A 57671-nucleotide genomic window follows, 5' to 3' on the forward strand; every position below is an offset into this window, starting at 1 on the left:
GGCCTCGACGCCGGCCTCGGCCTCGGCCGCGGGGGCGTCGGGCGTGGCCGGTTCCGCTGCCTTGCGGGTGCGGCGGCGCGGCTTGGCCTCGGTGGCCTCGGCGGTGTCAGCGGCTGCCGCGGTCTTGCGGGTGCGGCGCGGCTTGGTCGCGGCTTCGGCCTCGGCCGTCTCCGGTGCCGTCTCCGGCTGAGGGGCCGGTTCGGCCGTCTTCCGGGTGCGGCGGCGCGGCTTGGTCTCCGCGGCCGGCGCGGCCTCCGGCTCGGCCACGGGGCTGTCCGCGAGCACGGGCTCGGCCACCGGGGCCTCGGCCAGGGTCGGCTCGGTCGTCACGGCGGACTCGGTCGCCGTGGCTTCCGGGGCGGCCGACTTCCGCGTGCGGCGGCGGCGCGGCTTGTCCGGGGTGTCCAGGACGGCGGGACCCTCGGCCGTGGCCACCGTCTCGACGGCGGCGGCCTGGACGGTCTCGACGACCTCGGCGGTCGTCGCCGGTGCCGCGGCGGCCGTCACCGGCTCCGCCGGCGCTCCGCCACGGGTGCGGCGACGGCGGCGCGGGGTGCGAGCCGCGGCCGGCGTCTCCTCCGTACCGGCGGTCTCGGCGATCGGCGTGGCGGCGGCGTCCACGGCGTCCACCGGCGCTCCACTGCGGGTGCGGCGGCGCCGGCGCGGCGTACGGGCCGGGCGCTCACGCTCGGCCGGGGCCGACTCGTCACGGCCACCGCGCCCACCGCGGGCACGGCCGCGCGCACCACGGCCGCCGGTCTCGCCCAGGTCCTCCAGCTCCTCCGCGTCCAGCCCGGCACGGGTCCGCTCGGAACGCGGCAGGATGCCCTTCGTGCCCTCGGGGATGCCGAGGTCGGAGAAGAGGTGCGGGGAGCTGGAGTACGTCTCCACCGGGTCGTTGAAGTCCAGCTCCAGCGCCTTGTTGATCAGCTGCCAGCGCGGGATGTCGTCCCAGTCGACGAACGTGATCGCCGTACCCTTGGCGCCCGCGCGGCCCGTGCGGCCGACGCGGTGCAGGTACGTCTTCTCGTCCTCGGGGGACTGGTAGTTGATGACGTGGGTCACGCCCTCGACGTCGATGCCGCGCGCGGCGACGTCGGTGCAGACCAGGACGTCGACCTTGCCGTTGCGGAAGGCCCGCAGGGCCTGCTCGCGCGCGCCCTGGCCGAGGTCGCCGTGGACCGCGCCGGAGGCGAACCCGCGGCGCTGGAGCTGCTCGGCGATGTCGGCCGCCGTGCGCTTGGTACGGCAGAAGATCATCGCCAGTCCGCGGCCCTCGGCCTGGAGGATGCGGGCGACCATCTCCGGCTTGTCCATGTTGTGCGCGCGGTAGACGAACTGCTTGATGTTCGCGACCGTGGCGCCCTCGTCGTCCGGCGCGGTGGCGCGGATGTGCGTGGGCCGGGACATGTAGCGGCGCGCGAGGCCGATGACCGCGCCCGGCATGGTCGCCGAGAACAGCATGGTCTGACGCTTGGCCGGCAGCATGTCGATGATCTTCTCGACGTCGGGCAGGAAGCCCAGGTCGAGCATCTCGTCGGCCTCGTCGAGGACCAGGCTCTTGACGTGCTTCAGGTTCAGCTTCTTCTGGCCCGCGAGGTCCAGGAGCCGGCCCGGGGTGCCGACGACCACGTCGACGCCCTTCTTCAGGGCTTCCACCTGGGGCTCGTAGGCCCGGCCGCCGTAGATCGCGAGGACGCGCACGTTGCGGACCTTGCCGGCCGTCAGCAGGTCGTTGGTGACCTGGGTGCACAGCTCGCGCGTGGGGACGACGACGAGCGCCTGCGGGGCGTCGGTGAGGGCCTCGGGGGCGGCGCGTCCGGCCTCGACGTCGGCGGGGACGGTGACGCGCTCGAGGAGCGGGAGGCCGAAGCCCAGCGTCTTGCCGGTGCCGGTCTTGGCCTGGCCGATGACGTCCGTGCCGGAAAGGGCGACGGGAAGCGTCATCTCCTGGATGGGGAAGGGAGTGGTGATGCCGACGGCCTCCAGGGCCTCGGCGGTCTCGGGAAGGATTCCGAGTTCTCGAAACGTCGTAGTCAGGGTGCTGCCTCTTCTGTGTGCGCGGTGCGAGGCGAGCGAGCGGGGGTCATGTCTGACCGTGCCGGGGACGTCGGCTGCCGTACGGACCAGCCACTCGGGCGAGCCGTATGACACGGGACCTCTGCCGACGCTCTAGCGCTCGTACCGCTGAGGGTCCCTCCTGCCGTCGTACGATCACTGCCGTACGGCCTTGGAGGGCTGTCGGGTCGGAGCCGATCGGGCCACCGACCGGGCATCCTCATGCGTGCGGCCTGTCGGGACACGTCGAACATCGTCGACGCACTCTGGCAGGCGCATTACCACCATACCCCGGATTCGCGCACATGCGATGGCCGATTTGGTCACGTAGTCGTGGTCACACTCGTTGACCAGGGCTTGAGCGGCGCGTCAAGCGGGCTATTGTGCGCCTCATGACTAGCTCTGACAAGCCTGAGAACGCGTCCGCCGAACCCGCCGAACCCACCGGTGTCGCCGCCCAGGACTGGGCGCAGGCGTCCGCCGACCCGCAGTACCGCGCCGCGGTCGTGGACCTGCTCGGCGCACTGGCGTACGGGGAGCTGGCGGCGTTCGAGCGGCTCGCGGAGGACGCGAAGCTGGCGCCGACCCTGGCGGACAAGGCGGAGCTGGCGAAGATGGCCTCGGCCGAGTTCCACCACTTCGAGAGGCTGCGGGACCGGCTGACCGAGATCGGCGAGGAGCCGACGGCCGCGATGGACCCGTTCGTGGCCGCGCTCGACGGCTTCCACAGGCAGACCGCGCCGTCGGACTGGCTGGAGGGCCTGGTCAAGGCGTACGTCGGCGACTCGATCGCGAGCGACTTCTACCGGGAGGTCGCGGCCCGGCTCGACTCGGACACGCGCGAGCTGGTGCTGGCCGTGCTGGACGACACCGGGCACGCCGGGTTCGCGGTGGAGAAGGTGCGGGCCGCCATCGACGCCGACCCGCGCGTGGGCGGCCGGCTGGCGCTGTGGGCGCGGAGGCTGATGGGGGAGGCGCTGTCGCAGTCCCAGCGGGTGGTCGCGGACCGGGACGCGCTGTCCACGATGCTCGTGGGCGGGGTGGCCGACGGGTTCGATCTCGCGGAGGTCGGCAGGATGTTCTCGCGGATCACGGAGGCGCACACGAAGCGGATGGCCGCGCTGGGGCTCGCGGCGTAGCACTCCGTGGGGGTGGGTGCCCATCGGCCTCCGGCCGCGGGTGCGTTGGGGTTGCTCGCGCAGTTCCTCGCGCCCCTTCGGGCCGCTGCACCCCCGTTCGCTGAGAAAGCTCCTTCACGCCGTCGCTGATCGGCGGCGCAGGCGGCCCGTCGGGCGCAGGAGCAGGGACAGGGACGCCACGGCGATGACCGCGGCGCCCAGCAGGCTGAGCAGGGCGGTGCCGGGGCCCAGGGCGGTGTGGGTGACGAAGTCGCCGAAGAGGGCTCCGGCCACGCCCGTGCAGTACACCAGCGGGCGGGCCGGCAGTCGGTGGGCGAGGCGGTGCGTCGCCGCCCACGCGAGGATCAGACCGAGCACGGCGGAGCCGAGTGCTTCGAGGATCATGTAGGGGTCCCTCCCACGGCCGGTCTGGCTCGACGGTCGTAGCCCGTCTTACCCGTGACCTGCGGATTGCAATCCTGCGCTGTGGAGGGGTTGTGCTCCGTCTGTGTGCGCCTCTCCGTTCGCGCGCACAGCGACTTCGTCCGTGCGCGCGGCGGCTCCGTCCGTGCGCGCGGCGGCTCCGTCCGTGCGCGCGGCGGATGCGGAAGGGCCCGGCGGCACACGGCCGCCGGGCCCTTCGCACGACTGTCGCCTACAGCGCGCCGAAGCCCACCTTGCGCACGGTCGGCTCGCCGATCTCCACGTACGCCAGACGGTCCGTCGGCACCAGGACCTTGCGGCCCTTCTCGTCCTGGAGGCTCAGCAGCTGCGTCTTGCCGGACAGCGCCTCGTTCACCAGACGCTCGACCTCCTCGACGCTCTGACCGCTCTCCAGAACGATCTCGCGGGGCGCGTGCTGCACGCCGATCTTGACCTCCACGGCTATGTCCCTCCGACGGTCAGTGATGTGCGCGATCATCCGCGCCGTACCCAGCACACATTAGCCCGGTGAGGGGACGTACACGCTGTGGGCCGGAACGCCAGGAGCGAACACCGCGCGGGAACAAACGGAGAGCGCGGCCTCAGTGGTGCTCGGTGCCGTGCAGCGGGAAACCGGCGATGCCCCGCCAGGCCAGCGAGGTCAGCAGCTGCACCGCCTGGTCGCGTGGGACGCTGCGGTCGCTGTGCAGCCAGGAACGGGCCACCACCTGGGCGAGTCCGCCGAGGCCGGAGGCGAGCAGCATGGACTCCGCGCGCGAGAGGCCCGTGTCCTCGGCGATGACGTCGCAGATGGCCTCGGCGCACTCGTTGGTGACCTTGTCCACGCGCTCGCGCACGGCGGGCTCGTTCGTCAGGTCTGACTCGAAGACCAGCCGGAAGGCCCCGCCGTCGTCCTCCACGTAGGCGAAGTAGGCGTCCATCGTCGCCCGCACGCGCTGCTTGTTGTCGGTCGTCGACGCCAGCGCGCTGCGCACGGACTGGATCAGCGACTCGCAGTGCTGGTCCAGCAGCGCGAGGTAGAGGTCGAGCTTGCCGGGGAAGTGCTGGTAGAGCACCGGCTTGCTCACGCCGGCCCGCTCGGCGATGTCGTCCATCGCCGCCGCGTGGTAGCCCTGCGCGACGAAAACCTCCTGAGCGGCGCCCAGCAACTGGTTCCGCCGGGCTCGGCGCGGCAGACGGGTGCCACGCGGGCGTGCCGCCTCAGTTTGCTCGATGGCTGTCACGCCGCCTCCCAAAGTCGTCCACATGCGGTGTCGGCCGCGCCGCCATCGTACGTTTCGGTAACCCCGGTGTGCGCGGTGCGGGCGCAGAATTTCACGTACCGGACGACGGCGGAAGGCCGGACGGGCCGCCCGCCTCGGCCTGCCGGGTCCCGCGCGGTCCTGCGAGGTCAGCGGTGACGGGCCCGTGACGTCAGCGGTGGCGGGCCCGTGACGTCAGCGGTGACGGGCCCGTCACGTCGGCGGTGGCGGGCCCGTAAGGTCGGCGATCCGTCCCGTGAGGTCAGCGGTGGCGGGCCTGCGAGGTCAGTGGCGGTGGCCCCGTGAGGTCAGCGGTAGTCGTCCTCGTCCAGCGACACCACGCGCGCCTGTTCGACCAGATCGGCCACGTTCCCGCGGTCCGGGTCCATGCCCGTCAGCGGGTCGTCGCGGTCCGGCGCGATGTCCGCCTGCTGCTCGGCGGCGTCCACCTCGGGCGCCTCGACGTCCCGCTCCCGTACCGCGTCCGCCTCCAGCTCGTCGACGTCCTCGATCGCGTCGGGCTCGATGGGGTCATAGGCCATGGTGGGCTCCCTTCCTACGAACGTCCCTGGATAGAGCAGGGGCCACACGCGGGTGCCCTCTGTAAGAGCCTAGGAGACCGCTGATCCCGACGCCATGCCGTCAGGGCCGTTCGCCGCACTGCGTTCGCGGCACCGGTTCTCCAGCTCCACGGGGTTCACTCTGTGACGGCGAACACACGAACCTCGACGTGATCACCTCGTAACATTGCCGCATGTCTTCGACCGAGTCGCCGTCCCCGTCGGCCGCCAGTGTGCTTCCCAGGGTGGCGCCCGTCCGGGTCGGCGAGGGCGAGCGGCTGCGGTCCGTCGGCCTGCCCGGTGTCACCCTGTCGGTCCGTTCCCGGCCCCCCGCGCGCGAGGGCCTGCCGCCCGCGCTGTACGTCCACGGGCTCGGCGGCTCCTCGCAGAACTGGTCCTCGCTCATGGCCGAGCTGGACGGTGTCGTCGACAGCGAGGCGGTCGACCTGCCGGGCTTCGGCGACTCCCCGCCCCCGGACGACGGCGACTACTCCGTCACCGGGCACGCGCGCGCGGTGATCCGCTATCTCGACGCGGCCGGCCGCGGCCCGGTCCACCTCTTCGGCAACTCGCTCGGCGGCGCGGTCACCACGCGCGTGGCCGCCGTGCGCCCCGACCTGGTCCGTACGCTCACGCTCGTCTCGCCCGCCCTGCCCGAGCTGCGGGTGCAGCGCACCGCGGTGCCGACGGGGCTGCTCGCCGTGCCCGGCATCGCCGCCCTGTTCACCCGGCTCACCAGGGAGTGGACGGCCGAGCAGCGGGTGCGGGGGGTCATGGCGCTCTGCTACGGCGACCCCGGGCGGGTCTCGCCGGAGGCGTTCCAGCACGCCGTCGAGGAGCTGGAACGGCGGCTGCGGCTGCCCTACTTCTGGGACGCGATGGCCCGCTCCGCGCGCGGCATCGTCAACGCGTACACACTCGGCGGACAGCACGGGCTGTGGCGCCAGGCCGAGCGGGTGCTCGCCCCCACCCTGCTGATCTACGGCGGCCGGGACCAACTCGTCGGCTTCCGCATGGCCGGCAGGGCCGCCCGTGCCTTCCGCGACTCCCGCCTGCTGTCCCTGCCGGACGCCGGGCACGTGGCGATGATGGAGTACCCGGACGTGGTGGCCGGTGCCTTCCGGGAACTCCTGGCGCAGGCGGACGGCTCCGGCGGGGGCGCCCACGCCGACGCGGACGCCGACGCCGGTACCGGTGCCGACGCCGTCGCCACGGGTCCGAGGAGCTGAGGGCCAGGGTGGGACGCCACAGCCGTCGCGGACCGGTCATCAAGAGCGACTCCGCGGACATAGCCGCACAGCGTGGGGGGCGACGGGGCGAAAGCCCCGACGACAGGGGCGGGGCGCCTGGGCGTCCCGGCGGCGCCCAGGGGACTCCTGGCAGTGCTCCAGGTACTCCCAGCGCTCCCGGGTCTCCCGCGGCTCCCGGGTCTCCCGCGGCCACTCCGGCCCGGGGGGTGCCGCGGATGACCGACGGCGCTCCGGCCCCCGGCGTGCCGAGGGCCGGCGGTGGCGCGCCGGTGCCGGGGGCGCGGGGCGGGCATCCCGAGCAGCGTGAAGCCGGCGGCGGCTGGGGGGAGTTCGCCGGGCGGACGGGCGGTGGCGGTGGGCCGGGTGTCGTGTTGCCCCGGCAGCGGCAGGCGGAGTCGGGTGCGCCGGGGACGCCGGGTGCGCCCGGGACGGGTGCGCCGGGGCCGGGTACACCGGGACCGGGCGGGGCGCGGCGTCGCCGTGGCCCCCGGCAGGAGTACCTCGACGCCTTCGACGGCTCCGCAGCCGCCGGCGAGGACACCAGGGGCACCCGGGGCACCCGGGGCGCCGGGGACGCCCAGGGCGCCGAGCGGACCGGGGCCTCCGCGTCCGGCGCCGCTGTGCCCGCGCAGCGCGGCGCCACCAAGGGGTGGGCCTTCACCGGCATCGCGGCGGCCGCCGTCACCACCGTGCTCGCGGTGGTCGTCGCCGGTCAGGTGACCGAGGCACGGGACCACGACGCGCAGGCGCAGTCCACCGCCGGCCCGGCCCGCGACACGGGTACCCCCGGCGACACCGCGGGCGTGCCGAGCGCGGTGACGCTGACGTACGACCAGAAGATGGGCAAGAGGTACCCGCTCGGCGCCACGCTGGCCGGGCCGGGGAAGTTCGACGCCGTGCCCGGTTTCGACAAGGCCCCCGGCACCGGGCAGAAGTACCGCTACCGCGTCGATGTCGAGCAGGGCCTGGGGCTGGACGGCGCGCTGTTCGCCGAGGCCGTGCAGAAGACGCTGAACGACAAGCGCAGCTGGGCGCACGGCGGTGCCCGCACCTTCGAGCGCGTCTCCTCCGGCAAACCCGACTTCGTGATCACGCTGGCCAGCCCCGGTACCACCGCCAAGTGGTGCGCCAAGTCCGGTCTGGACACCACCGAGGACAACGTCTCCTGCGACTCGGCCGCGACCGAACGCGTCATGATCAATGCGTACCGGTGGGCTCAAGGCAGCAAGACATACGGTGACCGGATCCATGCGTACCGGCAGATGTTGATCAACCATGAAGTCGGCCACCGGCTGGGCCACGGCCATGTCACCTGCCAGAAGGACGGCGAGCTGGCCCCCGTCATGCAGCAGCAGACCAAGTTCCTCGATCACGACGGGATCCACTGCCGGCCCAACCCCTGGCCGTATCCCACGAGTTGACCGGATCCCCTTATGTCACATTGACATGAGTCGTGAGTTCATACATATTTCTGCGCATGTGGTCTAGTCATGCCGTCCCTGCGAGCGCCGCCATCGAGCTGGCGCTCATCGGCGTGACCGCGCTCTGCGTGGCCGACATCCACTGTCGCTGACGCCGCCTCCCCGGCGTTCGCGTCGCGACCCTTTCCCCTTTCCCGTCCGTGGCCGTGTCACGGATCTCTCGACGACCCGACGCCGGGGCCGACGTCTGCCCGCAGCCGTCTCACCCTTCGTCCGCATGTCTCACATGCCGAGAAGCGATCCAGAACTCCTCGAGAAACCCTCGACACGTCTTGATCGATTCTTGATCAACCCCGTCACGTCACCCGAGAGGTCGTCATTCCGATGCGTCAACCGTCCGTCATAGCGCGCCGCGTGGCAGCGGCATCCGTCAGCCTGGTCGTGGCAGCGGGCGCCGCCGCCTGCGGGCCTGAGGACAGCGATGCCAAGGGTTCCGGTGGCGACTCCGTGCCCCACAAGGGCGGCACGCTCACGGTCCTGAACTCCGAGCCGCAGACCGACTTCGACCCCGCGCGCCTGTACACCTCCGGCGGCGGAAACGTCCCCTCGCTGGTCTTCCGCACCCTCACCACGCGCAACCGCGAGAACGGCGCGGCCGGCGCCAAGGTCGTCCCGGACCTCGCCACCGACACCGGGCGTCCCAACAGGGACGCGACCGTGTGGACGTACACCCTGAAGAAGGGCCTCAAGTACGAGGACGGCACGCCGATCACCTCGGCCGACATCAAGTACGGCATCGAGCGCTCCTTCGCCCCCGAACTCTCCGGCGGCGCGCCCTACCTGCGGGACTGGCTGGTCGGTGCCGCCGACTACCAGGGACCGTACAAGGACAAGAAGGGCCTGTCCGCGATCGAGACGCCGGACGCCCGGACCATCGTCTTCCACCTGAACAAGCCCGAGGGCGAGTTCCCGTACCTCGCCACCCAGACCCAGTTCACCCCGGTGCCCAAGAGCAAGGACACCGGCACCAAGTACGAGTCGCACCCGGTCTCCTCCGGCCCGTACAAGGTCGTCAAGAACGAGAACGACGGCGAGCACCTCGTCCTGGAGCGCAACACGTACTGGTCGGCGGCGACCGACGACGAGCGCAAGGCGTACCCGGACAGCATCGACGTGCGCTCCGGACTCGACTCTTCGGTGATCAACCAGCGGCTGTCCGCGTCCCAGGGAGCGGACGCCGCCGCCGTCACCACGGACACCAACCTGGGCCCGGCCGAACTCGCCAAGGTGACCGGCGACAAGAGGCTGGCCGCACGCGTGGGCACCGGCCACTTCGGCTACACGAACTACCTCGCCTTCAACCCGAAGGTGAAGCCGTTCGACAACCCGAAGGTGCGCCAGGCCGTCGCCTACGCCATCGACCGGTCCTCCGTGGTCAACGCGGCCGGCGGCAGCTCCCTCGCCGAGGCCGCCACCACCTTCCTGCCGAACCAGAAGTCCTTCGGGTACACGCCGTACGACCCGTTCCCGGCGGGCGCGTCCGGCAACGCGGCCAAGGCCAGGGAGCTGCTGGCGCAGGCCGGTTACAAGAGCGGCCTCACGGTGACGCTGACCCATTCCAACAACAAGGACTTCGAGACCAGCCCGGAGATCGCCACCGCCGTCCAGGACGCCCTCAAGAAGGCCGGTATCACGGTCAAGCTGCAGGGCCTGGAGGACAACGACTACCGGGACAAGATCCACAGCGTGAAGACCGAGCCCGGTCTCTTCCTCGCCCACTGGGGCGCGGACTGGCCGTCCGGCGGCCCCTTCCTCGCGCCCATCTTCGACGGCCGGCAGATCGTCAAGGATGGAGCGAACTTCAACACGGGCCAGCTCAACGACAAGTCGGTCAATGACGAGATTGACGCGATCAACAAGTTGACCGACCTTGACGCCGCCGCCCAGCGGTGGGGTGCGCTGGACAAGAAGATCGGCGAGAAGGCCCTCGTCGTGCCGCTGTTCCACCCCGTCTACAAGCGGCTGTACGGCTCGGACGTCAAGAACGTCGTCATCAGCGACTGGACCGGCGTGCTGGACATCTCCCAGGTAGCGGTGAAGTAGCACCGTGAGCGAGGCACTTGCCGCCGTCGAGACCGCCGGGACGGACCTCTCCGTCCCGGCGGTCTCGGGGGCACGTCAGTTCTGGCGGCGGCTGCGGGCGCAGCGGGCCGCCCTGGTCGCCGCGGTCGTCGTCGCGCTGCTCGTCCTGGTCGCGCTCGCCGCGCCGCTGCTCACGGCCCTGGAGGGGCAGGACCCCACCACGTACCACCCCACGCTCATCGACTCCGCGCGCGGAGGCGTGCCCATCGGGTCCTTCGGCGGCGTCGGCGCCGACCACTGGCTGGGTGTCGAACCGCAGACCGGACGCGACATGTTCGCCCGGCTGGTCTACGGAGCGCGGGTCTCGCTGGGCGTGTCGCTGGGCGCCACGCTGGTCCAGGTCGCCCTCGGCGTCGCCATGGGCGTGGCCGCCGGACTGGGCAACCGCTGGGTCGACCTGGTCCTGAGCCGTGTCACCGACATCTTCATCTCCATGCCGCTGATGATCATGGCGCTCGCGCTGCTGGCCATCGTGCCGGGCAGCTTCCCGCGCCCCGTCCTGGTCGCACTGATCATCGCGCTGGTCTCCGGGTGGGCCACGACGGCCAAGATGGTGCGCGCGCAGACCCTCACCCTGAAGAACCTCGACTACGTCGCCGCGTCCCGGCTCAGCGGCTGGAGCACCTGGCGGACCGCCGTACGCGAGCTGCTCCCGGGCCTCGCCGCGCCGGTCATCACCTACGCCGCGCTGCTGATCCCGTCCAACATCAGCGTCGAGGCGGCCCTGTCGTTCCTCGGCGTCGGCGTGAAGCCGCCCACCCCCTCCTGGGGCCAGATGCTCACCTCCGCCGACGTCTGGTACCAGGCGGCCCCGCAGTACCTGCTGCTGCCCGCGCTCGCCCTGTTCGTGACCGTGGTCGCGATGACCGTCTTCGGTGACGGCGTCCGCGTCGCCCTGGACCCGCGCGCCGCCTCGCGCCTGCGCATCGGCACCGGCCGCAAGCGGGAGGCGCGCGTCGACACCGCCGTACCCAGCGGCGAACAGAGGAAGGAGGACCGGCCGTGAGCGGCTTCACCGGCTTCGTCCTGCGCCGGGCCATCGGCGCCGTGGTCACCCTGTTCGTGCTCTCGGTGGTCATCTACGTCGTCTTCTACGTCACCCCCGGCGACGTCGCCCAGATCACCTGCGGCCCGCGCTGCTCCCCGGCCCAGGTCCACCAGGTGGCCCAGCAGCTCCATCTCGACGACCCGCTGTACGTGCGCTACTGGCACTTCCTGCAGGGGATCTTCGTGGGCCAGGACTTCTCCACGGGCACCTCCGTGGAACACTGCGCGGCGCCCTGCCTCGGCCAGTCGTACCAGAGCGGCCGGCAGGTCACCGACATCCTCCTGGCCAAGCTGCCGGTGAGCTTCTCGCTGGTGCTCGGCGCGATGGTGATCTGGCTCGTGCTCGGCATCGGCACCGGCGTGCTGTCCGCCTGGCGGCGCGGCCGGCTCTCCGAACGCGTCCTGACCGCGGTCACCCTCGCCGGCGTCGCCACGCCCGTCTTCGTCATCGGCCTGATCCTGATGATCGTCGTCTGCGGTGAACTCCAGCTGCTGCCCTTCCCGCAGTACGTGAACTTCACCGACGACCCCGAGCAATGGGCGTGGAACCTGCTGCTGCCCTGGCTCTCCCTCGCCCTCATCGAGGCGGCCAACTTCGCCCGGCTGACCCGGGCCTCCATGCTGGAGACGCTGGCCGAGGACCACATCCGCACCTTCCGGGCGTACGGCGTGGGCGAGCGCGCGGTGATCGCCCGGCACGCGCTGCGCGGCGCGACGGCCTCCGTCATCGCGCTCAACGCGGTCACCTTCGGCTCGGCCATCGGCGGCGCCGTCCTCACCGAGACCCTGTTCGGGCTGCCCGGCATCGGCCAGGAGCTGGTGCACGCGGTCAAGGTCGTCGACCTGCCGGTGGTCGTCGGGATGGTCCTGGTGACCGGCTTCTTCGTGATCCTCGCCAACGCCGTCGCGGACGTCCTGTACGCGGTGGCCGACCGACGGGTGGTGCTCGCATGAGCCTGGTGGAAGCGGCCGGCACGAGCCTGGTGGATGTGAGGGACCTGACCGTCGAGTTCGGCGCCCTGCGCGCCGTCGACGGGCTCTCCTTCAGCCTGGCGAAGGGCGCCGCCCTCGCCCTGGTCGGCGAGTCCGGCTCCGGGAAGTCCACGGTCGCGGGCGCCCTGCTGGGCCTGCACCGGGGCACCGGGGCCCGGGTCGGCGGCTCCGTGCGGGTGGCCGGCACCGACGTACAGGCGGCCACGGACGAGGAGCTGCGCCGGCTGCGCGGCGCGAAGGCCGCCATGGTCTTCCAGGACCCGCTGTCCTCGCTCGACCCGTACTACGCCATCGGCGACCAGATCGCCGAGGTCCACCGCGTCCACGCGCGCGTGTCGCGGCGCGCCGCACGCGCGCGTGCCGTGGAGGTCCTGGAGCGGGTCGGCATCCCGGACGCGGCGCGGCGGGCCCGGTCCCGCCCGCACGAGTTCAGCGGCGGCATGCGCCAGCGCGCGCTCATCGCCATGGCCCTCGCCTGCGATCCGGACCTGCTGATCGCCGACGAGCCGACCACCGCGCTCGACGTCACCGTGCAGGCCCAGATCCTCGATCTGCTGCACGGGCTGCGCGAGGAGACCGGCATGGGGCTGCTCCTCGTCACCCACGACGTGGGCGTGGCCGCCGAGAGCGTGGACGACGTCCTCGTCATGCGGCACGGCAGAGCCGTCGAACGCGGCCCGGTCGGCGCGGTCCTCGCGGCACCCGCCGAGCCGTACACCCGCGAACTGCTCGACGCCGTCCCGCGCGTGGACGCCCGCCGGACCGGCTCCCCGGCCACCGACGAGGTCGTGCTGGAGACCGTCGGCGCGCGGCGCGAGTTCGGACGCGGCAAGCGGGTGCTGACGGCCGTGGACGACGTCTCGGTGACCGTCCGGCGCGGGGAGACCCTCGGCGTGGTCGGCGAGAGCGGCAGCGGCAAGACCACGCTCGGCCGCATGCTCGTCGGGCTGCTCGAACCCACCGCAGGCGAGATCCGCTACGAAGGGCGCCCGCACACCGGGGTGAACCCGGCCGTCCAGATGGTCTTCCAGGACCCCGTCTCCTCCCTCAACCCCCGCCGCAGCGTGGGCGAGTCCATCGCCGACCCGCTCCGCGCGCGCGGCGACCGGGACGAGGAACGCATCCGGGGGCGCGTCAGGGAGCTGCTGGAGCGCGTGGGGCTCGACGGAGCGCACTACGACCGCTACCCGCACGAGTTCAGCGGCGGACAGCGCCAGCGCATCGGCATCGCGCGGGCGCTCGCCGCCGAACCGCGCGCCATCGTGTGCGACGAGCCCGTCTCCGCGCTCGACGTCACCACCCAGGCCCAGGTGGTCGCCCTGCTGGGCGAACTCCAGCGGGAACTCGGCCTCGCGCTGGTCTTCATCGCGCACGACCTCGCCGTCGTCCGCCAGGTCAGCGACCGGGTGGCGGTGATGCGGCACGGCCGGCTCGTCGAGTACGGGCCCGCCGACGAGGTCTACGACAGCCCGCGCGAGCCGTACACCCGGCAGCTCCTGGCCGCCGTACCCGCGCTCGACCCGGAGCTGGCGGCCCGACGGCGCGCAGCCCGGCGCGCACCGGCGGCCGTCTAGCGCCCGGTGCGCGCCCGCGCCCCGGGTGGCGTAACGTTTCGCGCTCGGATGATCACCGTCTGATCCCTTAGCGCGACGGAACGCGACCCGCACGCGAAAGTTACGACCGTTCACCCCTTTTGGTGGTGCGACGGACAACCGTCCGTCGCACCACCGCCTTGTCCCCTTACGTTCGTCCCGCTGTGAGCCGCCGGGACACGGGCAGGCGGCTCCCCAGACGGGAGGTCGGGGGTGTACACGTGCGCGTAGGGCTGGTCACCGAGGGTGACTTTCCGTATGTGGGCGGTGACGCCGCGCTCTGGTGCGACCGGCTCGTGCGCGGGCTCGGGCAGCACGAGTTCGACGTCTACGCGCTCGACCGTGGACGGGTCCGGCAGGACGACGGCCGCGTTCCGCTCCCGCCGCAGGTCCGGCGGGTGCGCACGGCGCCGCCGCGGACGGCCGGGGACGACGGCGTCACGCACGGATGGCGCACGCGCCGACGCTTCGCCGAGTGCTACGGCGAACTGGTCACGGCGGTGTGCGCGGGAGGCGTCCCGGCCGCGGTCGAGGGTGCCGCGGACGCCGGCTCCCAGGGCTCTCACGATGATCTGGCGGACCGTTTCGGCAACGCGCTGTACGGGCTCGCCGAACTCGCCCGCGACAAGGGCGGACTCGTCGGCGCCCTGCGCTCCGACACCGCCGTACGCGCCCTGGAGCGCGCCTGCCGCGCCCCGCACGCGCTGCGCACGGCGCACGAGGCGCGCGTACCCGATCTGCTCGCCGTCGCCGCCCACCTCGAACGCGCCCTGCGCCCCCTCTCCCTCGACTGGTACGGCGACGACGCCCTCGGCACGGCCGACCTCTGCCACGCCACCACCGGCGGTCCCGCCGCCCTCGCCGGGCTGCTCGCCCGGCACTTCTGCGACGTACCGCTGCTCGTCACCGAATACGGCGTCCGACTGCGCTCGCACTACCTGGCCTTCGGCCCCGACACCGCCGCCCCCGCCGTCCGCGCCCTGCTCGGCGCCTTCCACGGCCGGCTCGCCGCCGAGATCTACCGCCGCGCCGCCCTCCTCACCCCGGGCAACGCGCACGCCCGCCGCTGGCAGGAACGGTGCGGCGCCGACCGCGCACGGATCCGCACGGTGTACCCCGGCAGGGCGGCCGACCGCTTCACCGAGGTCGGCGAGTCCCCGGAACGCGCCGATCCGCGCACCCTGGTCTGGGTCGGCCGCGTCGAACCAGCGAAGGACCTCGTCTCCCTGCTGCACGCGTTCTCCGAGGTCCGCAAGGAGGAGCCCGAGGCCCGCCTGCGGATCGTCGGCTCACCCTCCGGTGCGGCGGGCGCGGAGTACCTCGGCCACTGCCGGGCGCTGGCCGCACAGCTCTTCCCGGACGAGGCGGAGGGCGCGCACGCCGTCGGCGACAACCCCGTCTCCTTCGAGGAGATCGGCGCGCCGGACGCCCCCACGCTGCCCGACGCGTACGCCGCCGGCGCGGTCGTCGTCCTCTCCAGCGTCGTGGAGGGCTTCCCGGTCGGCCTCGTCGAGGCCATGTTCTGCGGCCGGGCCACCGTCTCCACCGACGTCGGCGCGGTCGTGGAGGTCATCGGGGGCACGGGGCTGGTCGTGCCCCCGCGCAATCCCAGGGCGCTCGCCGAGGCGTGCGTGGCACTGCTGCGGGACCCCGAGCGCCGTGAGCGCCTCGGTGCCGCCGCGCGCGCCCGGGCGCTCGAACTGTTCACCGTCGAGCAGAACATCGCGGCATTTCACGGCATTTACCTGGAGATCGTCTCGCACTGCCCGGTCCGCCGGGTCGTCCTGGACGAGTCCGGCGAACCCCTGCCGTTCGCCACCCCGGCCGAGTCCCGCGTCCCGGGCCGCTGGACCGACCCCACGGCCCGCGTCCTGCCCCGCTCCACCCCCACCTGGGCCACCCCCGTCCCGGTCCGAGCCACCCCGCTGGCGGCGGAGGGACCACGATGAGCGACCTGGACGACCGGACCGCCGACAGGGGGGCCGGCACGGACCTGACGGAATCCGGCCCCGCCCGCGGCACCTGGAGTCCTGCCGGCCCTGTCCGGGACGTCCCGACTCCTGCCGGCCCCGCCCGTGACGCCGCGACCCCGGTCGGCCCCAGTGGCACCCCGGCCCCGGACGGACCCGACCGTGGCGCCCCCATCGCGATCGGTCCACGGGCCGCGGCGGGGGCGAGGGCGGACGTGGAGGGCGCGCGGAAGTGGGCCGTGGGTCCGCGCCGTGGGGTCGGTGATCCGGTGAAAGCCCTGCTGCACCGGCACCGTGAGCTGTGCGAGCGGGCCGTGGACCCGCTGGAGATCGCGGCGGGACTGGAGGCGCACGGCGTCACCGACCGTACCGCCGCCCGCTTCCGCCACCGCGACGTGTTCTCCCTCGCCGAGGAGCTGTACGCGCGCGTGCCGCGCACCGCCGGGCCGCGCCCCACCACCGCCCTGCCGGCGCCCCGGATCCGTGCCGGCTGGGCCTTGCTCACCCTCCTGCCCGGAGCGCTGGGCGCGGCCACGGTGGCCGGGCTGCGCGTCACCCACGGACACCCCCGGCTGATGGTCGCGTTCGGCGGTCTCCTCGCCCTTTCCCTGGCCACCGGCGCCGCCCTCCGCCACGGCCCGCTCGCCGGCCCGCCCGGCACGCGCGCGTGGCGCACCGCTCTCGGCACGCGCACGAGGCGCATCACTCTCGGCACGCGCGCGTGCACGTTCTGGCTGCTCGGGTACGCCCTCGTCGGCGACGGCCTCCTCCACGCCGTCCTGACGGGCGGCCCCGACACCCCGCCCACGGGGGCCCCGTACGGCCCCTGGCCCACGGCAACCGCGCCCGTCCTCGCCCTCCTGGCGGCCTGCGCGCCGGCGGCCTGGTCCGCCCATCTCCTCGCCGCCGGCGCTCGCCGCAGGCTCGTCGGCAGCCGGGGCCTCGGAGACTTCACGGCCGCCGCGAAACCACTGCTGTACGGCGCGTTCGCCCTGTTCCTGGGCGCGCTCACCGCACTGCTCGCCCTGTGCGGCACCGTCCTGCACGAGCCCGTCGCCTTCCCGCAGGCCCTCACCCTGGGCGCCCTGTTCCTGCTCGCCCGCCTGCTCACCGCGCACCGGCACCGGCGCGCGCCCGCCCTGGCGCTCGGCGCGGCGGCGGCCACGGAGACGACGGCCCTGGCACTGCCCCTGGCCGGCCGGCTGCCCGGCTGCGCCTTCCTGGCGACCCCCGTCGAGACCCTCACCGGCGCCTGGGGCGAGGCCGCCGTACCCACCCTCGCCTGCGGCACCGCGGCCCTGGCCCTGCTGTGGCACGCCGGCCGCACCCTCACCCGAGCCTCGGCCCACGCGCCCTCGGGAGCACCCGAGTGAACCTTCCGCCACCGGCCCGGTCCCGCCGCCGGAGGCATCCGCACGACCCCTCTGAAGGAGAACACCAGATGACCACCTCCCGAGCCGGAGCGCCCGGAACCGCCGGCGCCTCCGGAGCAGCCGCAGGAGCCGTCGACACGGCCGGTACCACCGGCGCGCACACCCCGGGAGCCGCCCGATGAGGGTCCTGCTGATCGGAGCCAACGGATTCATCGGCCGTTTCGTCGCCGACCGCCTGCTCGCCGACCCGGCCGTCCAGCTGACCGCGCTCGGCCGCGGCGACGACGCCGACGTCCGCTTCGACCTCGCCACCGGAAGCCCGGGCGCGCTCACCCGCTTCCTCGACGCGGTCCACCCCGGGGTCGTCGTCAACTGCGCCGGCGCCACCCGCGGCGGCGCCCGCGAACTCACCCGGCACAACACCGTCGCCGTCGCCACCGTCTGCGAGGCACTGCGCCGCAGCGGCTGCGGCGCCCGCCTGGTGCAGATCGGCTGCGGCTCCGAGTACGGTCCGAGCCAGCCCGGCTCCTCCACGGCCGAGGACGCCGTACCGCGCCCCGGCGGCCCGTACGGCGTCAGCAAGCTCGCCGCGACCGAACTGGTCCTCGGCTCCGGCCTGGACGCCGTCGTCCTCCGCGTCTTCTCACCGGCCGGCCCCGGCACCCCGGCCGGCTCCCCGCTGGGCCGCCTGGCGGAGGCCATGCGCCGCGCCATGCAGTCCGGCGACGGCGAACTCAAACTCGGCGGCCTCGGTGTCCAGCGGGACTTCGTGGACGTACGCGATGTCGCCCGGGCCGTGCACGCCGCCTCCCTCTCCGCCGCGCAGGGGGTGATCAACATCGGCTCCGGCCGTGCCGTCCGCCTCAGAGACGCCGCCGCCGTCCTCGCGCGCGTGGCCGGATACGGCGGTGCACTGCACGAACTCGACACCCCGCCCGGGCCGCTGCGCAGCGCCCTCGCCCAGCCCCGCCCCGACTCCGAGCACGCGGCCCCGGTGGCGTACCCGTACCCGGACGGCTGCGGCAGCTGGCAGCAGGCCGACGTACGCACAGCGCGTGACCGGCTCGGCTGGCGCCCCCGCATCAACCTCGAAGAATCCCTGGCCGACATCTGGATGGAGGCGGCATGCCGCATCTGACCAGCACCACCTCGGGCAGCACCGGCACCGGCACCGGCGTCCGCACCGCCCTCGGCATCCCCGGCTACGCCCACCCGCTCGTCGCCCCGGCCCAGTGGGCGGAACTCGCCCGCCCCGGGACCCCGCTGGACTGGGTGGTCCTCGACGTCGCCGCCGGCCCCGGCAGCCGCCCCGACCCGCACTGCCTGGAGGCCGCCGGCCGGCTGCGGGCCGCGGGCGTGCGCGTCCTCGGCCACCTGGACCTCACCTACGGCGCCCGGGTCTTCGGCGAACTGCTCTCCGACGCCCACCGCCACCTCGACTGGTACCGGGCCGACGGCTTCCTGCTGGACCGCTGTCCCACAGAGCGGACCGCGCTGCCCGAGGTCCGCCGCGCGATCACCACCCTCCGGGCGATCAGTGACACCGCCCACATCGTCCTCGGCCACGGCCGCCACCCGCACCCCGGCTACGCCGAGTACGCCGACCAGCTGGTGACCTTCGCCGGCTCCTGGTCCGACTACCGCTGGTCGCAGGTGGCCGAGTGGACCGCCGACTACCCGCCCGACCGCTTCTGCCACTTCGTGCACAGCGTGCCCCGCGGCCATCTCGACGAGGCGCTGCGGATCGCCCGCTGGCAGGGAGCGGCGACCATCTACTTCACGGACCGCACGGACAGGGGCGGTCGAGTGGACCCCTGGGAGACCATGCCCGGCTACTGGGACGACATCGTCTCGCTGGTCGGAACAGGTGTCTCGGAATGAAGAAGGCCGTGGCAGTGTTACGAGGAGAACAACTGTAGTGATTGACCGACCAACGGAGTCCCCGTGTCGTTGCCACCCCTGGTCGAGCCGGCTTCCGAGCTCACCGTAGACGAGGTCCGCAGGTACTCCCGCCACCTGATCATCCCCGACGTCGGGATGGACGGGCAGAAGCGGCTGAAGAACGCCAAGGTGCTCTGTGTGGGCGCCGGCGGCCTGGGCTCGCCGGCGCTGATGTACCTGGCCGCTGCGGGCGTGGGCACCCTCGGCATCGTGGAGTTCGACGAGGTCGACGAGTCGAACCTGCAGCGCCAGATCATCCACAGCCAGGCCGACATCGGCCGCTCCAAGGCCGAGTCCGCGCGTGACAGCGTCAAGGGCATCAACCCGTACGTGAACGTGATCCTTCACGAGGAGCGGCTGGAAGCCGACAACGTGATGGAGATCTTCAGCCAGTACGACCTGATCGTCGACGGCACGGACAACTTCGCGACCCGCTACCTGGTCAACGATGCCTGCGTGCTGCTGAACAAGCCGTACGTGTGGGGTTCCATCTACCGCTTCGATGGCCAGGCCTCGGTCTTCTGGTCCGAGCACGGCCCCTGCTACCGCTGCCTCTACCCGGAGCCCCCGCCCCCCGGCATGGTTCCCTCCTGCGCCGAGGGCGGCGTCCTGGGCGTGCTGTGCGCGTCCATCGGCTCCATCCAGGTCACCGAGGCGATCAAGGTCCTCACGGGCACCGGCGAGCCGCTGGTCGGCCGTCTGATGATCTACGACGCCCTGGAGATGCAGTACCGCCAGGTCAAGGTCCGCAAGGACCCCAACTGCGCGGTCTGCGGCGAGAACCCGACCGTCACCGAGCTGATCGACTACGAGGCCTTCTGCGGCGTCGTCTCCGAGGAGGCCCAGGAGGCGGCCGCTGGCTCGACCATCACTCCGAAGCAGCTCAAGGAGTGGATCGACGACGGCGAGAACATCGAGATCATCGACGTCCGCGAGCCGAACGAGTACGAGATCGTCTCCATCCCGGGCGCCCGGCTGATCCCGAAGAACGAGTTCCTCATGGGCACCGCCCTGGAGGGCCTCCCGCAGGACAAGAAGATCGTCCTGCACTGCAAGACGGGTGTCCGCAGTGCGGAAGTCCTCGCGGTCCTGAAGTCCGCGGGCTTCGCCGACGCGGTCCACGTCGGCGGCGGCGTCATCGGCTGGGTCAACCAGATCGAACCGCACAAGCCGGTCTACTGAGCCGGTTCCCCGGTGTGCCGGGTGGGGGCTTCGGGTGCGTACGGCGCCCGGAGCCCCCGTTCGCGTCAGGAGCAGACCTTGCCGTCCTTCGGCACCGTGCCGTTCAGCAGGTAGGCGTCCACCGTCGAGTCGACGCAGTCGCTCCCGTTGCCGTAGGCCCCGTGTCCCTCGCCCTTCCAGGTGAGTTCGACGCCCACGCCCCGGCCCAGTTCGTCGGCCATCCTGCGGGTGCCCTCGTACGGGGTGGCGGGGTCGCCGGTGGTGCCGACCAGCAGGATCGGCGCCGCGCCCGGCGCGCTGACCTCCGGGGTGTCGTACTGGCCCGGCACCGGCCAGTCGTGGCACCAGCCCGCCGTGTCCCAGCCCAGGAAGTCCCCGAACACCGGTGAGATCCGCTCGAACTCGGTCAGCCGCCGCTTCGTCTCGGCGAGCGTCGGCCGCTGCCTGTCGTCCAGGCACGATATGACCCGCTGGGCGTGGGTCATGGTGCCGTAGCGGCCCGAGGGGTCGCGGTCGTTGTACTCGTCGGCGAGCGCCAGCAGGCCCGAACCGTCGCCCTGTTCCGCCGACTTGAGGGCGCTGGTCAGCCGGGGCCACATCGACTCGCTGTACAGAGGCAGGATGATCCCGGTGACCGCGAGCGTCTGGGTGAGCTTGCGGTCCGAGGACGTCGGCAGCGGCTTGGCGTCGAGCCGGGTCAGCAGGGCGGCGATCTTCCGGGAGCCCTGCTCGGGGTTCTGGCCGGTGGACTTCAGGTAGTCGTCCAGGGCCCGCTGGAAGCCGCGGGCCTGGTTCTCGGCGTGGCCCACGGTGTCCGCGGCCGGGTCGACCACCGCGTCGAGCACCAGCCGGCCCACCCGCCGGGGGAACACGTGGGCGTAGACGCCGCCGAGTTCGGTGCCGTAGGACATGCCGAAGTAGTGCAGCTTGGCGTCGCCGAGGACCTGGCGCATCAGGTCCATGTCGCGTGCGGTGTCCGTGGTGGAGACGTGGGCCAGCAGGGGTCCGGCGGCCTTCTGGCAACCCTTGCCGAAGTCGGTGGCGTCCTGGAAGTACGCCTTCTCCTCGGCCGGGGTGTCGGGGGTGGCGTCCACCGACTCGGCGGCCTCGATCTCCCGGTCGCCGCGGCAGCGGACGCCCTGGCTGGCGCCGACTCCGCGGGGGTCCCAGCTCACCAGGTCGTAGCGCTTGTGGAGTGCGGAGACGGAGGACTCGAAGTAGGGCATCGTCGAGACGCCCGAGCCGCCGGGGCCGCCGAAGTTGAACAGCAGCGAGCCGATGCGGTCGCCGCCGGTCGCCCGGGAGCGGATGAGGGCGAGACCGATCGTGGCGCCGTCCGGCCGGGACCAGTCGAGCGGCGCCTTGAGCGTCGCGCACCGCCAGGCGTCGCTCGGTGCGGAGGAGGCGCCGGTGGCCTTGCAGCGCTGCCAGTCGAGGCGCTGGGAGGTGAGGGAGGACGGAAGGGCCGTCGGGGTCGGTGCGGCTGTGGAACGCGACCCCGACGGGGGAGCCGAGCCGGTTCCCTTGCCCTCGTCGCTGCTTCCGCCCCCGTCGGACGAGCCGCCGCAGCCGGCCAGCAGCAGCCCCGCGGCCACCGCGGCCGTCCACCGCAGGAATCGCATCATGCGCACCCCCCTGACAGGCCCGTCGCATCGACTCGCGCCGGGCGTTCCAGGTCATGGTAGGCGCCCCGGGCCCGCCGTGCGGAAGCCTGTGGATAACCCTCTGAGCTGCGGTTTTATGCTCTCGGGGGTGGTTGTCGGGGGTGGTCAGGAGCAGACGGTGCCGGCCTTGGGCACCTTCCCGTCGAGCAGGTAGCCGTTCACCGCGCCCTGCACGCACTTGTCCTTGCTGTCGTACGCGCCGTGCCCCTGGCCCTTGTACGTGAGCTCGACGCCGACGCCCTTGCCGAGGGCCTCCACCATCTTCCGCGCGCCCTCGTACGGGGTGGCCGGGTCGCCGGTGTTGCCGACGACGAGGATGGGCGCCGCTCCCGGTGCGCTGACGTCGGGGTGGTCGGCGGCGCCCGGTACGGCCCAGTCGGTGCAGCTGACCATGCCCCAGGCCAGGTAGTCCCCGAACAGCGGGGAGGCGGCGCGGAACTCGGGCAGCCTCCGCTGGACGTCGTCCGCGGTGTAGCGCGGTTTCTCGTCGGCGCAGTTGATGGCGACGTTCGCCGCGGTGACGTTGCTGTACTCGCCGTTCTCGTTGCGGCCGTTCATCGAGTCGGACAGCAGCATGAGGATCTTGCCGTCGCCGTCGTACGCCTCCTCCAGTCCCTCGGTGAGGTATTCCCAGAAGTCCTTCGAGTACAGGGACTGCGCGATGCCGTTGGTGGCGGCCGTCTGGGTCAGCTGGCGCGGGAAGATGCCCGGGATCGGCTTCTTCTCCAGGTCGGCGAGGAGTTTCGCGATGCGGTCCTTCACCTCCTGCTCGGTGTCGCCGATCGGGCAGTCCGTGGTCTTCGAGGTGCAGTCCTTCGCGAAGTTGTCGAGCGCGAGCTGGAAGCCTCTGGCCTGGCCGAGGGCGCTCTGTTCAGGGTTCTGCGTGGGGTCCACGACGGCGTCGAGGACGGCGCGGCCGAGGCGCCGGGGGAAGAGGTGGGCGTAGACGCCGCCGAGTTCGGTGCCGTAGGAGATGCCGAAGTAGTGCAGCTTGGCGTCGCCGAGGACCTGCCGCATCAGGTCCATGTCGCGGGCCGCGTCGGTGGTGCGCACATGCGGGAGGATCTTCTTGGAGTTCTTCTCGCAGGCCGCGTTGAACTGCTGGGTGCGCTGCAGCAGCTGCGCGCGTTCGGCGGCGTTGTCGGGGATGGCGTCCTGCTGGAAGTACTCGTCCAGCTGGGCGTCGCTCTCGCATTCCACCGGTGCGCTGCGGCCGACCCCGCGCGGGTCGAAGCTGACGAGGTCGTAGCGGGTGCGCAGGGCGGTGTAGTCGGAGCCGAACGCGGGCAGGGTGCTGACACCGCTGCCGCCGGGGCCGCCGAAGTTGAACACGAGCGAGCCGATCCGCTTGTCCGCGGGGCCGCTGGCCCGCGCGCGGATCAGGGCGATGTCGATCGTGTCGCCCTTCGGCCTGCTCCAGTCCAGCGGCGCCTTCATGGTGGCGCACTGCCACTTGCCACCGCCTGGCAGCGGGGACGGGGCGCTGCCGCCGCCCTCCGCGTCGGAGGGGGCCGGGCAGTCCTGCCAGTCCAGCTTCTGCGCCGTGAGGTCCCCGTGCTCCTCTTTGCCGCCGCAACCGGCCAGCGCGACGGAGAGCAGTACAGCGGTGGTGGTCAGCGCGACGGCGCGCAGCCCGGAGCGGTTCGCCATACTCCCATCGTGGGGGCGTGTGCGCCGGGGCGCACGGGACGCGGGCCGTACGAGCTATGTCACCCGGTGGGGTGCGCTCGCCCGGCGGGGTGCTCGCGCCGCTGAGGTGTCCTCACCGCGGCTGAGGTGTCCTCACAGGGCTCCCTTGCGCGTGAGGTGGTTGAAGGCCAGCCAGCCCGGCAGCACCGGCAGCCACAGGGTCAGCAGCCGGAACAGCAGCACGGCCGGGGCGGCGACCTCCTTGGGCAGGCCCACGGCGATCAGACCGACGGTGAGCGTCGCCTCGACCGCGCCCACGCCGCCCGGGGTGGGTGCCGCGGATCCGAGCGCGTTGCCGGCGAGGAAGACGACGGCGACGCTGGCGATGCTCAGCGACACCGATCCGTCGCCGAAGGCCCGGATGGAGGCGTCCAGGCACATCACGAAGCAGGCGGTCAGCAGGAGCATGCCGCCGATGCCGGTGACGAGCTTCTGGGGCCGCTGCAGCACGTCGAGCATGCGCGGTACGACGCCGGCGAACAGCGACCTCACACGCGTGACGACGAATTTCCGCAGGAACGGCACCGAGGTGACGACGAGGACCAGCACGGCCACGGTCAGCAGGCCCGCGATGACCGTGCGGGACGGCGACAGCGAGGGGGTCTTCTCGGTGCCGGTCAGATAGCCGAAGGACAGCAGCATCAGGATGTGGCAGCCGAGCCCGAACAGCTGGGAGGCGCCGACACTCGCCACCGCGAGCCCCGGCCGTACCCCCGCGCGCTGCAGGAAGCGCGTGTTCAGGGCCACACCGCCGACCGCGGCCGGTGCCACGATCTTCACGAACGACCCGGCGACCTGCGCCGCCACGGTCCGCGGGAACGGCACCCGCTCCGGGACGAAGCCCAGCAGGGCCATCGCCGCGGCGACGTAGCTGAGCGCGGAGAACAGCACCGCGGCGACCACCCAGCCCCACTGGGCCTGCGCGAACAGCGTGCCGAACTCGATGTGGGTGAGCTGCGTCAGCAGGTAGTACGCGCCGATGGCACCGGCGATGAAGCTGATCAGCGTGCGGGGGCGGACCCGCTCCAGCCGGGCCGGCTCCACGGGCGCCTGCGGCCTGATCCGCAGCACCTCGTGCCGGATCTGGGTGAGCAGGTCCTCCTCGCGGGCCTCTTCGAGGGCTTCGTCGATGGCCCGCTTCTCCGCGCGCTGCTCGGCGCGGACCGCCTTCTTGTCGGGCTTGTCGGCGGCGGGAGGGGCCGTCTCGGCCGCCTCCTCCAGGCGGGCCGGCTTGGCCTGCCGGGAGGCCTCCAGCACCGCCTCGCGTTCGCGCTGGGCGCGTTCCCGGGCCAGTCGGCGCAGCGTCGCGCGCGTGGAGCGCGTCAGAGCGATCGGCTGGAGCATCGGCAGGCAGTCGGCGACCGCGTCCGGGCCCAGCACACCGACCGCCGAGGCCACCGCCCGCTCGGCGCCGACCCGCAGGCCGAGCGTGGTGACCAGCTGGGCGACGTCCATGCGCAGCAGCAGCTCGCCGGCCGCGATCTCGCCGCCGCGCAGCTCGGTGAGGATCACCCTGCCGGAACGATCCACCAGGATCGCGTCTCCGGCCAGCCTGCGGTGCGCGATGCGCCGGGACTGCAGCGCCCGCACCTGGTGCCAGGTGTTGCGCAGCAGCTCGTCGGTGATCTCCTCGTCGGCCAGCGAGTCCAGCGTGCGCCCGCCGGTGTGCTCGTAGACGAGCATGACCGCGTCCGGGCCCAGCTCGGAGGTGGCGATCAGCTTGGGCGCGTTGGCGCCCGCCGCGATCGCCGCGTACGCCAGCAGCGCCTCCTGCTCCAGCGCCTGGCGCAGCGACTGGAGGCTGGAGCGGGTGGCGAAGCCGCGCAGGGTGAGATTGCGCCACGCGCGGTAGAAGAAGCCCTGGGCCTGCTGTTCCCGGTCCACGACGGTGACGTCCAGCGGGGGGCCGTCCTCCAGGGTGACGAAGTAGCGCCGGCCCCGGTCGCCGTTCTCCGTCTCCACGGCCTCCTCGCGGGCCGCGGAGACCGGGTGGAAGCCGACGTGCCTGAGGCCCGCCATCAGGGTCTGGCCGGTCGGGCGGACGTTGGGGGAGCCGACCGCGTACAGGGTGCCGTAGGCGATGGTCCAGCCGATGAGGACCGTCAGGATGATCGAGAAGGGGGTCGTGTAGCCGGTGACCAGCATCGAGAACGCGTCGAGCAGCAGCACGATCCACAGCACCGCGCGCCATCTGGGTCTGCGGGACATGCCGACGGCCGTCATGTAGGCGATGACGGGTGCCAGATAGCCGTGCACCGGGTCGGTCAGGGCGTGGATGTCACCCGGCGAGGGCTGGGTGAGCGCCTCCTGGATCGAGTCCGGGGCGGCCCGGGCGACCCACAGGTCGGTGGCGAGCGTGACTCCGTGGGCCAGGACGGCCGCCAGGACGCCGTCGGCGATGCGCAGGCCGTCCCGTTTGATCAGCCGTTCGATCGCGAAGGCGACCGGCACCAGGAGGATCGCGATGCTGGACGCCAGACCCGCGATCTTGATCAGCAGGTCCGGGGCCTGGCCGGTGCCCTTGTTGATGTCCTGTTCGAGGCCCGAGGTGGTGCCGTGCGCGAACCCGGCGATCGCGAGCAGCACCACGATGGCGAGCACGCCCACCAGGAGCCGCATGAGGTCGGAGGGGCGGTGCACGCGCGCGGGGAGCAGCGGTTCGTCGCCCTCCACCTGCTCGGCGTGCGGGTCGTCGTCGGCGCACGGAGGGTGGTCCGAGGACGGGTTCCCGGGGCGGGACGGCCCTTCCGCGGCCTCTGTGCCGCCCTCACGCGCGCGCGTGACGTCGGTCTTCCGGGCCGCGGGGTCGCCTGTCGCGGCGTCGCGGGTGGCGTCGCTCTCCCGGCTCCCGGGGTCGTTCTCCCGGCTCCCGGGGCCGTCTGTCTCCGCGCGCGTGGCGTCGTTCTCCCGGGCCGCGGGGTCGCCTCCCCCCGCGCGCGTGCCGTCGTCCGTGTGCGGACCGGTGTCTTCCTGGTGCGCGCCGGTCTCGCCCGTGCGGGCGGTACCGGGGCGCGCGGAGGCGTCAGGGGTGCCCGCCGCTCCATCGGAGTGCACGCCCTGCTCCTTCATGGTCTCTTCTTGGTCTCGTATCACCAGTCACCGCCCGCACGATGGTGGCATGCCCCGCCGACACACGCGGGCATCAGGGTGCGGATGCGCGGGCGCACAGTCTGCCGGAAGGACCGCCCGGGGGCGAGAGGGCCGTGCCCCGCGCACCCCGCAGGAATGCCGGCGGGGTGCGGCAGGATGGGGGGAATGAGCGAGCAGAGCCCTCCCCAGGACGCCCGCGAGGAGTACGCGGACGCGTTGCCGGAGTACGCCGAGCGGGTCCTCGACGTCGCCGAGCGGATTCCGCCGGGCCGGGTGATGACGTACGGCGACGTCGCCGAGTGGCTGGAGGAGGGCGGCCCGCGACAGGTGGGCCGGGTGATGGCTCTCTACGGCGGCGCCGTCCCCTGGTGGCGTGTGGTGCGTGCCGACGGCGTGCTGCTGCCCGGGCACGAGCTGCGCGCGCTCGCCCATTACCGCGCGGAGGGCACCCCGCTGAGGCAGGCGGGCAGGACCACCCAGGGCCATCTGCCGCGGCTCGACATGCGACGGGCCCGATGGGAGGGTGGCGCGGACGCGGACGGTCACACCTGACAGCTTCCGCCATCGGAGGGCGCCAGGGCAGACCCGTGGCCCGTTCGGGTGACACGGGGGACGTCCGTGGCATGCCGTACGTTCGTGAGGTGAGGGACACGCGCGGCGGGAGCGCCGCGAGGGAACAAACGGAAGCCCTGCTTCCGTCCGGAGCGGCGGCGTAGCGTCGGCAGCACCTGTCCCCCTCACCCCGCGGCCACCGCCTCGCGCGCGTGACCGCCCGCCCGCCAGCACAACCACCAGGACCGGCCAACCACGTGAGCTCCTCTTCCTCCACCAGTCGCCTGTCGCACCCCCCGGTGCGGCAGGGGAGCCGTGGCGCTTACCGACTGGTCCGTACTCCACCGGCCGTCGTGGATCCCCCTCGTCTGGACGCTCGGCAGCAGGCCGTGGTTGACCATCGCACCGGACCGCTTCTCGTCCTCGCCGGTCCCGGCACCGGAAAGACCACCACCCTCGTCGAGTCCGTGGCCGCCCGGATCGCCCGGGGCGGCGACCCCGAGCGGATCCTGGTGCTCACGTTCAGCCGCAAGGCTGCCGTCGACCTGCGCGACCGCATGGCCCTGTGCATGGGCGCGGCCCGCGCACCCCGGGCGACCACGTTCCACTCGTACTGCTACGCGCTGGTCCGTGCCCACCAGGACAGCGGCCGGTTCGCCGAACCCCTGCGTCTGCTCTCCGGCCCCGAGCAGGACGTGGCCGTCCGGGAGCTGCTCGCCGGCCAGCCCGAGCTGGAGCGGCTCGGCCTGACCCACGTGCGCTGGCCGGACGAGCTGCGCGCCTGCCTGACCACGCGCGGCTTCGCCGACGAGGTCCGCGCCGTCCTCGCCCGCAGCCGCGAGCTGGGCCTCGGCCCGGAGGCCCTGGACGCCTTCGCCCGCCGCATCGGCCGCCCCGACTGGCGGGCGGCAGCCGCCTTCCTCGCCGAGTACCTCGACACCCTCGACCTCCAGGGCGTGATCGACTACGCGGAACTGGTCCACCGCGCCGTCCTGCTCGCCCGCGGCCCGGAGACAGCGGCACGGCTGGCCGCCCGGTACGACGCCGTGTACGTGGACGAGTACCAGGACACCGACCCCGCCCAGGTCCGGCTCCTGCACGCCCTGGCCGGCGGCGGCCGCACCCTGGTCGCGTTCGGCGACCCCGACCAGTCGATCTACGCCTTCCGGGGCGCCGACGTGAACGGCATCCTCGACTTCCCGGCGGTCTTCCCGCGCGCGGACGGCCGCCCCGCCCCCGTCGAGGTGCTGCGCACCTCCCGCCGCTCCGGCGCCGCCCTGCTCGCCGCCACCCGTCTCGTCACCCAGCGCATGCCGCTGACCCGGCTGCCCGCCGACAAGGTCCGCGCCCACCGGGAGCCGGCCGCCGTACGCGACGGCGGCCGGGTCGAGGTCCACACGTACCCGACGCCCGGCGCGGAACAGGACAACGTCGCTGACCTGCTGCGCCGCGCGCACCTGGAGGACGGGGTCCGCTGGAGCGACATGGCCGTCCTGGTGCGCGCCGGCTCCCGCCTTCCGACCCTCCGCCGCGCCCTCACCGCGGCCGGCGTCCCCGTGGACATCGACGGCGACGACCTGCCCCTGCGGCACGAGCCCGCCGTGGCCCCGCTGCTCACGGCCCTGCGCGCGGTGGCCACGGCGGAGACACGGCATCGCGAGGAGCCCTCCGCCACCGAGCCCCCGGTCGCGGAGGGCGCCGCGGTACCGGGGGAGGCCGCCGGCGACGACGCAGGGGCCCCTGACGCCGCCCCTGACGCCTGCTGGCTGGACACCGAGACCGCCCTCACCCTGCTCGCTTCCCCGCTCGCCGGCATGGACGCCGCCGACCTGCGCCGCCTCGGGCGCGCCCTGCGCGAGGAGGAGCGGGCCGCCGGGAACCCGCTGCCGCCCCCGTCCGACGAACTGCTCGCGCGGGCGCTCGCCGAACCCGAGCGCCTGGCCGTGCACGACCCGGCGTACGCGCGCGGGGCACAGCGTCTCGGCGCGCTGCTCCGCAAGGCCCGCGAGCGCCTCGCCGGGGGCGGTACGGCCGAGGAGGCGCTGTGGGACCTGTGGGAGGGCACGCCGTGGCCGGGGCGCCTGGAGCGGGCCGCCCGGCGCGGCGGCGCGGCCGGCCGCAACGCCGACCGGGACCTGGACGCCGTCTGCGCCCTGTTCGCCACCGCCGCCCGCGCGGAGGAGCGCACCGGAGGCCGGGGCGCCCTGAACTTCCTGGAGGAGATCGAGGCCGAGGACATAGCCGCCGACACGCTCGCCCGCCGCGTGGTACGGCCCGACGCCGTCCGCGTGATGACCGCGCACCGCGCCAAGGGCCTGGAGTGGCGGCTGGTCGTCGTCGCCGGTGTCCAGGAGGGCCTGTGGCCCGACCTGCGGCGCCGTGGCTCCCTGCTGGAGGCCGACCGCATCGGCCGCGACGGACTCGCCGAGCCGCTCACCCCGGGGGCGCTGCTCGCGGAGGAGCGTCGCCTGTTCTACGTCGCCGCCACGCGCGCGCGTGACCGGCTCGTCGTCACCGCGGTGAAGGCCCCGGCCGACGACGGCGACCAGCCGTCCCGGTTCCTGACCGAGCTGGGCGTCGAGCCCAGGGACGTCACCGCGCGCCCCCGCCGCCCGCTGTCCGTCGCCGCCCTCGTCGCCGAGCTGCGCGCGACCACCGTCGACCCGCGCGCGTCCGCCACGCTGCGGGAGGCCGCCGCCCGCCGGCTCGCCCGGCTCGCCGCGCTCGCCGACGAGGACGGCCGCCCGCTGGTGCCGTCCGCGCACCCCTACCGCTGGTGGGGCATGTTCGAGCCGACCGAGAGCAAGGTGCCGCTGCGCGACCGCGACCAGCCCGTGGTGCTCTCCGGCAGCGCCCTCGACCAGCTCGCCAACACCTGCGCGCTGCAGTGGTTCCTGGGGCGTGAGGTGAAGGCCGACGCCCCCGCCACCGCCGCGCAGGGCTTCGGCAACGTCGTCCACGTGCTCGCCGACGAGGTCGCCTCCGGCCGCACCCCGGCCGACCTCGACGTCCTCATGGAGCGCCTGGACTCCGTGTGGAACGCGCTCGCCTTCGACGCGCCCTGGAAGTCGCATCAGGAGAAGGACAACGCGCGCGGGGCGCTGGAACGCTTCCTGAACTGGCACGTCCTGGACCGGGCCGGCCGTACCCCCGTGGCGAGCGAGCAGGACTTCGACGTCACCCTCGAAGCCGGCGACTACCAGGTCCGCATCCGTGGCCAGATGGACCGCGTGGAGACGGACGCCGAGGGCCGGGCCTACGTGGTCGACTTCAAGACCGGCAAGCAGGCGCCCACCGCGCGCGAGGTGGACCGGCACCCCCAGCTCGCCGTCTACCAGCTGGCCCTCCGCGAAGGCGCCGTCGACGAGGCCTTCGACGGCGTACGCCCCGAACCGGGCGGCGCCGAACTGGTCCACCTGCGCCAGGGCGCCGCCAAGCGCGACGGCGGCGACAGCCTGCCCAAGGTGCAGACCCAGGAGCCGCCGGCGGGGGAGTGGGTCGGCGAACTGCTGGCCACCGCCGCCGGGAAGGTCCTGGACGAGCGGTTCACCCCCAGCACCGGGCAGCACTGCACACACTGCGCGTTCCGCGCCTCGTGCAGCGCCCGGCCGGAGGGGCGGCACGTGGTGGAGTGAGCTGTGCGGGGGTGCGTGGGTGCCAGGGGCCAGGTGCCAGGTGCCAGGGGCCAGGGGCCGGGGCGCCGGGCGCAGAGCAGCCGTTGGGTGACGCCTGTGGCCGGAGTGTGCGGCCGGCCGGAGCCGGACGGCGGCATGCGGTCGGGGCTGGCCGGGCGCGGGGTCCGAGGGAACGGCACGTGGACCGGGTGGGCTGCTCGCGTCCGGGGTGACGTACGGCACCCCACGCGCTGACCTGCGGTTCTTCCGCCCCGGGCGACCGATTCGTCCTCGACTGTCAGTGCCCGCCGCTAGCCTCTTTCGACATGTCCGCCCGTATCACCGACCCCGAGCAGCTCAAGCAGCTCCTCGGCATCCCGTTCACCCCGGAGCAGACGGCCTGCATCACCGCGCCGCCCGCCCCGCAGGTGATCGTGGCCGGAGCCGGGTCGGGCAAGACCACCGTGATGGCGGCCCGCGTGGTCTGGCTGGTCGGCACCGGACAGGTCGCCCCCGAACAGGTCCTCGGTCTGACCTTCACCAACAAGGCCGCCGGCGAGCTGGCCGAACGCGTCCGCACCGCACTGGTCAAGGCCGGCGTCACCGACCCCGACGCCCTCCCGCCACCCGGTCACCACCCCGCGGCGACAGCGCCTCGCGCCGACGCCTCCTGGCCGGACCCGGACACCCCCCCCGGCGAACCGGTCATCTCGACGTACCACGCCTTCGCCGGCCGTCTGCTCACCGACCACGGCCTGCGCATCGGCCTGGAACCCAGCTCCCGGCTGCTGGCCGACGCCACCCGCTACCAGCTCGCCGCGCGCGTACTGCGCGAGGCCCCCGGCCCCTACCCGGCGCTGACCCGCTCCTTCGCCGACCTCGTCAGCGACCTCCTCACCCTCGACTCCGAACTCGCCGAACACCTGGTCGACCCCGACGAACTGCGCGTCTGGGACGCCGACCTGCTGCGCACCCTCGAAGGCGCCAGACTCACCAACGCCGACCTGCGCAAGGTCCCCGAGACGGCCGCCGCCCGCCGGGAACTCGCCGACCTCGTCCAGCGCTACCGGACGGCCAAACGCCGCCGGGACCTGCTCGACTTCGGCGACCAGATCGCCCTGTCGGCCCGCCTTGCCCGCGTCCCCGAGGTGGGCCGCCTGCTGCGCGAGGAGTTCCGTGTGGTGCTCCTGGACGAGTACCAGGACACCTCCGTGGCCCAGCGCGTCCTCCTCGCGGGCCTCTTCGGCGGCGGCACCGGCCACCCCGTGACCGCCGTCGGCGACCCCTGCCAGGCCATCTACGGCTGGCGCGGCGCCTCCGTCGCGAACCTGGACGACTTCCCCGACCACTTCCCCCACGCCGACGGCCGGCCCGCCACCCGGCAGGCGCTCAGCGAGAACCGCCGCAGCGGCGGGCGCCTGCTCGACCTCGCCAACGGCCTCGCCGAGCCCCTGCGCGCCATGCACGCGGGCGTGGAGGCCCTCCGCCCGGCCCCCGGCGCCGAGTACGACGGCACGGTCCGCTGCGCCCTGCTGCCCACCCACGCCGAGGAGATCGACTGGATCGCCGACTCCCTGGCCCACCTCGTGCGCACCGGCACCCCGCCCGGCGAGATCGCCGTACTGTGCCGGACCGCGACCGACTTCGCCGAGATCCAGGGCGCCCTCGTGGCCCGCGACGTCCCGGTCGAGGTGGTCGGCCTCTCCGGGCTGCTGCACCTGCCCGAGATCGCCGACCTCGTCGCCGTCTGCGAGGTCCTGCAGGACCCCGGCGCCAACGCCGCGCTGGTGCGTCTGCTGACCGGGCCGCGCTGGCGCATCGGCCCCCGCGACCTCGCCCTGCTCGGCCGCCGGGCCCGTCTGCTCGTCGCCCACGCGCGCGTGGACGCCGCCGACGACCCGGACCGCCGGCTCGCCGCCGCCGTCGAGGGAGTCGACCCGGCCGAGGTGATCTCGCTCGCGGACGCCCTGGACACCTTCCTGGAAGGCTCCTCGGAAGAGGGCGACGACGGGCTGCCGTTCTCACCGGACGCGCGCGTACGCTTCGCCCGGCTCGCCGCCGAGCTGCGCGATCTGCGCCGCTCGCTGTCCGACCCGCTGATGGACGTCCTGCACCGGGTCCTCGCCGTCACCGGCCTGGAGGTGGAGCTGTCGGCGTCCCCGCACGCGCTCGCCGCCCGCCGCCGGGAGACCCTGTCCAACTTCCTGGACGTCGCCGCCTCCTTCGCCGCGAGCGACGGCGAGGCCACCCTGCTCGCCTTCCTCGGCTTCCTGCGCACCGCCGCCCAGTACGAGAAGGGCCTGGACAACGCCCTGCCCGGCGGCGAGAACACCGTCAAGGTGCTCACCGCGCACAAGTCCAAGGGCCTGGAGTGGGACGTCGTGGCGGTCCCCGGCCTGGTGACCGGCACCTTCCCGAGCGCCCAGGGACGCGAGAAGTGGACCGCCCAGGCCAAGGTGCTGCCGCACGCCCTGCGCGGCGACACCGACACCCTGCCCGACGTCGACAGCTGGGACGCGCGCGGCATGAAGGCCTTCCACGAGGCCATGAAGGACCACCAGCACACCGAGGAGCTGCGCCTCGGCTACGTCACCTTCACCCGTCCCCGCTCGCTCCTGCTCGGCTCCGGCCACTGGTGGGGACCCAGCCAGAAGAAGCCGCGCGGCCCCTCCGACTTCCTCAAGGCCCTGTACGACCACTGCGCCGCCGGATACGGAGAGATCGAGGTCTGGGCGGACGAGCCCGCGGAGGACGAGGAGAACCCGGCCCTGCACACGGCCACCGCCGACCAGGTCTGGCCGCTCCCGCTGGACGCCGCCGCCCTGGCCCGCCGCCGCGCCGCCGCCGAGACCGTCCTCACCCACCTGGAGACGCTCGCCGCCGAGCCGGTCGCCCCCGCCGCCCCCGGCGTGCCCGCAGGCCGCCGCCCCGCCCTGCACGACCCGGCCGGCGACGAGCACCCGGACTGGCCCGCACCACCGGAGGACGACGCGTACGGGGACGACCCTTACGGGGATCCGTTCACCGACGAGCCGTACGACGAGCCCCACGACGCGCCGTACGACGAGCCGTATGACGAGCCCCACGACGCGCCGTACGACGACTTCCCGCCCGAGCAGGACCTGCCGCCCTACGACGACGTCTCCGACGACGACTTCGACGACGACTTCGACGGAGACTCGGACGAGAACGCCCGGAGCGCCGAACGGCCCGTAACCGTCCAGGCCCCCCGCGTCCCCCAGGCCCCTCACATCCCCCAGGTCCCCCACGTCCCCCACCAGGCCTCGGCCCCGCAGGACCACCCCCGTCCCGCCGAGCCGCTGCCCCCTGCCTCCCTCACCCCGGAGGAGGCCCGCACCGTCGCCTCCTGGGACCGTGACCTGGACGCGCTCACCGGAGAGCTGCTGCGTGCCCGGCAGACCGTCACCGACGTGCCCCTGCCCGCCACCCTCACCGCCTCCCAGCTGCTGCGGCTCGCCGAGGACCCGGACGGGCTCGCGCAGGAACTCGCGCGCCCCATGCCGCGCCCCCCGCAACCGGCCGCGCGCCGGGGCACCCGGTTCCACGCATGGGTGGAAGCCCGCTTCGAGGAGCTGACGCTGCCCCTGCTGGAGCCGGACGAGCTGCCCGGCAGCGACGCCGAGATCGCCGACGAACGCGACCTGGAAGCCCTCAAGGAGGCCTTCGAACGCACCGAGTACGCCCGGCGCACCCCCTACCGGGTCGAGGCCCCGTTCCAGCTCACCCTCGCCGGCCGCGTCATCAGAGGCCGCATCGACGCCGTCTACCGGCATGGCGACGGCGACGAGGCGACGTACGAGATCGTCGACTGGAAGACCAACCGCGCCCACACCGCCGACCCGCTCCAGCTCGCCGTGTACCGGCTGGCCTGGGCCGAGCAGCAGGGCATACCCCCCGAGTCGGTCACGGCCTCCTTCCTGTACGTACGCAGCGGGGAGGTCGTACGCCCCGAAGGGCTGCCGGACCGGGACGCGCTGGAGCGGCTGCTCACGGGTGAGACGGAGAGCACACGGGAGGCAAGCTGAGTGTGACGAACCGCCCGCCGAGGATGCCGGTGCGGGCGGATAGGCTCGGGACCATGAGCCAGACCCCGGACAGCGCCGTCCGCACGTACATCGAGCAGCACCGCGCCGCCTTCCTCGACGACCTCGCCGCATGGCTGCGCATCCCCTCCGTGTCGGCCCAGCCCGACCGCGCACCGGACGTACGGCGCAGCGCCGACTGGCTCGCCGACAAGCTCCAGGAGACCGGCTTCCCGACCGTCGAGGTCTGGCCGACCCCGGGCGCCCCCGCTGTCTACGCCGAGTGGCCCTCCGGCGACCCCGAGGCACCCACCGTCCTGGTCTACGGCCACCACGACGTGCAGCCCGCCGCCCGCGAGGACGGCTGGGACAGCGACCCCTTCGAGCCGGTCGTCCGCGGAAACCGCCTCTACGCGCGCGGGGCCGCCGACGACAAGGGCCAGGTGTTCTTCCACACACTCGGTGTCCGCGCGCACCTCGCCGCCACCGGCCGCACCGCACCGGCCGTCAACCTCAAGCTGCTCATCGAGGGCGAGGAGGAGTCCGGCTCCCCGCACTTCCGGGCCCTGGTCGAGGAGCGGGCCGGGCGCCTCGCCGCCGACGCCGTGATCGTCTCCGACACCGGCATGTGGTCCGAGGACACTCCCACCGTGTGCACCGGTATGCGCGGCCTCGCCGAGTGCGAGATCCGGCTCCACGGCCCCGACCAGGACATCCACTCCGGCTCCTTCGGCGGCGCCGTGCCCAACCCGGCCACCGCCGCCGCCCGCCTGGTCGCCGCCCTCCACGACGAGCACGCGCGCGTGGCGATCCCCGGCTTCTACGACGGCATCATCGAGCTGACCGACCGCGAGCGCGAACTCTTCGCCGAGCTGCCCTTCGACGAGGAGCAGTGGCTGCGCACCGCGAAGTCCCACGCCACCCACGGCGAGGCCGGTCACACCACCCTGGAACGCATCTGGGCCCGCCCGACCGCCGAGGTCAACGGCATCGGCGGCGGCTACCAGGGCCCCGGCAGCAAGACGATCGTCCCCTCCACGGCGATGGTGAAGCTCTCCTTCCGGCTGGTCGCCGGCCAGGACCCGGACCACATCGAGAAGGCCGTCCGCGCCTGGGCCGCCGAGCAGGTGCCCGCCGGGATCCGGTACGAGATCGACTTCGGTTCGGCCACCCGCCCCTGCCTGACCCCGCTCGACCACCCCGCGCTCCAGTCGGTGGTCCGCGCCATGGGCCGCGCCTTCGAGGGGCCCGTCCGCTTCACCCGGGAAGGCGGCTCCGGACCCTCCGCCGACCTCCAGGAGATCCTCGGCGCCCCCGTCCTTTTCCTGGGCATCTCCGTCCCTTCCGACGGCTGGCACGCGCCCAACGAGAAGGTCGAGCTGGACCTCCTCCTGAAGGGCGTCGAGACCAGCGCGTACCTGTGGGGTGACCTGGCCCGGAACTGGCGTCCCGCACTCTGACCGGCCGGCGCCGTACGGAAGGGCACCGCGCGCGGGGCACACTGGATGCACCGCCCCGCCCGCCCCGGCCGCTCCCGGCCCGGTGCCCGCCCGCCCACGTCCCGCCGAACCGCCCGCCGAAAGAACCGCCGTTACTGGGGGAGTTGGAAGCACCCGTGACCACCTGGACCGACGACACAGCCGACCGACCCATCTCGCTGACCGCCCCGAGCGGCATCGACCGCGCCGCCCACCACCGGCTGGACGAGGCCTGGCTCGCGGCGGCGTGGAGCCACCCCACCACCCGCTGTTTCGTGGTCTCAGGCGGCCAGGTACTGATCGACGAGACCCCGGAGGGCCGGACGGAACTCGTCATGACGCCGTCCTTCGAGGCCCCGCTCACCGAGGCGCACCGCTACTTCCTCGGCATCGACGAGGACGGCGTCAGCTACTTCGCGCTCCAGAAGGACTCGCTGCCCGGCCGTATCGACCAGTCCGCTCGTCCGGCGGGACTGCGCGAGGCCGGCCTGCTGCTGTCGCCGCGCGACGCCGGGCTCATGGTCCACGCGGTCGGCCTGGAGAACTGGCAGCGCACCCACCGCTTCTGCTCCCGCTGCGGCGAGCGCACCGTCATCGCGGCGGCCGGCCACATCCGCCGCTGCCCGGCCTGCGGCGCCGAACACTACCCGCGCACCGACCCGGCCGTGATCATGGCGGTCACCGACGAGGACGACCGCATCCTGCTCGGCCGCCAGGTGCACTGGCCCGAGGGCCGCTTCTCCACGCTCGCCGGGTTCGTCGAGCCCGGTGAGTCCATCGAGCAGGCGGTGCGCCGCGAGGTGTCCGAGGAGGTCGGGGTCACCGTCGGCCAGGTCGAGTACGTCGCCAGCCAGCCCTGGCCCTTCCCGTCCAGCCTGATGCTCGGCTTCATGGCCCGCGCCACCTCCACCGAGATCGACGTCGACGGGGACGAGATCCACGAGGCCCGCTGGTTCTCCCGCGAGGAGCTCCACGCGGCGTTCGAGTCCGGCGAGGTGCTGCCGCCCTACGGCATCTCCATCGCGGCCCGCCTGATCGAGATGTGGTACGGCAAGCCGCTGCCGACCCGCAGCTTCGTCTGAGACGGCGAGCCCCGTCCGGGACGGGGCCGGACCGGGGAAACAGCGAACGGCGGCCCCTGAGCCCTTCCGGGCTCGGGAGCCGCCGTCCGGCGCAGCCCGTGCTTACGCGGCGAGCTTCTGCTTGACCTGGGCCAGCGACGGGTTCGTCATGGTGGACCCGTCCGCGAAGAGCACGGTCGGGACGGTCTGGTTGCCGCCGTTCGCCTTCTCCACGAAAGCGGCGGACTCGGGGTCCTGCTCGATGTTGATCTCGGTGTAGGCGATGCCCTCCCGGTCCAGCTGGCTCTTCAGCCGCCGGCAGTAGCCGCACCAAGTCGTGCTGTACATCGTCACAGTGCCCTGCATCTCTCGCGCTCCTCAGGCAGCTCGGAAAAGGTCGTCCAGGGGGAGAACGTAAGCGACCGGCCCGCCATTCCCGGCAGGGGTATCCCCCCGCCGGAGGGACACCCGCCGCATCCGTGTGACACCGGCCGCATTAGTACGACTGCGAGCCCCCGCCTGTGGACAACCGACGCAGCCGTCCCGGCCGACCTGGCAGCATGGCGGTGTGACAGCAGCAACGCACTCCCCCCTCTTCCCGCAGGCACCGGACACGGCCGACGCGGTGCTCGAAGGGCTCGACCCCGAGCAGCGCGAGGTCGCCACCTCCCTGCACGGTCCGGTGTGCGTCCTGGCCGGAGCGGGCACGGGCAAGACCCGGGCGATCACCCACCGCATCGCCTACGGAGTGCGGTCCGGCATCCTGCCCGCGTCCAGTGTGCTCGCCGTCACCTTCACCAACCGCGCCGCCGGAGAGATGCGCGGCCGGCTGCGCCAGCTCGGTGCCCATGGCGTCCAGGCCCGCACCTTCCACTCCGCGGCTCTGCGTCAGCTCCAGTACTTCTGGCCGAAAGCGATCGGTGGCTCCCTGCCCCGGATCGTCGACCGCAAGATCCAACTCGTCGCCGACGCGGCCGCCGTCCTCGGCACCCGCCTCGACCGCAACGAGCTGCGGGACGTGACCGCCGAGATCGAATGGTCCAAGGTCACCCAGACCGTCCCCGCCGACTACCCGTACGCTGCCGCGAAGGCCGGCCGCGAGGTCCCCCGCGACCCGGCCGAGATCGCCCACCTCTACGCGGCCTACGAGGACCTCAAGCGCGACCGCTCGGTCATCGACTTCGAAGACGTCCTGCTGCTGACCGTCGCCATCCTCCAGGACCGGCACGACATCGCCGAACAGGTCCGCACCCAGTACCAGCACTTCGTCGTGGACGAGTACCAGGACGTCAGCCCGCTGCAGCAGCGGCTGCTCGATCTCTGGCTCGGCGACCGGGACAACCTGTGCGTCGTCGGTGACGCCAGCCAGACCATCTACTCGTTCACGGGAGCAACTCCCGACCACCTCCTCGACTTCCGCCTCAAGCACCCCGGCGCCACCGTCGTCAAGCTGGTCCGCGACTACCGCTCCACCCCCCAGGTGGTCCGCCTCGCCAACGGCCTGCTCGCCCAGGCCCGCGGCCGCGCCGCCGACCACCGGCTGGAACTCGTCTCCCAGCGCCCCCCGGGCCCGGAACCCGTCTACACCGAGTACACCGACGAGCCCGCCGAGGCCGAGGGCGCCGCCCGCCGCATCCGCGAGCTGATCGACGCCGGTGTCCCCGCCGCCGAGATCGCCGTCCTGTTCCGTACGAACTCCCAGTCCGAGACCTACGAGCAGGCCCTCGCCGACGCCGGTGTCCCGTACCAGCTGCGCGGGGCCGAACGCTTCTTCGACCGGCCCGAGATCCGCAAGGCAGGCATCGCCCTGCGCGGCGCCGCCCGCTTCGGCGGCAACGACTCCCTCCTCGACGAAGCCGTCGACCTGCCCTCCCAGGTGCGCGCCGTCCTCTCCGGCGAAGGCTGGACCAGCGAACCCCCCGCCGGATCCGGCGCCGTCAGAGAACGCTGGGAATCCCTGGCCGCGCTGGTCAGCCTCGCCCACGACATCGCCGCCGCCCGGCCCACCGCCACCCTCGCCGACTTCGTGACCGAACTGGACGAGCGGGCCAACGCCCAGCACGCCCCCACCGTCCAGGGCGTCACCCTCGCCTCCCTGCACGCCGCCAAGGGCCTGGAGTGGGATGTCGTCTTCCTCGTCGGCGTCGCCGAAGGCATGCTGCCCATCACCTACGCCCGCACCGACGAACAGATCGAGGAGGAACGCCGCCTCCTCTACGTCGGCGTGACCCGCGCCCGGGAACGCCTCCACCTCTCCTGGGCCCTGTCCCGCTCACCCGGCGGGCGCCCCAACCGCCGGCCGAGCCGCTTCCTCGACGGGCTGCGCTCCGGCACCACCCCCACCGTCGGCCACACGGGCGCCGGCGCCGGCGGAGGCGTCGAGCACGGGATCACCGCGAGGACCACCCCAGCCCCCCGGCGCGTCCAGCGCACTCCGGCCCGCTGCCGGGTCTGCGGCCGCACGCTCACCGACGCGGGCGAAATGAAGCTGATGCGCTGCGAGGACTGCCCCTCGGACATGGACGAGGGGCTCTACGAGCGGCTCCGGGACTGGCGGTCCGTCCAGGCCGAGCGCAGCGGCCAGCCGGACTTCTGCGTCTTCACCGACCGGACGCTCATGGCCATCGCCGAGGCCTGCCCCGAAAGTCCCGCCGAACTGGCCCGCATCCCCGGCGTCCTCAGCCGCAAGCTGCGCAGCTACGGAGCCGACGTTCTGGCCATCTGCGCAGGTCGACAGCCCGGCGCAGACGACGGGAACGACTGATGCGAACTCGTCGAAAAAATAGTTTGCGCATGCCCCGGCAATCCCCATAGGTTCTAGGCACGGAAGCAGCGGCCTTCTCGAAGGCACGGTTCCGTGTTGTACTTGCATATCCGAACGGACTGGCTCATCCCAGTCCCAGAGACGCCGAGAGGAGGCGAGTCCAGTGATCAGCATCAACATCAGCACCACCGTCAGCACGGCCAAACTGACCGATCGCTCGACCGTCTCCACGTGCATGCTCGGCGCCTCGAACCAGGGCACCGGTCTGTCCGGCATCCGTGCCGTGCGTCCGGCGTCCTCCCCTGCCCTCGCGGGTCTTCCCATCCGTGAGCGCAATGAGCGACCGACCAAGGCACTGGAAGCGGTAGCGGCACAGGCACACGCCTATGCCTTTGCGGCGGCCGGTGCCGGATTCCGGAAGCAGACGACGCACCACCACCTGATGTGGGCCTTCCGTGGGCCAGAACCCTGGAGTGATCCAGCCTGATCGCCGATCAGGCCGGCGCCTTCAGGGCCGCGGAACCCCATCCGGGATCCGCGGCCCTTCTGTTTTCCCCGAACGGGGACGACGGAGCGAAGGGGCCTCGGGACAAGGAACCCGGTACCAAGCCGACACCCGGTCAACCGGCCGGAACGACCAGACGAGGAAGACCAATCGTGCAACTCGAAGCGCACGCCCCGTCCGTACCGCCTTCGCAAACGATCCCCCCGCCCGGCCTCACGGAGGACTCCACCTTGACCCCCCTCACCGCGCTCACCGCGCTCGACGACGCCATCGAGAACCTGGGCGTACCCGTCCCCTGCCGCTCCTACGACCCGGAGGTCTTCTTCGCCGAGTCGCCCGCGGACGTCGAGTACGCCAAGTCCCTCTGCCGTACCTGCCCGCTGATCGAGGCCTGCCTCGCCGGCGCCAAGGAGCGGCGTGAGCCCTGGGGCGTCTGGGGTGGCGAGCTGTTCGTCCAGGGTGTCGTCGTCGCCCGGAAGCGGCCGCGTGGCCGCCCGCGCAAGAACCCGGTCACGGCATGAACACCGCAGGAACGATCGACCGCCCCCTCACGCACGACCCCAAGAAGCAGGCCCCGATGAAGCCGTCCACCAGCGAGCCCGCCGGCTCCGCGACCTCAGACTTCACCACCACCAGCGCCACCGAGGCGCGTCAGAACAGGAACCGAGACATGCAACTCATGCAAGAAGCCCTGGCTCGTGCGCATATGCACGAGCGACTCCATGAGGCCGTGCACGAACGCCGGGCCATGCGCCTGGCGGTCGCCCAGCGCATGCAGCGCCGGGCCGAGCGCGCCTCGCTCCGCGCCCGCCGTGCGCTCGCCATGGCGGTCATGCAGTAAGAAACACACCTGAGCAGCGGTGGCCTCCCGGACCCGGGAGGCGAAGCCTCCCCGCGGGGGCCGGTCCGGCCGAACGGACCGGCCCCCGCGGTGCGTTGCGCAGGGCGCCCGGCCGGTCCCGGAGTCATCCCCCCGGCCCCTCACACCGCGCAGGCAGCCCCGGTCACGCTCCCGCCGCCGGCTCCTCCTCCGTCTCCTCGGGGGCGTCGGGCAGGAAGCCCGGGAGCCATTCCTCGAGTTCCTCGCGGAGGCGTACGTCGGCGCCCAGTTGGCACAGGACGCCGATGGTGCTCAGGGTCACCCGGTGTATCAGGAGGTAGGCCGGGGGCAGGTTGAGCTGTTTGCCGAGCTGGTAGGCGGGGGAGCGGGGGTCGGCGATGCGGGCGGCCTGGCTGCGCATCCAGGAGCGGGTGAAGGTGAACGTGTCCACCCGGGCCGGCTCGATGATCGGCAGAAGGTAGTCCAGGACGGCGCCCGGCTCCAGGTCGATGGACTCCTTGACGAAGCCCTCTTCGCAGAGCAGTTCGTAGACCGTCTCGGCCTCGCCGTCCAGCGTCATCCGCAGGGAGACGCCGATCGGGGACGGCAGGCCGCCGGGGAGCCGGTCGACCGTGCCGAAGTCCAGGACCCCCAGGCGCCAGTCGTCCTCACCGGCCGGTCCGCCGGGCAGCAGGCGGAAGTTCCCCGGGTGGGGGTCGGCGTGCAGCAGGCCGGTGCGGGCCGGGCCCGAGAAGAGGAAGCGGGCCAGGAGCTGGCCGGCCCGGTCGCGCTGCTCCTGGGTGCCGTCCGCGATGATCTCGGACAGCGGGATGCCGTCGATCCACTCGGTCACCAGGACCTGCTCGCACTGGTGCACCACGGCCGGGACGACCACGTCGGGGTCGTCCGCGAACTCCTCCGCGTGCGCGGTCTGTGCCTGTGCCTCCAGGCCGTAGTCCAGTTCCTCGGAGACCCGGTCCCGTAGCTCCGTGATCAGCGGCTTGATGTCCATGCCCGGGATGAGCGGGCCCAGCAGCCGGGCAAAGCGGCTCAGTTGGCCGAGGTCGGAGAGGAGGGCCTCGCCGGCGCCCGGGTACTGCACCTTGACCGCGACCTCACGGCCGTCGTGCCACACCGCGCGGTGCACCTGGCCGATCGAGGCCGCGGCGGCCGGCTTGTCCTCGAACTCCTCGAACAGCTCGCGCCAGTCCGGGCCCAGCCGCTCCTCCAGGACCGCGTGCATGGTGCGGGTCGGCATCGGCGGGGCCGCGTCCTGCAGCCTGGTCAGGGCCGCGCGGTAGGGGCCGGCGATCTCCTCCGGCAGCGCCGACTCGAAGACGGACAGCGCCTGCCCGAACTTCATCGCGCCGCCCTTCAGCTCGCCGAGCACCTTGAAGAGCTGCTCGGCGGTGCGCTGTTGCAGCTCGCGGCCGACGATCTCCGCGGACTCGCCCACGATCCGCTTGCCCAGCCCCCAGGTCGCCCGGCCGGCGAAGCCGAGCGGGAGCGCGGCGAGCTTGGCGGTACGGGTGACCGCCTTCCGGGGAAGATCAGACATGCGCCCTCCAGGTCCCAGTCGGCCGTGCCGCGCCCGCTGTGCGTCGCCACCGCGTCGACGGCCGTTGCACCGCCATTGTCGCGCGCGGATCGGCCGGGGTTGAGGCGCGCTCCCGTTTACCTCTCTCCGCGGCCCCGCAGCCGCACTCAGGATGGGCCGGGACCGGCCGGGAGCGCCAGGTCAGACCGGGTAGGGACACCTCCCAGCGGGTGCCGGCGCCGGACGGCGACTCCCCGTCCAGGAAGGCGAGGGCGTGGGCCGCCGCCAGTCCCGCCACCGCGGTGGACAGGGTCAGGTCGCAGGCTCCGACGCGGCGGGCCCGGCCGGAACGCCACTGGGTGACAAGCCGGGGCCAGGCCGGGTCCCGGTCCGTGTTGTTCCGGTGCAGACAGCCGGCGCAGCCGGTCTCGCCGGGCAGCACGAGCGGGCCGACGACGCCGGTGCCCTCCACGACACCGGCGTACAGATGGGGTGTGCCGGCGGCCATGAGGGGCTCGGCGGTGAACGGGTCCGGGGCGTGCACGGCGACGTCGTCGCGGGGCGCGAAGATCACCAGGGAGAGGCCGGGGTCCTCGGCGCCGGAGCCGGGGGAGTGGGCGTGGCGGGGGGACCGGTCCGGTGCCGCACGGCGGACGGCGGCCCGCGCCGCCGCGTCCCGGCGGTCACCGAGGGAGTCGGCGGGCAGCCCGCCCGGCGCCACGTCCCACGGTTCCACGCGGCCCACGTCGCGTACGTCGACCTCGCCGACGCCGGCGCCCGACAGGACCGACGCCAGCAGGGCGCCCACCCGGCCCGCTCCCCGCACCCGGACCCGCAGCGCGCGCCGGGCCGCGAGCCGGGCCGGGGCGCCGCCCGGCTCGGGCGTGACCAGGGAGAGCGAGGCGAGGTCGGGGCGCAGCCGTTCGAGCACGTCCGTCTTCTCCCGCAGCGCGTCCGCGGCCGGTCCGCCGCCGCGCGCGTCGTCGACGAGGCCCGCGCGGGCCAGCCGCTGCACCAGCGCGTCGACACGGCGGGCCGGCACGTCCGCACGGGGGCCCTCCTCGCGCAGCAGCGGCAGCCCGCGGGTGCCGTCGAGCAGGTCGAGGAAGCTGCCGGTCGCCGTGTCCATCGGGCTCAGTGTCACGGCGTGCGCCGGGGTCATCCCGAACTGCACGGTGTTGCGATCGCGCCAGCCGCGCCGCAGCGCCGGCTTCACCACCGGATGCATGACTGCCCCCGTATCCGTGTATGTGTCGCGTGTGGGTACCGAGATCCGTCGGCGGAGCCCGTCGCGCTTCGCCGATGCCTGTCAGCATGCCCGTCCGGAGCGTCGGGCGTCGGGAGTTATCCACAGGCGGGGGCGGTTTGTCGTACCGGTAAGTGGGGGCGAAGGGGGGTAAATCGGGTAACCGGGTCGGTCGTACGAATCAAACACATGGTGGGGTATCGGCGGTCAACCGCCCGGGAGCCGGGACTTTGTCCTTGCCCACCGGGTAACGTCGGGGCGTGCCCGCCGACCCACTGCACCGCGCCGGTGAACCACAGCGCAGCACGACGAGCCAGCCGCCCGGCGGCTCGGGGACGAGCGCGATCGAGGTCCGCAGGAGTGCCCGGCGCCGCCGGACGGTCTCCGCGTACCGCGAGGGCGATCGCACCGTCGTCCTGATCCCCGCCCGGATGTCGAAGGCGGAGGAGCAGCGCTGGGTCACCGTCATGCTCGACAAACTCGCCGCCCAGGAGAGCAGGCGGGTGCTGGGGGACGTCGAGTTGACCGAACGCGCCGAGCGGCTGTCGGCCCAGTACTTCGACGGCCGGGCCCGGCCCGCCTCCGTGCGCTGGGTCACCAACCAGAACACCCGCTGGGGTTCGTGCACCCCGGCCGAGGGCAGCATCCGGCTCTCGCACCGGCTGCAGGGAATGCCGGAGTACGTCATCGACTACGTGCTCTGCCACGAGCTGGCGCACCTGCTGGTCCCCGGTCACGGCCCCGACTTCTGGCGGCTGCTGGAGGCCTACCCGCGCACCGAGCGGGCCCGTGGCTACCTCGAAGGGGTGGTCGCCGCCGCACGGCTGCCGCATGTGCCGGGCGCGCGGGACGAGCGGGACGACTGAGGGCCCCGATGTGAGCGGCCGGGTCCGGTTGTGTACCGGGTCTGTACCGACGGCCACCCTCCGGGGCCGGTGTCGGTCTTTGCCGTTAGCCTGGCGCGACGCACTCACATTCGGGATGGGGGACGGTCGTAACGCATGGCCAGGGAATTCCAACGCGGCCACAAGGCCAGGATCAGTGACCTCACGGCGGGCACGGATCTGTACGTAGGCGTGCAGATCTCCGCACCCGGACTGACCTTCGACATCAGCTGCTTCGGTCTGGACGCCGACGAGCGTCTCTCGGACGACCGGTACTTCGTCTTCTTCAACCAGCCGAAGTCCCCGGAGGAGTCCATCCAGCTGCTGGGCGCCCAGGCGGGTGACACGGAGTCGTTCCGGGTCACGCTCGACCGGATTCCCTCGCACATCCGCAAGCTGTCCTTCACGGCGACCCTCGACGGCGGCGGCCAGATGTCGCAGATCGCTCCCGGCTACCTGCGCATCGTGGCGGGCGGCGAGGAGGTCGCGCGGTACTCCTTCAACGGTGCCGAGTTCTCCACCGAGCGGGCCGTGATGCTCGGTGACTTCTACTTCAAGGACGGGTGGCGGTTCGCCGCCGTCGGCCAGGGTTTCGACGGCGGCCTGGAGGCGCTGCTGAAGAACTTCGGCGGTGAGGTGCTGGAGGAGGAGACGCCCGCAGCCCCGCAGCAGCCCCAGCAGTCCGGCGCGGCCCCCGGTTTCGCCCCGCCCGCCCAGGCCACGCCGCCGCCCGCGTTCGGCGCCCCGTCCGCACCGCAGCCCGCCCCGGCACCGCAGCCCGCACCGCAGGGCTTCGCCCCGCCGCCCGGCCACACCCCGCCCGCGCCGCCGGCCCCGGCCCCGGCGCCGGGCGTGCACGGTGCGCCGACGGTCATCGCGCCCATGACCCCGCCCACCGGCACCGTCCCGCCGCCGGCCGCCCCGACGGCCTCCACCGCCCCCGCCCCGGCCCCCACGCCCTACGGCCAGCCGCCCCAGCAGCCCTCCTACGGCGGGCCCGGCGCGCCGCTGCCCCCGGGCTACGGCCAGCAGCAGGCGCCCTACGGCGGTGGCCAGCCGGCCCCGCCCATGCCCCCGGGCTACGGCCAGGCCCCCGGACAGCAGACCGCCCCCTACGGAGTGCCGCAGGGCGCGCCCCAGGGCGGTGCCGGGGTGACGGCCGCGCTCCAGGCGTTCAAGGAGACGCCGACCGGCCAGCGCTGGACGCAGCAGAACAAGAAGCTGGTCCGCGTCGACCTCGGCATCGGCGGCCAGCCCGTGCTGGCCCGGCAGGGCAGCATGGTGCTCTACCAGGGCAAGGTCGACTTCAGCTACAAGGGCGCCGGCTTCATGGGCCGGGTCGTGGGCAACGCCACCGGCCAGGAGATGCAGCTGATGCGCTGCACCGGACAGGGCCAGGTGTTCCTCGCCGAGAACTCCACCCACCTGCACCCGGTGGAGCTGCAGGGCGACGCGATCTGCGTCTCCGCCGAGAACGTCCTCGCCTTCGACGAGAGCCTGCAGTACGAGGTCCGCCGCATCGAGGGCCACGGCATCCCGGGCGGCGCGCTGTTCACCATGCAGTTCCAGGGCACCGGCACGATCGTCGTCAAGACGCACGGCACGCCCGTGGTGCTGCCCGTCACACCGACCACCTTCGCGGACTGCAACGCCGTCGTCGCCTGGTCGGCCGCCTCCCAGGTGATCGTCTCCAGTCAGGTCCGCATGCGCCGCAACGCCTACCCGGGCGACACCGGCGAGAGCGTCAACCTCCAGTTCCGGGGCGCCCCCGGCAACTTCATCGTCGTCCAGCCGTACGAGGTCTAAGGGGAGCCCGTCATGAACCAGCCGCTAGCGGGCCACGCCCCCGCACCCGTCACCGCCCGCATGGAGAACCACGGCAGCCACATGCTGAAGGTCGCCCTGCAGACCGGGAACGACCTCCTGGCGCGCGTGGGCTCGATGGTCGCCTACGAGGGCTTCATCCAGTACGAGCCCAACCCGCCCGCCGTCCGGCAGATCGCCCGCGACTGGGTCACCGGCGAGGGCGCCCCGCTGATGAAGTGCACCGGCGACGGCCTGCTCTACCTCGCCGACTACGGCGCCGACGTCGTCGTGATCAACCTCAACGGCGACGGCATCTCCGTCAACGCCACCAACCTGCTCGCCTTCGACGCGCACCTGACCTGGGGCGTGGAGCGCGTGAAGGGGCTCGCGAAGTTCGCCGGGCAGGGCCTGTGGAACACGCGGATCTCCGGACAGGGCTGGGTGGCGCTGACCTCCCGGGGCAAGCCGATCGTCGTGGACTGCGGCGGCGGCGAGGACGAGACGTACGTCGACCCGGACGCGCTCGTCGCCTGGTCGCCGAACCTGAAGGTGAAGGGCAAGCGCAGCTTCAAGGCCCAGTCGCTGATCGGCCGGGGCAGCGGCGAGGCCTACCAGATGGCCTTCTCCGGCCAGGGCATCGTCGTCGTCCAGCCCAGCGAGGACAGCACCGACCGCCTCCGGATCCGGGGCTGAGGGGGAGCCAGAACACCATGCAGAGCCCGCTTTTCGCACACAACGACCTCCAGACCCAGGAGCGCTGGAGCCTGCAGAACAAGCAGATGCTCCGGATCACCCTGGAGGGCCACGACGACCTCCTCGCCCGCAAGGGCACCATGGTCGCCTACCAGGGCCTCGTCGAGTTCGACGCCGAGTACCGCAGCAACAGCCAGGCACGCGCGCGTGCGCACACCGGCGAGGGCCTGGACCTGATGCGCTGTCACGGCCAGGGCACGGTCTACCTCGCCAACCTCGCCCAGCACGTGCACATCATGGACGTCGAGCAGGACGGGCTGACCGTCGACAGCTCCTACGTCCTCGCCATGGACTCCTCGCTGCACCACGAGGTCATCGCCGTCGACAGCCTCTACGGCATCTCCGGCTCGGGGAAGTACCAGCTCAACATCACCGGGCGCGGCAAAGTCGCCCTGACGACCTCGGGTGCCCCGCTGCTGATGCAGGTCACGCCCGACCGGTACGTCAACTGCGACGCCGACGCGATCGTGGCCTGGTCCACCGGGCTGCGCGTGCAGATGCAGGCCCAGACGCACTCCTCCGGCGTGTGGCGGCGGCGCGGCACCACCGGTGAGGGCTGGGAGCTGAGCTTCATGGGCACCGGGTTCGCGCTCGTGCAGCCCAGCGAGCTGCTGCCGCCGCAGAACGCCGTGATCGGGCAGGGCCTGGCCGCCCAGTTCGGCATGGGCCAGCAGGGGGCGCGCGGCCAGAACCAGGGCAACGTCTGGAGCTGAGCCGGACCTGGGAAGGGGTGACCGCGTGGGCGGCCACCCCTTGCACCGTCACAGCCTGGCGCGCGTGGCCTCCAGCAGGCGCACGACGGACTCGTCGGCCACACCCGCCACCTCGTCGTAGGCGAACCAGCGCAGGTCGAGCGACTCGTCGCTGATCTCGTGCACCGCGCCGGGCGGGGCCAGGACCGCGTACTGGACGTCGAAGTGCCAGTGGCACGGCGCCGGGATCGGATGCCGGTCCAGCCGCACCGGGCCGCCGGGCAGCAGCGTCAGCCCGGCGATCCCGGACTCCTCCGTCGCCTCGCGCAGGGCCGCCGCCGCCAGCGTCGCGTCACCCGGCTCGCAGTGGCCGCCCATCTGCAGCCACATCCGCAGCTTCCGGTGCAGCGTGAGCAGCACCCGGCCGCGCTCCGGGTCGATCACCAGGGCGCTGGCCGTGACATGGCCCGCGTGACAGGCCTTCCACATCCCGTCCGGGTGGGCCGCCAGATGATCCAGGTAGGCCTGGCGCAGCTCTCCCTGGCCCTCGTACCCCTTCAGGACGAGGACCGCGTCGTCGTACAGGCTCACTCGGTGTCGTCGTCCTCGGTCTCGCCGTCGTCCTTCTTGCGCAGGTCCGGCGTGCCGTGGGCGCCGCCCGCCGCCTCGCCGAGCATCTTGTCCAGCTCGGAGAAGTCCATCTGCTCGCGGTGGACGAAGCCGTCCGGGTCGTCCAGGTCGGTCGCGGTCGGCAGCATGTCCGGGTGGGCCCACAGGCCGTCCCGTCCGTCGATCCCGCGCGCGTCCGTGAGCGAGGCCCACAGCCGGGAGGCGTCGCGCAGCCGGCGCGGGCGCAGCTCCAGACCGATCAGCGTGGCGAACGTCTGCTCCGCAGGCCCGCCGGTCGCGCGGCGGCGGCGCAGCGTCTCACGCAGGGCGTCGGCCGACCCCAGGCGCGGCTTCGCGGCGGCGTGCACCACCGCGTCCACCCAGCCCTCCACGAGCGCCAGAGCGGTCTCCAGACGGGCCAGGGCCGCCTTCTGCTCGGGCGTGTCCTCCGGCTGGAACATGCCCTGCTGGAGCGCGTCCTGCAACTGCTCCGGGTTCTGCGGGTCGAACTGGCCGACCACGTCCTCCAGCTTGGCGGTGTCGACCTTGATCCCGCGCGCGTAGCCGTCGACCGCGCCGAACAGGTGCGAGCGCAGCCACGGCACATGCGCGAACAGCCGCTGGTGGGCCGCCTCGCGCAGGGCCAGGTACAGCCGCACCTCCTCCTGCGGCACGCTCAGGTCCTTGCCGAACGCCTCCACGTTGACCGGGAGCAGCGCGGCCCGCCCGGCCGGGCCCAGCGGCAGGCCGATGTCGGTCGAACCGACGACCTCGCCCGCGAGCACGCCCACGGCCTGCCCGATCTGCGTGCCGAACATCGCGCCGCCCATCGAGCGCATCATGCCGATCAGCGGGCCCGCCATGGCCTGCATCTCCTCCGGCAGGACGTCACCCATGGCCGCGCCGACCCGCTCGGCGACCGGGTCGACCAGCTCCTGCCAGGCCGGCAGGGTCGCCTCGACCCACTCCGCGCGGGACCAGGCCACCGCCGAGGCGGAACCCGACGGCAGGGACGTCACGTCGTCCAGCCACAGGTCCGCCAGGCGCACGGCCTCCTCCACCGACCGGCGCTCGGCCGGGCCGACACTGGCGTCCTTCGTGCCGTCCGACGTGCCCTGGGCGACCGTCTGGCGGGCGATCTGCTTGGCCATGTCCCAGTTCACCGGCCCGCCCTCGTACGAGAGCATCTGGCCCAGCTGCTGGAACGCGGCGCCCAGGTCGGTGGGGTTCAGGGAACCGAACATGGCAGCGAGCGGGTTGTCGGCGCCGGGGCCGCCAAAGCCGCCGGCTCCGGGCAGGCCGCCGAAACCGAACGGATTGGCCGGTCCCTGCCCACCACCGCTCTGCTGGTCCTTCTTCTTGCCCTCGTCGCCGTCTTCCGGCTCCTCCGGCGGAAGGCCGAAACCGAATGGGGTGTCACTCACGGGATTCCTCGGCTGGTAAGGCCACCGGTCTCCTCCGGCGGCGCGGCTGCCCGACAACACCACCCAGCGTAGACACCCGGACCCGATCGGGCCTCGGTGCTTCGCCTGCGGAAGGCCTGCGGCAGGATGGATGCACCTGGTACGCACGCGTCACTCGCGCCCGTACTGAAGACAACCGCTGGAGACGCCCGGTGAGTTCCCCAGATCCGCAGGTTCGCGCAGCGCGAAACCCCTCAACCCACCCATCGCCCGACCACCGTCCCTCGACGACGGCGCTCCGCGCCGGCGAGACGACTGCCGCGCGCGGACCCGTCGTCGCGGTGACCGGCGCCGCCACCGGGGTCGGCGCCCTGCTCACCGAGCGGCTCGCCGCCTGTGCGGAGATCAAACAGGTCGTCGCCATCGACGAGCGGCGCGGCGAGTGCGCCGACGCCGAGTGGCACATCCTCGACGTGCGCGACCCCGCCATCGCGGACAAGCTGCGGGGCGCCGACGTGGTCGTCCACCTCGCGCTCGACCTGGACCTGGAGACCGATCCGGCGGCGCGCACCGCTTACAACGTCCGGGGGACCCAGACCGTACTGACCGCCGCCGCCGCGGCCGGGGTGCACCGCGTGGTGCTGTGCACCTCGGCGATGGTCTACGGCGCGCTGCCGGACAACGAGCTGCCCCTGTCGGAGGACGCCGAGCTGCGCGCGACCGCCGAGGCGACCGGGGTCGGGGACCTGCTGGAGATCGAGCGACTGGCGCGCCGCGCGCCGCGCGCGCACCCGGGGCTCAACGTCACCGTGGTCCGTCCGGCCGTCCTGGTCGGCGGCACCGACACCGCGCTGACCAGGTACTTCGAGTCGCCGCGGCTGCTCGTCGTCGCCGGCTCGCGGCCCGCGTGGCAGTTCTGCCATGTCGAGGACCTGTGCAGCGCCCTGGAGTACGCCGTCCTGGAGAAGGTCGACGGGGAGCTGGCCGTCGGCTGCGACGGCTGGCTGGAGCAGGAGGAGGTCGAGGAGCTGAGCGGGATCCGGCGCATGGAGCTGCCGTCGGCGGTCGCGCTCGGCGCGGCGGCCCGGCTGCACCGGATCGGACTCACCCCGTCCCCGGCGGGCGACCTCGCCTACACGATGTATCCCTGGGTGGTCAGCGGCAGCCGGCTGCACGACGCCGGGTGGCGGCCGAAGTGGACCAACGAGGAGGTGCTCGCCGAGCTGCTGGAGGAGGTGGCCGGGCGGCACACCGTGGCCGGGCGGCGGCTCGGGCGCAAGGACGCGACGGCGGCCGGCGCGGCGGGCGCGACGGTCGCTCTGCTGGGCGCGGCGGCGGTCGTACGGCGGGCCCGCAAGGCCCGGCGGCGCGTGTGAGCCACGGGCGCTGTACGAGCCTCCAAAGCGCCCCGCGCGCGTGCCGGGCGAAACTCGTATTCCCCGTTGCCGGACCCGTACGGCACGATGGACGCATGGCACACACGAACGACCACCCGGGTGAGCGGGCGGCTCAGGATCCCATCAAGCTGATCGGCATCCGCGAGACGCCGCTCTCCGTGGACGAGGTGTTCCGGGCCGTCGGGGACGACGCGGCCGGGGGCGTCGCGCTGTTCGTGGGCACCGTGCGCAACCACGACGGAGGCGCCGACGTGGACGCGCTCGGGTACTCGTGCCACCCCAGCGCCGAGGCCGAGATGCGGCGCATCGCCGAGAAGGTCGTCGCCGACTTCCCCGTGCGGGCGCTGGCCGCCGTGCACCGGGTGGGGGACCTGCGGGTGGGGGACCTCGCCGTCGTCGTCGCCGTGGCCTGCCCGCACCGCGGGGAGGCCTTCGAGGCCTGCCGCAAGCTGATCGACGACCTCAAGCACGAGGTGCCCATCTGGAAGCACCAGAAGTTCTCGGACGGCACGGAGGAGTGGGTCGGCGCCTGCTGACACCGGCCCCGCCGAGGCCGGCCGAAGCCCACCGCCCCCGGCCGCACCCTCGGCCGCCGTCCGGACCGCACCTCCCGTCCCTCCGGCCGCACCCTCGGCCGTCACCCCGACCGCACCTCCCGTTCCCCCCGGCCGCACCCTCGGTCGCCACCCGAGTCCCTCCGGTCACATTGGGCCAACCGTGCAGTCCGGTTGCGTAACCGCCCCCCTGGCGTGAGCGTTGTCGGTGCGGATGGTTAATCTGCTGATCAGTCAGTTGCGGACGCTCATGGCGTATGGGAGGTCGGCATGGGGGTGCTTGTCTGGCTGCTGATCCCGCTCATGGCCGCGATCGGTGGTGGGCTGTGGGGCAGTTGGGCCAATCGGACCCGCAAGGCCCGCAGTGATGGTCCTGAGCTGGATGGATACGCCCGGTTCCGCGAAGCCATGGAGAAGTCGCACCCGGGCGCGCGCGGCGCGTGACCGGGGTGCCCTGACGGTGCGCTGACAGAGGCGTCCCGTACTGTCGAGACATGCCACGCCGCACCGCGACGATGCTCGCCTCGACCCTGATGCTGATCGCGCTCCTGTGCGCGGGAGTCCTCATCCCCGTGCCGTACGCGGAGATGTCCCCCGGCCCGACCGTGAACACGCTCGGGGACCACGACGGCGAGCCGGTGCTGCAGATCTCCGGACACAAGACCTACCCGGCGGACGGCCATCTGAACATGACCACCGTCCGGGTCACCAGCGCCGCCTACCGGATGAACCTCGTCGAGGCCGTCTACGGCTGGCTCGCCCACGACAGCAAGATCGTCCCGCACGACACGCTCTACCCGGACGGCAAGACGGAGGAGCAGTCCACCCAGGAGAACGCCGAGGAGTTCAGCCAGTCCCAGGAGAGCGCCAAGGTCGCCGCCCTGAAGGAGCTGGGCGTCCCGGTGAAGTCCTGGGTGATCGTCTCCACCGTCGTCAAGGGCTCCCCGGCCGAGGGCAGGCTGCACGCCGGCGATGTGATCAAGGCCGTCGACGGTACGGCGGTCAAGCAGCCGTCCGACGTCGCCAAGCTGGTGACCAAGCACAAGCCCGGGCAGAAGGTCGTCTTCACCGTCGTCCCCGCCAAGGACCAGGAGGCCGCCGAGAAGGCCCACAAGACGGCCACCCGCACGCAGGACGTCACGATCACGACCGCGGCCTCCGACGACACCGGGGCCAAGCGGGCCATCGTCGGCATCTCCGCCGGGACCGACCACACCTTCCCGTTCACCATCGACATCAAGCTCGCCGACGTCGGCGGGCCCAGCGCCGGCCTGATGTTCGCCCTCGGCATCTACGACAAGCTCACCCCGGGCAACCTCACCGGCGGCAGGTTCGTCGCCGGCACCGGCACCATCGACGACAACGGCACGGTCGGCCCGATCGGCGGCATCGAGATGAAGACCGTCGGCGCGCGCAGCAAGGGCGCCCGGTACTTCCTGACGCCCGCCGACAACTGCGCGGCGGCCGCCAAGGACACCCCGAGCGGGCTCACCCTGGTCCGGGTCAAGACCATCGGCGACGCGCTCGACGCGCTGAAGGACATCCGCAGCGGGGACACGGCAGGCCTGCCCACGTGCACCACCAAGGGCTGAGCGGACCGTGACACGGCCGGGGGCGCTCCCTGATCACCAGGGGCGCCCCCGTCGCCGTACCGGAAGAGGACCTCAGTCCGCGAACGTGGCCGCCAGCGCCTCCGCCAGCCCCGGCACCAGGTCCGGGCCGGTCAGGACCTCCGTCGGGGAGTCCTTCTCGCGCAGCCGCAGCGCCGACTCGCGGCCGCCGTCGCGCAGCACCGCGACCGTCATCCGGACCTCCTGGCGCTCGGGGTGGTCGGCCACCCACTTGGCCAGCTTGGCCTCGCTCAGGCCCTGCGGGACCTGGGCCTCGGCGGACGGCGGCAGCATCAGGCGCTCCACCGAGAGCGCGCAGCCGACCACGGCGTCGGGCCAGGCGATGGTGCCGAGGAATTCGTCGAGCGGCTTGCCGGACGGGACCTCGTCCTGCTCGATCGGGGTGAGACCGGCGGTCTCGGACTCGTCCTCCAGGCCCAGCTGGGCCGCGAGCGAGGGTTCCTGAGCACGCAGCCGTGCGGTGTCTACGAGGGCGAAGAGGCGAGCGGGCTGGTCCCAGCCGAGGCCGGAGACGTACTCGTCGATTTCGAGCACGGCCCGGGTGAGCGGGCTCGCTGCCATGGGAGTGTTGGACATGGTCACAATCCTGCCTCGTTCCCGGCCGGAATCGGGAACCGAGTAAACCGTGAGTAAGTTGCATAAGTGTGGGCCCGCGATCACGGGGGGCCACGGCGGGCCCGCGAACCCGAGGGCCTGACGGATCGACAGCGAACTTCGAGGTGCGCACCTTGGCTTTCCAGATGCCGGACCGTGGCGGAGGCCCGACGGGGCCACGGATCAGAGCGGGCCGCCCGTCCCGGAGGGTCCGAGCCCTGCTCGTGACACTGGGCGTCCTTGCCGTCCTCGGCATGGCGTTCACGATGTTCGCGGGCTTCTGGACGGACTGGCTGTGGTACCGGTCGGTGCACTACTCGTCCGTGTTCACCACCACCCTGTCCACCAAGATCGGGCTGTTCTTCGTCTTCGGTCTGCTGATGGCGTCCGCGGTCGGCCTCAACATCTGGCTCGCGCACCGGCTGCGGCCCCCGCTCAGCGCCATGTCCATGGAGCAGCAGAGCCTCGACCGCTACCGCATGGCCATCGCGCCGTACAAGAAGTGGCTGCTGCTCGCGGTGACCGCCCTGGTCGGGCTGATCGCGGGCGCGTCGGCGTCCGGCCAGTGGCGGACCTGGCTGATGTGGGTGAACGGCGTGCCCTTCCACCAGAAGGACCCGCAGTTCCACCTGGACGTCTCCTTCTACGCCTTCGACCTGCCCTGGTACCGCTTCCTGCTGGGCTTCGGCTTCGCCGCCGCCATCCTGTGCCTGATCGCCGCCGCGCTCACCCACTACCTGTACGGCGGGCTGCGCGTCACCAGCCCGGGCGCGCGTGCCACGGCCGCCGCGACCGGGCACCTGTCGGTGCTGCTCGGCATCTTCGTCGCCCTCAAGGCCGTCGCCTACTGGCTCGACCGGTACGGCCTCGCGGTCAAGTCCAGCGACTTCAAGGCGACCGACAACTGGACCGGCCTGCGCTACGTCGACGCCAACGCCTACCTGCCGGCGAAGACGATCCTGTTCTGCATCGCCGTCATCTGCGCGCTGCTGTTCTTCGCCACGCTGTGGCGGCGCACCTGGCAGCTGCCGGTCATCGGCTTCGGCCTCATGGTGCTGTCCGCGATCCTGATCGGCGGCCTGTACCCGGCGATCGTGCAGAAGTTCCAGGTCCAGCCGAACGAGCAGGCGAAGGAGGCGCCGTACGTCCAGAAGAACCTGAAGGCGACCCGCGAGGCGTACGGCATCGACGACACCGAGGTCACCGAGTACGCGGGCAAGTCGACCACCACGGACAAGGCGAAGCTCCGCGACGACGCGAACGACGCGGCGAGCATCCGCATCCTGGACCCGAACATCGTCTCGCCGACGTTCCAGGTGCTCCAGCAGATGAAGAACTACTACGGCTTCCCGACCAACCTGGACGTCGACCGGTACCCCACCAAGGACGGCAAGGAGCAGGACACCGTCCTCGGCCTGCGCGAGCTGAACCTGGACGGCATCCCGAAGAACAACTGGATCAACGACCACTTCCGCTACACGCACGGCTACGGCGTGGTCGCCGCCAAGGGCACCGAGGCCAACCCCAACGGCGAGCCGGTCTTCACCGAGTACGACCTGCCGTCCCGCGGTGACCTCGGCACGTACCAGCAGCGGGTCTACTACGGCGAGAAGACCACCACCTACTCGATCGTCGGCGGTCCCCAGAAGGAGATCGACTACTCCGACAACAAGGGCGAGAAGACCACCAGCTACCGGGGCGGGAGCGGGGTCAACCTCGACAACCCGGTCAACCGGGCCGCGTACGCGGTGGCGTTCAACGAGCCGCAGATCCTCTACTCGGGCGCGATCGGCAAGGGTTCGCGGATCCTGTACAACCGCACGCCCAAGGAGCGCGTCGAGGCGGTCGCCCCCTGGCTGACCATCGACGGCGACGCCTACCCGGCCGTCGTCAAGGGCCGCATCCAGTGGATCGTGGACGCGTACACGACCACCAACGGCTATCCGTACTCCTCCCGTACGACCCTCGGGGACACGACGGCCGACTCGCTGACGGCGACGAACAACTCGCGCGCGGTGGTGGCCCAGCAGAACCAGGTCAACTACATCCGCAACTCGGTGAAGGCGACGGTCGACGCCTACACCGGCGACGTCAAGCTGTACGAGTGGGACACCAAGGACCCCGTGCTCAAGACCTGGATGAAGGCCTTCCCCGGCACTGTGGAGCCGCGCAGCGCGATCTCCGACGACCTGATGGACCACCTGCGCTACCCGCAGGACCTGTTCAAGGTGCAGCGCGAGCTGCTCACCCGCTACCACGTGACGGACGCCGAGACCTTCCTCACCGGCAGCGAGGTGTGGCAGGTGCCGGACGACCCGACCAACAAGTCGGGCAACGCGGTGCCGCCCTACTACCTGAGCATGAAGATGCCGGACCAGACGCGGCAGGCGTTCTCGCTGTCGACGACGTTCACGCCCAACGGGCGGTACAACCTGAGCGCGTTCATGTCGGTCGACGCCGAGGCCGGCACGCCCGACTACGGCCGGATCAGAATCCTGAAACTGCCGACCAGCACGACCGTCGACGGACCGAAACAGGTCCAGAGCCAGTTCAACTCCGAACAGGACATCGCCGCCGCGATCAAACTCCTCAAGGGCGGCGACTCGGAGGTCGAGTACGGCAACCTGCTGACCGTGCCCCTGGACGGCGGCCTGCTCTATGTCGAACCCGTCTACGTACGCGGTGGTGGTCTGAAGTACCCGTTGCTGCGCAAGGTGTTGGTCACCTACGAGGGCGAGACCGCGTTCGAGAACACGCTCGGCGAGGCGCTCGACAAGGTCTTCGGTACGAAGAGTTCGGCCACCGAGCCGCCGGGGACCGGCACCACCAACCCGCCGGGCACCGCCAACCCCACCGTCAGGCAGGCCCTGGAGGACGCCCAGAAGGCCTTCGACGCCGGGCAGAAGGCGCTGAAGGAAGGGCCGGACTGGGACGCGTACGCCAAGGCGCAGAA

The 57671-nt window shown here is 72.7% G+C and carries 45 protein-coding genes (2 of these 45 running past the window's edge); 31 read left to right on the plus strand and 14 right to left on the minus strand.

Annotated elements, in window-relative coordinates; translation table 11 throughout:
• Positions 1–1947 carry the 5' portion of a DEAD/DEAH box helicase gene (locus IEZ20_RS23900; RefSeq protein ID WP_189302262.1) on the minus strand. It extends 738 nt beyond the left edge of the window, so only the first 1947 of its 2685 coding nucleotides appear in the window; the start codon lies at positions 1945–1947; its stop codon lies beyond the left edge, outside the window.
• Between the two features lie 503 nt (positions 1948–2450).
• Between IEZ20_RS23900 and IEZ20_RS23905 the strand changes: the two genes are divergently transcribed.
• Entirely contained in the window at positions 2451–3197 is a 747-nt protein-coding gene (locus IEZ20_RS23905) for a ferritin-like fold-containing protein (protein WP_231406414.1), read from the plus strand.
• A 114-nt stretch (positions 3198–3311) separates the two neighbouring features.
• On the opposite strand, the gene IEZ20_RS23910 is transcribed toward IEZ20_RS23905, so the two are convergent.
• The 4 genes from IEZ20_RS23910 to IEZ20_RS23925 all read right to left on the minus strand — a co-directional run bounded on the left by IEZ20_RS23910 (position 3312) and on the right by IEZ20_RS23925 (position 5403).
• The gene (locus IEZ20_RS23910) at positions 3312–3581 is read right to left on the minus strand and encodes a hypothetical protein (RefSeq protein WP_189302110.1); all 270 of its coding nucleotides are present in this window, start codon (positions 3579–3581) and stop codon (positions 3312–3314) included.
• A gap of 250 nt (positions 3582–3831) precedes the next feature.
• Entirely contained in the window at positions 3832–4059 is a 228-nt protein-coding gene (locus IEZ20_RS23915) for a DUF3107 domain-containing protein (RefSeq protein ID WP_189302112.1), read from the minus strand.
• 142 nt (positions 4060–4201) lie between these two features.
• Complete coding sequence (locus IEZ20_RS23920; protein ID WP_059252465.1) at positions 4202–4843, minus strand: TetR/AcrR family transcriptional regulator; 642 nt, start codon at positions 4841–4843, stop codon at positions 4202–4204.
• 326 nt (positions 4844–5169) lie between these two features.
• Positions 5170–5403 (minus strand): hypothetical protein, encoded by a 234-nt coding sequence (locus IEZ20_RS23925; RefSeq protein ID WP_189302114.1) that lies wholly within the window; start codon positions 5401–5403, stop codon positions 5170–5172.
• A 212-nt stretch (positions 5404–5615) separates the two neighbouring features.
• Between IEZ20_RS23925 and IEZ20_RS23930 the strand changes: the two genes are divergently transcribed.
• The 12 genes from IEZ20_RS23930 (at position 5616) to moeZ (ending at position 20332) form a co-directional block, all read left to right on the plus strand.
• Positions 5616–6650: an alpha/beta fold hydrolase gene (locus IEZ20_RS23930; protein ID WP_229896233.1), complete on the plus strand. Its 1035-nt coding sequence runs from the start codon at positions 5616–5618 to the stop codon at positions 6648–6650.
• A gap of 8 nt (positions 6651–6658) precedes the next feature.
• Positions 6659–8092, plus strand: coding sequence for a DUF3152 domain-containing protein (locus IEZ20_RS23935; RefSeq protein WP_189302116.1), 1434 nt, complete (start codon positions 6659–6661; stop codon positions 8090–8092).
• A gap of 56 nt (positions 8093–8148) precedes the next feature.
• A complete protein-coding gene (locus tag IEZ20_RS40745) occupies positions 8149–8244 on the plus strand; it encodes an Ms4533A family Cys-rich leader peptide (RefSeq protein ID WP_309485553.1) in 96 nt (31 codons plus the stop codon).
• Between the two features lie 232 nt (positions 8245–8476).
• Positions 8477–10195: an ABC transporter substrate-binding protein gene (locus IEZ20_RS23940; protein ID WP_189302118.1), complete on the plus strand. Its 1719-nt coding sequence runs from the start codon at positions 8477–8479 to the stop codon at positions 10193–10195.
• 4 nt (positions 10196–10199) lie between these two features.
• Positions 10200–11240, plus strand: coding sequence for an ABC transporter permease (locus IEZ20_RS23945; protein ID WP_189302120.1), 1041 nt, complete (start codon positions 10200–10202; stop codon positions 11238–11240).
• On the plus strand, positions 11237–12235 hold the full coding sequence (locus tag IEZ20_RS23950; protein ID WP_189302121.1) for an ABC transporter permease: 999 nt from the start codon (positions 11237–11239) through the stop codon (positions 12233–12235). Before IEZ20_RS23945 ends, IEZ20_RS23950 begins: the two co-directional genes overlap by 4 nt.
• Positions 12232–13848: a dipeptide ABC transporter ATP-binding protein gene (locus IEZ20_RS23955; RefSeq protein ID WP_189302124.1), complete on the plus strand. Its 1617-nt coding sequence runs from the start codon at positions 12232–12234 to the stop codon at positions 13846–13848. The genes IEZ20_RS23950 and IEZ20_RS23955 overlap by 4 nt, the downstream gene beginning before the upstream one ends.
• A 239-nt stretch (positions 13849–14087) precedes the next feature.
• Positions 14088–15815, plus strand: a complete 1728-nt coding sequence (locus IEZ20_RS23960) for a glycosyltransferase (RefSeq protein WP_189302126.1) — start codon at positions 14088–14090, stop codon at positions 15813–15815.
• Positions 15812–17209, plus strand: coding sequence for a hypothetical protein (locus IEZ20_RS23965; protein WP_229896234.1), 1398 nt, complete (start codon positions 15812–15814; stop codon positions 17207–17209). The genes IEZ20_RS23960 and IEZ20_RS23965 overlap by 4 nt, the downstream gene beginning before the upstream one ends.
• Before the next feature lie 178 nt (positions 17210–17387).
• Positions 17388–18347: an NAD-dependent epimerase/dehydratase family protein gene (locus tag IEZ20_RS23970; protein WP_189302128.1), complete on the plus strand. Its 960-nt coding sequence runs from the start codon at positions 17388–17390 to the stop codon at positions 18345–18347.
• Positions 18335–19090, plus strand: a complete 756-nt coding sequence (locus tag IEZ20_RS23975) for a spherulation-specific family 4 protein (RefSeq protein ID WP_189302131.1) — start codon at positions 18335–18337, stop codon at positions 19088–19090. Before IEZ20_RS23970 ends, IEZ20_RS23975 begins: the two co-directional genes overlap by 13 nt.
• Before the next feature lie 63 nt (positions 19091–19153).
• Positions 19154–20332 (plus strand): adenylyltransferase/sulfurtransferase MoeZ, encoded by a 1179-nt coding sequence (gene moeZ, locus IEZ20_RS23980; RefSeq protein ID WP_189302133.1) that lies wholly within the window; start codon positions 19154–19156, stop codon positions 20330–20332.
• 65 nt (positions 20333–20397) lie between these two features.
• On the opposite strand, the gene IEZ20_RS23985 is transcribed toward moeZ, so the two are convergent.
• From IEZ20_RS23985 to IEZ20_RS23995, 3 genes are all read right to left on the minus strand, one after another.
• Positions 20398–21957: an alpha/beta hydrolase gene (locus IEZ20_RS23985; protein WP_189302135.1), complete on the minus strand. Its 1560-nt coding sequence runs from the start codon at positions 21955–21957 to the stop codon at positions 20398–20400.
• Between the two features lie 144 nt (positions 21958–22101).
• Positions 22102–23646, minus strand: a complete 1545-nt coding sequence (locus IEZ20_RS23990) for an alpha/beta hydrolase (protein ID WP_189302138.1) — start codon at positions 23644–23646, stop codon at positions 22102–22104.
• Positions 23647–23778: 132 nt separating this feature from the next.
• On the minus strand, positions 23779–26754 hold the full coding sequence (locus IEZ20_RS23995; RefSeq protein WP_189302140.1) for a lysylphosphatidylglycerol synthetase family protein: 2976 nt from the start codon (positions 26752–26754) through the stop codon (positions 23779–23781).
• A 186-nt stretch (positions 26755–26940) separates the two neighbouring features.
• On the opposite strand from IEZ20_RS23995, the gene IEZ20_RS24000 reads away from it, so the two are divergent.
• The 5 genes from IEZ20_RS24000 (at position 26941) to nudC (ending at position 37544) form a co-directional block, all read left to right on the plus strand.
• The gene (locus IEZ20_RS24000) at positions 26941–27327 is read left to right on the plus strand and encodes an MGMT family protein (RefSeq protein WP_229896235.1); all 387 of its coding nucleotides are present in this window, start codon (positions 26941–26943) and stop codon (positions 27325–27327) included.
• A gap of 257 nt (positions 27328–27584) precedes the next feature.
• Positions 27585–30962, plus strand: a complete 3378-nt coding sequence (locus tag IEZ20_RS24005) for an ATP-dependent helicase (protein WP_189302143.1) — start codon at positions 27585–27587, stop codon at positions 30960–30962.
• Positions 30963–31267: 305 nt separating this feature from the next.
• Positions 31268–34987, plus strand: coding sequence for an ATP-dependent helicase (locus IEZ20_RS24010; RefSeq protein WP_189302144.1), 3720 nt, complete (start codon positions 31268–31270; stop codon positions 34985–34987).
• Between the two features lie 53 nt (positions 34988–35040).
• The gene (locus IEZ20_RS24015) at positions 35041–36444 is read left to right on the plus strand and encodes a dipeptidase (protein ID WP_189302145.1); all 1404 of its coding nucleotides are present in this window, start codon (positions 35041–35043) and stop codon (positions 36442–36444) included.
• Between the two features lie 155 nt (positions 36445–36599).
• Complete coding sequence (gene nudC, locus IEZ20_RS24020) at positions 36600–37544, plus strand: NAD(+) diphosphatase (RefSeq protein ID WP_189302146.1); 945 nt, start codon at positions 36600–36602, stop codon at positions 37542–37544.
• A 102-nt stretch (positions 37545–37646) separates the two neighbouring features.
• Here nudC and IEZ20_RS24025 read toward each other — a convergent pair whose 3' ends face one another.
• On the minus strand, positions 37647–37889 hold the full coding sequence (locus IEZ20_RS24025; protein WP_067300300.1) for a mycoredoxin: 243 nt from the start codon (positions 37887–37889) through the stop codon (positions 37647–37649).
• Positions 37890–38091: 202 nt separating this feature from the next.
• Between IEZ20_RS24025 and IEZ20_RS24030 the strand changes: the two genes are divergently transcribed.
• The 4 genes from IEZ20_RS24030 to IEZ20_RS24045 all read left to right on the plus strand — a co-directional run bounded on the left by IEZ20_RS24030 (position 38092) and on the right by IEZ20_RS24045 (position 41633).
• Positions 38092–40287, plus strand: coding sequence for an ATP-dependent DNA helicase UvrD2 (locus IEZ20_RS24030; RefSeq protein ID WP_189302147.1), 2196 nt, complete (start codon positions 38092–38094; stop codon positions 40285–40287).
• Positions 40288–40450: 163 nt separating this feature from the next.
• The gene (locus IEZ20_RS24035; protein ID WP_189302148.1) at positions 40451–40774 is read left to right on the plus strand and encodes a hypothetical protein; all 324 of its coding nucleotides are present in this window, start codon (positions 40451–40453) and stop codon (positions 40772–40774) included.
• Positions 40775–40944: 170 nt separating this feature from the next.
• Positions 40945–41313 carry a WhiB family transcriptional regulator gene (locus IEZ20_RS24040; protein WP_023546912.1) on the plus strand — a complete coding sequence of 123 codons (369 nt, stop codon included), beginning with the start codon at positions 40945–40947 and terminating at the stop codon, positions 41311–41313.
• Positions 41310–41633: a putative WhiB-interacting protein gene (locus IEZ20_RS24045; protein WP_189302149.1), complete on the plus strand. Its 324-nt coding sequence runs from the start codon at positions 41310–41312 to the stop codon at positions 41631–41633. Before IEZ20_RS24040 ends, IEZ20_RS24045 begins: the two co-directional genes overlap by 4 nt.
• 163 nt (positions 41634–41796) lie before the next feature.
• On the opposite strand, the gene IEZ20_RS24050 is transcribed toward IEZ20_RS24045, so the two are convergent.
• Positions 41797–43170: an ABC1 kinase family protein gene (locus IEZ20_RS24050; protein WP_189302151.1), complete on the minus strand. Its 1374-nt coding sequence runs from the start codon at positions 43168–43170 to the stop codon at positions 41797–41799.
• Entirely contained in the window at positions 43163–44377 is a 1215-nt protein-coding gene (locus IEZ20_RS24055) for a TOMM precursor leader peptide-binding protein (RefSeq protein WP_189302153.1), read from the minus strand. Before IEZ20_RS24055 ends, IEZ20_RS24050 begins: the two co-directional genes overlap by 8 nt.
• 278 nt (positions 44378–44655) lie before the next feature.
• Between IEZ20_RS24055 and IEZ20_RS24060 the strand changes: the two genes are divergently transcribed.
• The 4 genes from IEZ20_RS24060 (at position 44656) to IEZ20_RS24075 (ending at position 48551) form a co-directional block, all read left to right on the plus strand.
• Entirely contained in the window at positions 44656–45261 is a 606-nt protein-coding gene (locus IEZ20_RS24060; protein WP_189302155.1) for a M48 metallopeptidase family protein, read from the plus strand.
• Positions 45262–45396: 135 nt separating this feature from the next.
• On the plus strand, positions 45397–47085 hold the full coding sequence (locus IEZ20_RS24065) for a TerD family protein (RefSeq protein WP_189302157.1): 1689 nt from the start codon (positions 45397–45399) through the stop codon (positions 47083–47085).
• 12 nt (positions 47086–47097) lie between these two features.
• Positions 47098–47778, plus strand: a complete 681-nt coding sequence (locus IEZ20_RS24070; RefSeq protein WP_189302159.1) for an AIM24 family protein — start codon at positions 47098–47100, stop codon at positions 47776–47778.
• A 17-nt stretch (positions 47779–47795) separates the two neighbouring features.
• Entirely contained in the window at positions 47796–48551 is a 756-nt protein-coding gene (locus IEZ20_RS24075) for an AIM24 family protein (RefSeq protein WP_189302161.1), read from the plus strand.
• Positions 48552–48599: 48 nt separating this feature from the next.
• Here IEZ20_RS24075 and IEZ20_RS24080 read toward each other — a convergent pair whose 3' ends face one another.
• Both IEZ20_RS24080 and IEZ20_RS24085 read right to left on the minus strand, forming a co-directional pair.
• Positions 48600–49121, minus strand: coding sequence for an NUDIX hydrolase (locus tag IEZ20_RS24080; RefSeq protein ID WP_189302163.1), 522 nt, complete (start codon positions 49119–49121; stop codon positions 48600–48602).
• The gene (locus IEZ20_RS24085) at positions 49118–50563 is read right to left on the minus strand and encodes a zinc-dependent metalloprotease (RefSeq protein WP_189302165.1); all 1446 of its coding nucleotides are present in this window, start codon (positions 50561–50563) and stop codon (positions 49118–49120) included. Before IEZ20_RS24085 ends, IEZ20_RS24080 begins: the two co-directional genes overlap by 4 nt.
• A gap of 191 nt (positions 50564–50754) precedes the next feature.
• On the opposite strand from IEZ20_RS24085, the gene IEZ20_RS24090 reads away from it, so the two are divergent.
• The 4 genes from IEZ20_RS24090 (at position 50755) to IEZ20_RS24105 (ending at position 54085) form a co-directional block, all read left to right on the plus strand.
• A complete protein-coding gene (locus tag IEZ20_RS24090) occupies positions 50755–51918 on the plus strand; it encodes an SDR family oxidoreductase (protein WP_189302167.1) in 1164 nt (387 codons plus the stop codon).
• Between the two features lie 95 nt (positions 51919–52013).
• Positions 52014–52475: a molybdenum cofactor biosynthesis protein MoaE gene (locus IEZ20_RS24095; RefSeq protein ID WP_189302169.1), complete on the plus strand. Its 462-nt coding sequence runs from the start codon at positions 52014–52016 to the stop codon at positions 52473–52475.
• A 288-nt stretch (positions 52476–52763) separates the two neighbouring features.
• Positions 52764–52937, plus strand: coding sequence for a hypothetical protein (locus tag IEZ20_RS24100; protein ID WP_189302171.1), 174 nt, complete (start codon positions 52764–52766; stop codon positions 52935–52937).
• Positions 52938–52987: 50 nt separating this feature from the next.
• Entirely contained in the window at positions 52988–54085 is a 1098-nt protein-coding gene (locus IEZ20_RS24105) for a YlbL family protein (RefSeq protein WP_189302173.1), read from the plus strand.
• 72 nt (positions 54086–54157) lie between these two features.
• On the opposite strand, the gene IEZ20_RS24110 is transcribed toward IEZ20_RS24105, so the two are convergent.
• A complete protein-coding gene (locus IEZ20_RS24110; RefSeq protein ID WP_229896236.1) occupies positions 54158–54700 on the minus strand; it encodes a PPA1309 family protein in 543 nt (180 codons plus the stop codon).
• Positions 54701–54864: 164 nt separating this feature from the next.
• Here IEZ20_RS24110 and IEZ20_RS24115 point away from each other — a divergent pair, with 164 nt between their 5' ends.
• Positions 54865–57671, plus strand: partial view of a UPF0182 family membrane protein gene (locus IEZ20_RS24115; protein WP_189302266.1) — the 5' portion only. Its footprint extends 157 nt past the window's final position; the window shows 2807 of its 2964 coding nt (coding positions 1–2807); its start codon is at positions 54865–54867; the stop codon falls past the right edge of the window.

This window comes from Streptomyces cinerochromogenes (assembly GCF_014648635.1).
Taxonomy (GTDB): Bacteria; Actinomycetota; Actinomycetes; order Streptomycetales; family Streptomycetaceae; genus Streptomyces; species Streptomyces cinerochromogenes.

Bases quoted from the DNA above. Each gene is read 5' to 3' on its own strand.
- IEZ20_RS23990 (WP_189302138.1), bottom strand. From the start codon at position 23,646: ATGGCGAACCGCTCCGGGCTGCGCGCCGTCGCGCTGACCACCACCGCT.
- IEZ20_RS24015 (WP_189302145.1), top strand. From the start codon at position 35,041: ATGAGCCAGACCCCGGACAGCGCCGTCCGCACGTACATCGAGCAGCAC.
- IEZ20_RS23925 (WP_189302114.1), bottom strand. From the start codon at position 5,403: ATGGCCTATGACCCCATCGAGCCCGACGCGATCGAGGACGTCGACGAG.
- IEZ20_RS24010 (WP_189302144.1), top strand. From the start codon at position 31,268: ATGTCCGCCCGTATCACCGACCCCGAGCAGCTCAAGCAGCTCCTCGGC.
- IEZ20_RS23955 (WP_189302124.1), top strand. From the start codon at position 12,232: ATGAGCCTGGTGGAAGCGGCCGGCACGAGCCTGGTGGATGTGAGGGAC.
- IEZ20_RS23905 (WP_231406414.1), top strand. From the start codon at position 2,451: ATGACTAGCTCTGACAAGCCTGAGAACGCGTCCGCCGAACCCGCCGAA.
- IEZ20_RS23995 (WP_189302140.1), bottom strand. From the start codon at position 26,754: ATGAAGGAGCAGGGCGTGCACTCCGATGGAGCGGCGGGCACCCCTGAC.
- IEZ20_RS24045 (WP_189302149.1), top strand. From the start codon at position 41,310: ATGAACACCGCAGGAACGATCGACCGCCCCCTCACGCACGACCCCAAG.
- IEZ20_RS24095 (WP_189302169.1), top strand. From the start codon at position 52,014: ATGGCACACACGAACGACCACCCGGGTGAGCGGGCGGCTCAGGATCCC.
- IEZ20_RS24000 (WP_229896235.1), top strand. From the start codon at position 26,941: ATGAGCGAGCAGAGCCCTCCCCAGGACGCCCGCGAGGAGTACGCGGAC.
- IEZ20_RS23975 (WP_189302131.1), top strand. From the start codon at position 18,335: ATGCCGCATCTGACCAGCACCACCTCGGGCAGCACCGGCACCGGCACC.
- IEZ20_RS24105 (WP_189302173.1), top strand. From the start codon at position 52,988: ATGCCACGCCGCACCGCGACGATGCTCGCCTCGACCCTGATGCTGATC.
- IEZ20_RS24075 (WP_189302161.1), top strand. From the start codon at position 47,796: ATGCAGAGCCCGCTTTTCGCACACAACGACCTCCAGACCCAGGAGCGC.
- IEZ20_RS24055 (WP_189302153.1), bottom strand. From the start codon at position 44,377: ATGCATCCGGTGGTGAAGCCGGCGCTGCGGCGCGGCTGGCGCGATCGC.
- IEZ20_RS40745 (WP_309485553.1), top strand. From the start codon at position 8,149: ATGTGGTCTAGTCATGCCGTCCCTGCGAGCGCCGCCATCGAGCTGGCG.
- IEZ20_RS24100 (WP_189302171.1), top strand. From the start codon at position 52,764: ATGGGGGTGCTTGTCTGGCTGCTGATCCCGCTCATGGCCGCGATCGGT.
- IEZ20_RS23965 (WP_229896234.1), top strand. From the start codon at position 15,812: ATGAGCGACCTGGACGACCGGACCGCCGACAGGGGGGCCGGCACGGAC.
- IEZ20_RS23910 (WP_189302110.1), bottom strand. From the start codon at position 3,581: ATGATCCTCGAAGCACTCGGCTCCGCCGTGCTCGGTCTGATCCTCGCG.
- IEZ20_RS24065 (WP_189302157.1), top strand. From the start codon at position 45,397: ATGGCCAGGGAATTCCAACGCGGCCACAAGGCCAGGATCAGTGACCTC.
- IEZ20_RS24070 (WP_189302159.1), top strand. From the start codon at position 47,098: ATGAACCAGCCGCTAGCGGGCCACGCCCCCGCACCCGTCACCGCCCGC.
- IEZ20_RS23940 (WP_189302118.1), top strand. From the start codon at position 8,477: ATGCGTCAACCGTCCGTCATAGCGCGCCGCGTGGCAGCGGCATCCGTC.
- IEZ20_RS23985 (WP_189302135.1), bottom strand. From the start codon at position 21,957: ATGATGCGATTCCTGCGGTGGACGGCCGCGGTGGCCGCGGGGCTGCTG.
- IEZ20_RS24110 (WP_229896236.1), bottom strand. From the start codon at position 54,700: ATGTCCAACACTCCCATGGCAGCGAGCCCGCTCACCCGGGCCGTGCTC.
- IEZ20_RS24050 (WP_189302151.1), bottom strand. From the start codon at position 43,170: ATGTCTGATCTTCCCCGGAAGGCGGTCACCCGTACCGCCAAGCTCGCC.
- IEZ20_RS23930 (WP_229896233.1), top strand. From the start codon at position 5,616: ATGTCTTCGACCGAGTCGCCGTCCCCGTCGGCCGCCAGTGTGCTTCCC.
- IEZ20_RS23970 (WP_189302128.1), top strand. From the start codon at position 17,388: ATGAGGGTCCTGCTGATCGGAGCCAACGGATTCATCGGCCGTTTCGTC.
- IEZ20_RS24025 (WP_067300300.1), bottom strand. From the start codon at position 37,889: ATGCAGGGCACTGTGACGATGTACAGCACGACTTGGTGCGGCTACTGC.